Here is a 56,432-nt window from a genome sequence, read left to right on the forward strand (position 1 = left end):
GGCTCGACAGTCACAGTCCTCGTCGGCGTCGGCTTCGGCCGAACAGGCGTACCCGGTCGGTTCGGCTCGACGGTGACGGTCCTCGTGGGCTCCGGCCGTGGGGTCGCGACCACCCGGTCGTAGACCCCGACCTCCCAGCGTCCCGGCCGCCGCCCGAGTTCGGCGGCCACCCGTTCGATGACCCCGGGCCGGAGCAACTCCGCCGTCAGGTACTTGCCGTCACACAGGCCCAGCTCTTTCCTCACCACCTTGCACTTCTCGTACCCGACACCGGCGGGCCCGGGAGGACCGATCGGTGTGTCGCCGGGCAGGACCCAGATCTTGAGATCCTGGGGCCGCTCCAACCAGCCGGAGGGCATCGACTGCCTGTCGTAGAAGTGTTCCGTGCCGTCCTTTCCGCAGCCGCCGACCGAACCGCCTCCGCTGCCCATCCGGACCATCACCACCAACGCCTTCGGGTCGGCGCACACGACCCTGTACGAGGTGTGGACGCTCAACGGCTGGAACGTGACCGTCACACCGGCGGGCACGGTCGCGGAACCGTACGACTTGATCAGAGGGGCGTCCAGGACGTTCCTGGGGGGCAGGGCGGACGACGGTGAGATCCTCGCCGCCGTCGGCGGCTCCTTCTCCGTCGGCTCCGCGTCCCTCCAGAGCCCCTGGACCGGGAAGGCCACGGCGGCCACGGCGGCTCCCGCCAGCGCCATGCCCGCCATGCCCGCCACGGTCCTGCGCCGCTTGATGCGACGGCCACGCCGTACGATCTCCCGCACGTCGGGGGGACCCTCGGAGACGCGCTCGGCCAGCACCGCGCGCAGCTCGTCCTCGGTATGGATCATCGTCTCGCTCCCGTCATCTGGATCTCCGAATGGACGCGAAGCCGTTTCAGCGCCCGGCCGAGCTGGGTCTTCACCGTGCCGAGCGAGCAGCCGAGCACGTCGGCGCACTGCGGGAGGGTGAGTTCCTCGAAGTAGTGCAGGACGATGACCGCGCGCTGCCGCCTCGACAGGCCGCCGATCGCCTCCCGGAGCACCTGGCGGCTGCCGACCTCGGCGGTGAAGTCCCGCGGGTCGGCGCGTTCGGGAAGGTGCTCGGCGGGCACCTCGTCGCGCCACTTCCTGCGCCACCAGGAGGCGTGGGTGTTGACGATGATCCGGTGCACGTACGGGTCGGGATCGCCCTCGATCCGCCGCCACGCCACCCACGCCTTCGCGAGCGCCGTCTGCACGAGGTCCTCGGCCGTCGCCCTGTTCCCCGTGAGCAGATACGCCGTATGTCGGAGCCGCTCGTAACGCGTCGCCACATAACCGTCGAACCCGTCGTCCATTCGCGATCTCCGTCCTGAAGCCTCACAGACATCTACTCGGCGGCGAGCCGGTTCGGACGACAGCCGGAGGTGACGAGTGAGTCTCCGGGCGCCGTTTCGCGGAAGCGAGGCGAAGAGCGCGACGTCCCTCTCCGGAAACGAACCTCGCCTGGGCGTGGCTCACAGTACGCAACGAAGATGCCCGCGAGACCGATATGGGACAGCGCGGAGCAGAGGGCGGGAAGAGCGGGGTTCCAACCCCGGCCGCGCCACATAAAGTAGCGGGATGGTGATTCTGGACGGCGGCCTGGCCACCCATTTGGAGGAGCTGGGCGCGGACCTGCGAGACGATCTCTGGTCGGCGAAACTCCTGCTGGAGAACCCCTCCGTGATCCGGCAGGCGCATCTCGACTACTTCGCCGCGGGCGCCGAGGTGGCGATAACGGCGAGTTACCAGGCGAGCATCCCCGCGTTCGTACGGCGAGGTCTGAGCCCCGCCGAGGCCGAGGACCTCATCCTGCTCTCGGTGCACCTGGCCGCCCAGGCCAGGGACACCCACGGCTCGGGCACCGTGGCCGCCAGCGTCGGCCCGTACGGCGCCTACATGGCCAACGGCGCCGAGTACACCGGCGACTACGACCTCGACGAGGACGGCCTGACCGACTGGCACCGCGACCGCTGGCACATCCTGGCCGACAGCGAGGCCGACCTGATGGCCTGCGAGACCATCCCGTCCTACAGCGAGGCCAGGGCGCTGCGGCGGCTGCTCGCCGAGACGCCGGGAATGCGGGCGTGGGTGAGCTTCTCCTGCCGGGACGGCGAGCACATCAACGACGGCACCCCGCTCAAGATGGCGGCCGGTCTGTTCGCCGGGAACCCCCAGGTGATAGCGATCGGCGTCAACTGCACGGCACCGCGCCACGTGCTCAGCCTGATCTCGCAGATCAAGGGCAAGCCCACCATGGTCTACCCCAACTCCGGCGAGGTCTGGGACTCGGCGAACCGGCGCTGGCTCGGGCTGGCCGACCCGGTGGAGTTCGGAGAGGCCGCGGCCGGGTGGACCGCCGCGGGCTCCGCCTTCGTCGGCGGCTGCTGCCGTACCACCCCGGAGCACATCCGCCAGATCCGCGCCCACCTCACCGGTTCGGGCGCCCCCTGAGGCCCTGACCGGCCACCACACGTCCCCTGCCCGTAGCCGCCGGATCCCCCTGCCGCACCTCTCGGGGGAATCCGGCGCCGGACGCCCTTCCCCGGCGACGTCCGCCTCACCCTTCGCCGGGAAGCGTCTCCGCGCCGGGGCGAGGTTCGTAGCGCTCCAGGTGCTGGGTACGCCGGACCAGGGCGCGCAGGTCGGTGAGGGTTCCCGAGACGACCCCGTCCGCTCTGGCCTGGACCAGGACGTTGCCGATCGAGGTGGCCTCGACGGGTCCCGCGACCACGGGGAGGCCGCAGGCGTCGGCGGTGAGCTGGCAGAGCAGCGCGTTGCGCGAGCCTCCCCCGACGATGTGGATCGTGTCCACCGCCCGGCCGGTGAGCCGCCGGGCGTCCTCGATCGCCGCCCGGTGGGCCAGCGCCAGGGAGTCGATCACGCAGCGGACGATCTGGGCACGGGTCTCCGGTACGGGCCGTCCGGTACGGCGGCAGAAGTCGGCGATGCGTCCGGGCATGTCACCGGGCGTGTGGAAGATCGGGTCGTCGGCGTCCACGACCGACCGGAACGGCTCCTCCCGGGCGGCCCGCCGGAGCACCTCCTCCAGATCGACCAGCCCTCCCGGCACCTCGGCGGGCGACTCCGTGGACGGCTCCGCGCCGGGTGGGGGCTTCTCCGACTCCCAAGTACGGACGCACTCCTGCAGGAGCCACAGCCCTGTGACGTTGCGGAGGTAGCGCACGGTGCCGTCGATGCCCGCCTCGTTGGTGAAGTTGGCCCGCCGCCCCTCCTCGCCGATCATGGGCTGCTCCAGCTCGACGCCGACCAGTGACCAGGTACCGCAGGAGATGTAGGCGAACCGCTCGCTCCCCGCGGGAACCGCCGCCACCGCGGAGGCGGTGTCGTGGGAGCCGACCGCGATGACCCGGGTGTCCGGGGAGAGCCCGACCTCGCCCGCCACCTCCGGCGTCAGCGGGCCGATCACCTCGCCGGGACGCCGGATCGGCGGCAGAACCCCGGCCGGGGAACCGAGGCCACCCGCCAGCACGGCGTCCCACTCGCGGGTCCTGGCGTCGAGCAGCTGGGTGGTGGAGGCGTTTGTCAGCTCCGCGCCGATCTCCCCGGTCAGCCAGTACGCGATCAGGTCGGGAATGAGCAGCAGCGTCGAGGCCGAGGCCAGCCGGGGCTCGGCGGCGAGCTGGTGGATGGTGTTGAACGGCTGGCGGGCGATGCCCGTGCGGGCGTACAACTCCTCGAAGGGGACCTGGCTGGCCGCCTTCCCGGTGCGGGCGTCGCGGTAGTGGACGGGATTGCCGAGCAGCGCGCCGTCGCCGTCCAGGAGCCCGTAGTCGACGGCCCAGGAGTCGATCCCGATGCCGTCGACGGGGCCCGCCGCGCGCAGGCCGTCCAGCACGCCCCGGTAGATCCGCAGGATGTCCCAGTAGAGCGTGCCACCGGCCCGGACGGGCACGTTCGCGAAACGGTGCACCTCGCGCAGTTCCAGGATGTCCGGCCCGATCTCGGCGACGACCACCCGGCCGCTCGACGCGCCAAGGTCGACCGCGGCGTACCGCCCGATCCGCCCGGTCCCCCCGGTCCGCCCAGCCTGCGCGGCTTGCCCGGCGTGTGCGATCCGCTCACTCCGCGCGGACTGTCCAGACTGCACGGACTGTCCAGGCCGCGCGGCTCCTCCACCTCGCGCGGCCTGCCCGCCCCGCGCGGACCGTCCAGGCCGCGCGGTCCCTCCGGTCCCCGGTGCCGACTGCATGCGAGCCCCTCTCAGGAAGCGGGAATCAAGTATCGGGGACCGGAGGGGCCGCCCGATGAACCAGGCAGGGAAGCGGGGTCAGCGCAGGAAGGCCGCCGCGACGCCCGCGTCGACCGGGATGTGCAGCCCGGTGGTCTGGGTGAGCTGGGTCAGCTGGAAGACCGCTCCCGCCACGTGCTCGGGCAGCACCTCGCGCTTGAGCAGGGTGCGCTGCGCGTAGTACTCGCCCAGCTTCTCCTCCGCCACCCCGTACACCGCCGCCCGGTTGGCCCCCCACCCCGAGGCGAAGATGCCGGACCCGCGTACCACCCCGTCGGGGTTGACCCCGTTGACGCGGATCCCGTACCCGCCGAGCTCGGCCGCGAGCAGCCGTACCTGGTGCGCCTGGTCGGCCTTGGCCGCCCCGTAGGCCACGTTGTTGGGCCCCGCGAACACCGCGTTCTTGGAGGAGATGTACACGATCTCCCCGCCCATCTCCTGGACGATCATCACCCGGGCGCTCTCCCGCGAGACCAGGAACGACCCGCGGGCCATCACGTCGTGCTGCAGGTCCCAGTCGGCCGCGGAGGTCTCCAGCAGCGAGCGCGACAGCGACAGGCCCGCGTTGTTGACCACCAGGTCCACCCCGCCGAACGCCAGCACCGCCTCCCGGATCGCGGCGACCACCTGCGCCTCGTCGGTGACGTCCACCTCGACCGCGACCGCGACGTCCTCCGGCCGGTACGCCCTCGCGCCCAGTTCGGCGGCGACCTCGCGGGCGGTGCCGAGGTCGCGGTCGGCCACCACCACGCACGCGCCCTCGGCGGCCAGCCTGCGCGCGGTCGCCGCCCCGATGCCCGAGCCGCCGCCGGTCACCACGGCCACCCGCGTCGCCAGCGGGCGCGCGGGCGGCATCCGGCGCAGCTTGGCCTCCTCCAGCTCCCAGTACTCGATCCGGAACTTCTCGCTCTCCTCGATCGGCGCGTACGAGGAGAGCGCCTCGGCGCCGCGCATCACGTTGATCGCGTTGACGTAGAACTCCCCGGCCACCCGCGCGGTCTGCTTGTCCCTGCCGAAGGAGAACATGCCCACGCCCGGCACCAGCACGATCGCCGGGTCGGCCCCCCGCATCGCGGGCGAGCCCTCCACGGCGTGCCGCAGGTAGTAGGCCGCGTACCGCTCGCGGTAGTCGGCGTGCAGTTCCCGCAGCCGGGCGACCACGTCCTCGACCGGCGCGGTGGCGGGCAGGTCCATCACCAGCGGGGCCACCTTGGTCCGCAGGAAGTGGTCGGGGCACGAGGTGCCCAGCGCCGCCAGCTCGGGGTGGCGCTCGCGCGACAGGAAGTCCAATACCTCGCCGGTGGCGGTGTAGTGGCCGACCTGCGGGGCGTCGGTGGAGGCCAGGCCCCGCACCACGGGGAACAGCGCCGCCGCCCGCGCGGCCCGCGCCTCCTCCTCCAGCGGCTCGTACCCGGCGAGCACCGGCCCGAACGGCTCCGCCCGGCCGTGCTCGGCGATGTACGCCTCCGCGGTGCGGATGATCTCCAGTGAGGCGGCCTCGCAGGCGGCCGAGGTGTCACCCCAGGCGGTGACGCCGTGCCCGCCCAGGACGCAGCCGATCGCCCGGGGGTTGCCCGCCCTGATCGCCGCGATGTCCAGCCCCAGCTGGAAGCCCGGCCGCCGCCAGGGCACCCACACGACCCGGTCCCCGAAGATCCGCGCCGTCAGCGCCTCGCCGTCGGCGGCGGTGGCGATCGCGATCCCCGCGTCGGGATGCAGGTGGTCCACGTGCGCCGCGTCCACCAGGCCGTGCATCGCGGTGTCGATCGACGGCGCGGCGCCGCCCGTGCCGAAGGCGCAGAAGTCGAACGCCGCGACCATCTCGTCCTCGCGCTCGACCCCGGGGTACACCCCCGTCAGCGCCCGCAGCCGGTCCAGCCGCAGCACCGCCAGGCCGCGCTCGGCCAGGGTGCCCAGGTCTCCGCCCGACCCCTTCACCCACATCACCTCGGCCGGAGTCCCGGTCACGGGGTCGGTCGCCGTCCCCTTGGCCGAGGTGTTGCCCCCCGCGAAGTTGGTGTTCCGCGGATCGGCGCCCAGCGCGTGCGACCGCTGCAGGAGTTCCTCGACCGGCGACGTCATGGCACCTCTCCGCTCACTTGTTCACCCGTTACCTCCCGCGGACACCCGGCGGAGCCCTCGTGGGAGATCCGGGCGCGGCGGAGTGGATCTTCTTAAAAACGTTTTAACAGCGAGGAGAAAGCTATGCGACACGTACGGCACTGTCAACGCCGTCGGACCGGATCGCGGGCCGAAAGCCGTCAGGCGGGCCGAAAGTACCGGCACCGACTGGCGGTCCATCGGTTGTTACGTTTTAATCAGTGCACATGAGTTCGGTGAGCATAAAGGAAGTCGCGACACGGGCCGGGGTGTCCCCCGGAACGGTCTCCAACGTGCTCAACCGCCCGGAGAAGGTCGCCGAGGCCACGCGGGTCCGGGTCGAGGAGGCCATCCGCGACCTCGGGTTCGTCCGGCACGGCTCCGCCTCCAGCCTGCGGGCCGGGCACAGCCGCACCGTCGGCCTGTCGGTCATCGACATCGGCAACCCCTTCTTCACCGACGTGGCGGCGGGGGTCGAGGAGGTGGCCAGCGAGCGCGGGTACGCGGTGATCCTGGGCAACTCCTCGGGCGACCGGCTCAAGGAGGAGCGCAACCTGCTGGTCTTCGCCGAGCAACGGGTCCGCGGGGTGCTCATCACGCCCGCCGGGGCGAACCTGGCCAAACTCGACCAGCTCAAGGAGCGCGGCATCAGCGTGGTGCTGGTCGACCACCCCGCCGAACGCGCCGACCAGTGCTCGGTGGCGGTCAACGACATCACCGGCGGCTCGCTGGCGGTCTCCCACCTGCTGTCCAGCGGGGCCGAGCGGATCGCCTACGTCACCGGCCCCCTCACCATCCGCCAGTGCGCCGACCGCCTGATCGGCGCGGAGCGGGCGCTGGCCGCGGCGGGCCGCGACCCCGGGGAGACCCTGGAGGAGATCGCGATGAGCGCGATGAACGCCAGGTCGGGACAGCAGGCGGCGGAGAAGATGATCGCCGGGGGGCGGCTGCCCGACGCCGTGTTCTGCGCGAACGACCTGCTGGCCCTGGGCATGCTGCGCGGGCTGCTCCAGGCGGGCCTGCGGGTCCCCCAGGACGTCTCCCTCATCGGCTACGACGACATCGACTTCGCCTCCGCGTCGGCGGTCTCGCTCAGCTCCGTCCGGCAGCCGACCCACCGGCTGGGCCGGGTCGCCACCGAGCTGCTGCTGGACGAGTGCGACAACCCCGGGTCGCACGCCCATCAGCAGGTCATGTTCCAGCCCGAGCTGGTCGTCCGCGAGTCGACCCGCCGAGCCCCCTGAGCGCCCTGTTTCAGGACACCTGTCTCAGGGACGCCTGCGCGCCTCCTTGGCGGCCTGCCTCGCGGTCTCCTTCGCCTCCTTGGCAGCACGGGCGGCTTCGACCTTGGCGCTCGCGGCGTATTTGTCGACGTACTCCTGGCCGGAGAGCTCCATCAGCGCATACATGATCTCGTCGGTGACGGCGCGCAGGACGAGGCGGTCCTCCTCCATCCCGTAGTAGCGGGTGAAGTCGAGCGGCTTGCCGAACTTCACCCCGGGGCGGATGCCCAGCTTGGGCAGGACGCTGCCCGGGGGCATCATCTCGAAGGTGTTGACCATCGCCCACGGGATGACCGGCACGCGCGACTCCAGCGCCAGGCGGGCCACACCGGTCTTGCCCTTGTAGAGGCGGCCGTCGTGCGAGCGCGTCCCCTCGGGGTAGATGGCGAGCACGTGCCCCTCGTCGAGGATGCGCTTGCCGGTGCGCAGCGCCGCCTCGCTGGCCTTGCCGCCCGAACGGTCGATGGGGACGGTGCCGACGCCGCTGAAGAAGGCCTTGCTCATCAGTCCCTTGAGACCCCGGCCGGTGAAGTAGTCGGACTTACCGAGAGAGATCACCTTGCGCCGCAGGAACAGCGCCCCGAAGAAGTGGTCGGCGAACGACAGGTGGTTTCCGGCCAGGATTACCGGCCCTTGCTTCGGCACGTTCCCCACGCCCTCCACCCAGGGGCGGAAAATCAGATGGAGTAGGGGCGAGAGGATGGCCTTGACCACCCAGTAGAACACTCGATGCTCCTTCGATCGACAGGCGGGGACCTGGAGTTATCCTCCCACTTCCGATCCCGGCCACCTACCCCACCGAACCACCCAAATCGACCTCTCGCAAAACATGTCCCAGTCGTGCGACGATCAGGCGAACCTTACTAGGAGCCGCGATGCCAGTCATGCCCGGTGCGGAGGCGTACCACCATGCGGGGGGACAGATCGGCGTCCTGCTCTGTCACGGTTTCACCGGATCACCGCAGTCGTTGCGCCCCTGGGGCGAATACCTGGCGGCGGCGGGTGTGACGGTGGCGCTGCCGAGGCTGCCCGGCCACGGCACCACCTGGCGGGAGATGGCCCGCACCCGCTGGGAAGACTGGTACGCCGAACTGGACAAGGCCCTGGCGGACCTGCGCGGCAACTGCGCCGAGGTCTTCGTCATGGGCCTGTCGCTCGGCGGGTGCATGGCACTGCGGCTGGCCGAGGTGCACGGCGACGGGATCAGGGGGGTGGTGGTCGTCAACCCCTCGATCGTCAACGACGCCCCGCTGCTCAGGCTGGCGCCCCTGCTCAAGTTCGTGATCGCGTCGGTGCCCGGCGTCGCCGGGGACATCAAGAAGGAGGGGGCGTCCGAGCTCGGCTACACGCGTACGCCGGTCAAGGCCGCGGCCACCCTCCTGCGGCTGTGGTCGCTGACCCGGTCGGAGCTGAGTAAGATCACCCAACCCGTCCTGGTTTTCCACAGTCCACAGGATCATGTTGTGAAACCGGAGAGTGTGCGTATTCTGCGTGAGAGGCTGACCGGGGGGAATCTGAATGTGGTGGAACTCGCCGACAGCTACCACGTCGCGACGCTCGACAACGATGCCGATCGGATCTTTGCGGGGAGCCTGGAGTTCATCACCTCGAACGCGTCTGTACCCTTGCAGAGAGACTGATCGCGAGCGGGGGATGCGCGGTCTCCGGAAGAAAGTGATCGGCCGATGAACAACGGGCCCAACTAGGTGACACCTCAAAGCGATGAGGACGAGGTCTGGCGTCAGATCGTCGCGTCCTTCAACGACACCGCCGAGCGCGACTCGGCAGATCAGCCGTGGCCGGACAGTGAGAACCTCCCGGCCGAGCCTCCGCGACGGGTGATCAAACAGTCGGACGAGGAAGACCTCCTGCGTGAGGACGACCCCGCCGACGAGGCCGAATCCGGCACGGAACAGTCCGACGGCGAGGACGAAGAGGGGCACTACGTGCCTCCGCCCCCGCCTCCCCTGCCCAAGACGGACGCCACCACCAAGATCGCATGGCTCGCGCTGTTCGGCGGCCCCGCCTACCTGCTGCTGAGCGCCGCGCTCAACTGGAACCTCCAGGGGTGGATGCTCTTCACCGCGGTCGCCGCGTTCATCGGCGGTTTCGTGGCGCTGGTGGTCCGCATGGGTGACGGCCCGCCCAACGACTCAGGCTGGGACGACGGCGCGGTCATCTGAGCGGTTGAACGTTTCGTCTTCGAGTGTTCCGTTTGTGAGCGTTCCGTCCAACCGCGCGTCGTTCAACTGCGCGTCGTCCACCCGGGCGTTGTCCAACTGCGCGTCGTTTAACCGTGTGTCGTCCAACCGCGCATGCCCACCCGGGCGGGTCCTCTCGCGGGCATTCTGGGCAGGACATCGGGGCGTCGGCCGCGCCCGTCCGGGTGGGTCGTCGCCGACCGCCGGGCACGACCGTTCCGGGGTTACGGCTTGGTGCGCTCCGGGGTGCCGAAGCGCTCGATCACGTCGGTGTACTTGCCGGAGGCGTCGACCACGTGGCCGACGGTCCACACGGTGTCGGTGCCCGGCAGGTAGGCCACCGACTGGAGCCTCACCGTCCGGGGGGCGGCGGTCTCCGGACCGCGCAGCGCCTTGATCGTGCGCCCGTCGTATCGGAGCAGGAAGGCCTCGCCCGGCCGCTCCAGATCGACCCCGGAGATCCAGAAGTGGCCCTTGCGGTCACCCGTCACCCCGTACAGGCGGACGTCGCCGTCGGGGAGGGACACCCGGGACCACTTCTTGCCGTTCCACGACAGGGCCAGCGGGACGATCCCGCCGTCCTCCCGGTAGACGCCGCCGACGGCGAGGGCCCGCTTGGGCCCGTCGAGGTGGACGTCACGCAGGTAGCCGCCGGGAATCTCCGGGGCCTTGTGGGTCTTCCAGCGCCCGCCGGACTGCCTCATGATCAGCGGCTTGCCCCCGGTGTCGCCCACCGCCCACCCGTCGCTCTTGCCCGACAGCGCCACCCCGTACAGCGCGCCCCTGTCGGGCAGCTGGGTGAGCTTCCACTTCGAGCCGGTGCCGGTCACGACCATGGGCAGCTTGTCGCGGCGCCCGACGGCGACCACCCGGCCGGGAACGGCCGCCACCCCGCCCAGCCAGTCGCCCGAGTGCAGTTTGTCGACGATGACCCTGTCGAAGGACGCCCCGTCTCCCCTCGCGAGGTAGGGGAGGCCGTCGTGACCCTCGCCGACGGCCCACAGCTCGGTCGCCGAGGCCGCCGCGACGGAACGCAGGGGTCCGGCGCCGGTCGGGTCGTTGCGGATGCCGACCTCGTTCCAGGAGGTGCCGTCCCAGTGGGTGATCGCGCCGCGGCTCTGCCAGACGTCCCAGACGCTCTGCTGGCCGACCGCCCAGACGCTCGTGGCCGAGACCCCCGCCACGTCGGACAGCGACCCGTCGCTGCTCAGGCCCGCGCTGACCGGAGCCTGCCAGGCCTCGGCCGCGGGCGGGCTGACGGGATCGGCGTGGGCTGGGAACGTTTGCGAGGACAGCAGGAGCAGGCCTCCCGCGCAGAGAACCAGCGCACGCCGCGGAAGGCGACGGGTCATGTTTCAAATGGTACGGGGCTCGTCCGCTCCCCGCATGCCGGTCTCCCCACTTGAGCGGCGCGATCTGGAAAGACGCCCTGCCCTCGTCACGGAAACGCCCGTCCTCCCGGCTCTCCCGGCGCCCCGGGGAGGCCCGGGCCGGGCTCCTCCGGCGTGGCGCCCGGGTGACCACCGGTGCCGGACGATCTTGCCGGGGCCGTACCGGAGAGGGGATTCGAACAGTCGCCGGACCCCCGCGTCCCGGAGCCGGTGTCCACGGCGGGATCCGGACGGTCGCCGGTCTCGGGGCGCGGGTGGTCCAGCTCGGCGATCACCGGCAGGTGGTCGGTGGCGGCCACCAGGTCGGCGGGGTCGGCGTCGGCCCCGCCGCAGGAGACCACGGAGAGACCCTCCATCGCGAAGATCGCGTCGATCCGCTGGTGCGGGCCCCTGGCCGGGAAGGTGAAGCCGTCGCCGCGTGGCGAGACCGGGTAGCAGTCGGTCAGCCGCTCGGCGAGGTGCCGCCAGCTCGGCTGTCCTGACTGCTCGTTGATGTCCCCGGCCAGCACCGGCAGCGCGTCGAACCGGTCGGCCACCTCTCGCAGGAACCTCACCGCCTCGTCCGCGTGACGGCGCCGGGCGGTCTCGTCGAGGTCCAGGTGGATGGAGCCGACGGCGACCCGCCGTCCCCCCGACTCCACCACGGCGACCGCGATGGCACGCCGTTCCAGGGGGAAGAAGGACTCCAGGAGACGGCCCTCCCCGTGCAGCAGCCGCACCCCGGGGCCGGTCAGCACGGCGACCCCGCCCCTGCGGCGGCCCGCGGCCACGGCCAGCCCGCCGAAGGCGGCCAGCCGCCTTCGCCTGCGACGCCAGCACAGGAACCGGGGGGCCTCCTGCACACAGAGCACGTCGGCGCGGAGCGCGGCGACCACCCGCCCCAGCGCCGGGACGTCATCCTTCATGGAGCGCACGTTGTAGCTGGCGATCCTGAGCACCACGGCCACCTCACTTCGCGACGCGTGCGGCGAGGATAACCGCGCTCCACCGGACGTACCAGCCGCCCGCCCCGATCGGCATACGGGCGGCCGGTACGAATCCAGAAGTGATCGGCACGCGCGGGTGAGAGCCGCCGCGTCAGCGTCTGCGGGCGAGATCCGCGGCGCCCACCAGGCCCGCCGAGGCGCCGAGTTCGGCACAGCGGATGTCGGCCAGCGGGCGGTGCCCCCGGCCGCTCAGGTGGGTGTTGTAGAACTCGCGGGTCTCGTCGATCCACAGGTCGGCGGCCCGCGAGACGCCGCCGCCGAGGACGAAGCAGCCCGGGTCGAGGACGGCGGCGAGGTCGGCCAGGCCCTGGCCGATCCAGCGGGCCATCGAGGAGAACGCGGCCAGCGCGGCCGGGTCGCCCTGCCTGGCGGCCTCGGTGACCTCCTGGCCCTCGATCTCCTCTGGTGTCCCTCCGGCGATCTCCAGGAGCTTGACGGCCTTGTCCGGCTCGGCCTCGGCGATCCTCCTGGCCTCGCTGACCAGGGCGTTCCCGCTGGCGTACTGCTCCCAGCAGCCGAGGTTGCCGCACCCGCACAGACGCCCGCCGGGGACCGCCTGCATGTGGCCGAGCTCGGCACCCATGCCCCAGCGGCCGCGATAGAGGGACCCGTCGAGCACGATGCCGCCGCCGATGCCCGTACCGACGGTCACGCACACCAGGTGGGTCTCGCCGCGACCGGCACCGAACCTGGCCTCGCCCCAGGCCATCGCGTTGGCGTCGTTCTCCACCACGACGGGAAGGCCGACCATGTCGGAGACCTTCCGCTGCAGGGGCTCCTCACGCCAGGCGAGGTTGGGGGCGAAACGGACAATGGACCTGGTCTCGTCGACGAATCCGGCCGCGCCGAGACCGACGGCCTCGATCTCCCGGCCCTTGGAGAGCTCCAGGATCACGTCACCGATCGTGTGGGCGACCTGGTCCGGATTCTCCGCCGGGGTGGGCCGCAACACATGCTCGATGATCTGGCCGTCCTCGTCGACGACTCCCGCCGCGACCTTCGTACCGCCGATGTCCACACCGATGGTCAGCGCCATTGTCCATTCATCCTCTCCCCCTGGGCTCACCCCAGGTCGATGTGCTCCACGGGGGTGTCTCCTCGCTCGCGCTCCCGGTCCCGCTGTGCGGGCGCGGGCTTGGCGAGTCCGTCGACGGCCGACTTGAAGGCGGCGAACAGCTCGGTGCCCGCCTGCATGAGGTGGTCGGTGACGGCACCGCCCGACTCACGCTGTGCGGCCATCGCGCGGCAGACGGGGCAGGCCCGGCAGATGTACTCCTCATGCTGCTCCGAGACCGCCTCCTCCCACACGTCCCGCTCTCTTCTTCCTCGCCCGCCACCGGAGAGCGCGCTGCCGAACCCGGTCATCGTGCCCTTGATCAGGTTCTTGCGGAGTTCCCTGGTGGCTTTCTGCTGCAGCGTGCCGAAGAGCTTGAACGCCTCCTCGGCGGCGGTGCCCAGCGGGTCCTTGCCGGTCTGGGAACGCTCGTCGCGCGCCCGCTCCCCGGCCGTGGCGTCCTTACCCCGCCCGGCGGGCTCAACCCGCTCGGCGCGGTTGGCAGGCTCGACCCGGTCGGCGGGCTCGGCGGGCCGGGCCCACGGGGTCCATCCGGCCGCCCGCTCCTCGCGCCTGACCCGCTCGGCGCGCTCGAACCACTCGGCGCGCGCGTCGCGCTCGGCGGCAGGAGTACGCCCGGCGGACGAGCCCTGGCCGGAACCCGGAGTCTCAGCGGCAGGCGAGGTCTCGCTGGAGCCCGGGGGCTCAATGACAGGCGTGGTCTCATCGGAACCCGGGGTCTCAACGACAGGCGAGGTCTCGTCGGAGCCCGGGGCCCGCTTGGTACGCGAGCCCCGGCCGGAGCCCGGAGTCCGCCCGGCAGGCGAGGTCTTCGGGGCCTGCTTGGAGCCCGGGGTGGTCGAGGCGGAGGTCACGGCCTCCACCTCGACCACCTCCACCCGCTCGACCCGCGCGGGCTCCTCGACGATCTCCACCCGCTCAACCCGCACAGCGGACTCGACGGACTCGACGGACTTGGACGATCCGGTACGCCCGCCCTTCGGGGACTTCCCGGCCGGCTCCGCGCTCCGGCTCCGCTGGGCCGTCTTCCCGGTGCTCCGGCTCTTCTGAACCTTGGCGGCGCCCTCGGCGCCGCCGACGATCCCGGTGCCCTCGGCGATCCCGGTGCCCGCGACGTCTCCGGCCTCGGGCGCCGGTGTCACGGCAGCGGCGGCGGTCTTCCGAGGCTTCCTCGGCGCGCGCGGCTTCGGGGTCTTCTCTGCGTCGTTCGTGTTATCGGTCATCAGGCCCTCCCGATTCGAACCGTACCCGGAGAAACCCGTCTCGGAGCGCGGCGTCCCGCACCGGCCTGCGGGCCAGGGCGGCGGGCAGGGCCAGGACACGGCGGTAGGAACCGGCGTTGACGATCAGCTCGTCGCCCTTGCGCGCCAGATCGACCTCGTCCTTGTCCGCGAGCGGCAGGGCCAGGATCAGCTCGCCCTCGGCGGTGATCCGCAGCGGCGGGTCGACGGAGGGCGGGGCGAAGGGGTCGTCCTTGCCGTACATGACCTCGGCGACGTCGGTGAGGGCGTCGAGGCCGACGGGCTCGGCCTCCAGGTACGGTACGACGCGCACGGGCAGCGGCGCGAAGGACTCCTCGACCTCGGCCAGGTGGCGGGCCTGGGCCCGTACCCACTTCTGCCGCCACGGGTCGGCGCCCTCGGAGGGGAAGACGCGGTTGGCGATCACCGCGTCCACCCGGTAGCCGTACAGGCTGAGGGAGGTCAGCGTGCGCCGGGCCTCGGCGAGCACGACGGCCTCGGGGGTGAGCACCAGCCTGACGCTCGCGTCGGGTCCGGTGAGCAGCTCGCGCACCTCCATCAGGCCCCGGTGGAGCCGCTCTCCCGCGCCGATCACGTGATCTTCCGGCACGCTGACCTGCGCCAGGCGGCGGACCAGCGGGGAGAGGGTGCTCAGCAGCCGCCTGCCGATGGGCAGCAGCCGGTTCACGTGCCAGTCGAGGGCCTCGGGCAGGGCGAGCAGCCGGAGCGTCTCGGCGGTCGGGGCGCAGTCGATGACGATGACGTCCCACAGCCCGGTGCGTGCCTGCTCGCGTAGTTCGAGGAGCGCGATGATCTCCTCGGCGCCGGGCAGCACCGTGATCTCCTCGGCGGTCACCTCGTCGAGGCCGAGTTCGGCGAAGACGCCCCTGGCATAGTCGCGCAGCTCACCCCACTGGCGTTCGAGCGCCCTCTGGGTGTCGACCTGGTAGAGGGAGAGGCCGGGCGCGATCTCCGTGGGCTCCCCGCCCGCCCGTACGCCGAGGGCGTCGGCCAGCGAGTGGGCGGTGTCGGTGGAGACCACCAGGGTCTTGAGCCCGGACCGGGCGGCGAGCGCGGCCGTGGCGGCGGCGACGGTCGTCTTGCCGACGCCGCCCTTGCCGGTGAAGAGCAGGACCCTGCTCACGCCGCCTCCCGGCGGGGCGGCGCGGGGCTCCGCTCCGCGACCGCGCCGTGCCGCGCGCCCCGCCCCATCATGGGGTCTCGACGCGCTTCTTCAGCCCCTTCAGGGCGGTGTCGATGATGACCTTCTCCGCCTTCCGCTTGATCATGCCGATCATCGGGACCTTGAGATCGACGGCGAGCTCGTACGTCACCTCGGTGCCGCCGCCCGCGTCGGCAAGACGATAGCTCCCGGTGAGCCCGGAGACCATCTTTCCCGCCTCGGCGATGTTCCAGTCGACGGACTCGTCGCCGTGCCAGGTGTAGCGGAGGGTGTATTCGTCGCTGATCACGCCCGCGTCGAGGACGAAGCGGACCGTGGCGGGCCGTCCGTCCTCCCCCGTGGAGAGGACGCGCGCGGCCTTCACCTGACCTGCCCACTCCGGGTACGAGGGGAAGTCGGCGATGACCGTCATGATGGTCGACCGGTCCGCGCCGATCTTGATGCTGGAGGTGGTGCGATCAGCCATGGGGCAACCGTACTGCTTCACGATCGTCCGCGTACGTCCGGCGGGGCCCGGCGTGGCCGCCGCACTGGCAGGAAGCGGCGCGACGGGGCGGACACCCGCGCGACCGCCGCTCCGGTGACGGGAAACGCCCCGGGCGCGGCTACCACTCCAGGACGTAGGGGACGCCTCTGTTCCGGAAGTGCCCCACGTTGAGGCATTCGGTCCTGCCGATCCGGGTGCGGGCGGCGAGGGGCTGGTGCACGTGGCCGAACAGGGCGTAGCGCGGCTGGGTCCGCTTGATCGCCTCCAGGGTGGCCTCGCTGCCCCGCTCGAAGCGCCGGGCGACCACGTCGTAGAGCAGTTCGGGGATCGCGGGAGGGATGTGGCAGCAGAGCACGTCGACCTCGCCGACGGCCTCGACCTTGCGGGCGAACTCCTCGTCGTCGATCTCGTACGGGGTGCGGTACTGGGTGCGCAGCCCGCCCCCGACGAAGCCGAACCGCAGGCCGCCGATCTCCACGACCTCGCCGTCGAGCACCCGGTGCCCCTCGCGGACGTACTCGGGCCAGTAGGCAGGGAGGTCCACGTTGCCGTAGGTGATGTACGCGGGGGTCGGCATCGCGGCGAAGATCTCGCCGTACTGCCGCCGTACGGAGCGCTCGATGTGGTCGCGGGGGTCGCCCTCCAGCGAGGCCCACAGCGCGGAGGACATGGCCCGCGCCTCGTCGAACCGCCTGGCCGTCCGCAGCGCGATGAACTCCCCCGCCCGCTCGGCCCCGAAGAGCTCGGCGAAGATGCCCTGGGAGTGGTCGTCGTAGTCGACGAACAGGATCAGGTCACCCAGGCAGATCAGCGCGTCGGCGCCGTCTCCCGCGCGGGCCAGTGCGTCGGCTCTTCCATGAACATCACTGACGACATGAACCCGCATGTCAGACATCCTAACCACCAACGAATACGGCCATATGTGATGAACCTCGCAGGGCGTGGGCGTGACAGGGAGGCGCACGGCGCGGCCGACGGCCCAGGGTGACGGTCCTTGCTACGGTGAAAACACTCTTGATAACGCCTGGGTGACGAATTTATCCATGCGTAACTTATCGCGATAACTTCCAGGCAGCCCATCGATCGTGCGTCTCCAGGAGTGACCCGTGCGCGAGTACAGCGTCCCCGTGCTGGTGGATGTCCCCGCCTCCGCCAACCTCACCGACACGGTGTTCCGGCGCGCGGAGGAGGGGCCCGACGTCGTCGCCCTGCGCCGCAAGGTCGGCGACGACTGGGCCGCCGTCACCGCCCGCGAGTTCCGCGACCAGGTCGCCGGGGTGGCCAAGGGCCTGATCGCGGCGGGGGTGGAGCCCGGCGACCGGGTGGCCCTGATGTCGCGCACCCGCTACGAGTGGACCGTGATCGACTACGCGATCTGGGCCGCCGGGGCGGTCAGCGTGCCGATCTACGAGTCCTCCTCGGCCGACCAGGCCGCCTGGATCATCTCCGACAGCGGCGCGAAGGCCGTGTTCGTCGAGCTGGAGTCGCACGAGGAGACCGTCCGGGAGGACGCGTCCGGCCTGCCCGGCCTCAAGAACGTCTGGCGCATCGAGGGCGGCGCCCTGGACGAGCTCACCGCGCTCGGCGCCGAGGTCGCCGACAGTACGCTCGACGAGCGCAGGACCGGGCGCGGCATCGCCGACCTGGCGACCATCGTCTACACCTCGGGCACCACCGGCAGGCCCAAGGGCTGCAGCCTCACCCACGACAACCTGCTGTTCACCGCGAAGAACGTCGCGAACGGCCCGCTGGAGCGCCTGTTCACCGTGAACGAGAGGGCGGCGCTGCTCTTCCTGCCGCTCGCGCACGTCTTCGCCCGCATCATCGAGATCGTGCTGATCGAGACGGGCACGATCCTCGCGCACACCCCCAACATGAAGAACGTCGCCCCCGACCTGCAGGCCTTCAAGCCCACGTTCCTGCTGGGCGTGCCCCGCGTGTTCGAGAAGGTCTACAACGGCGCCGAGCAGAAGGCGACCGCCGAGGGCAAGGGGAAGATCTTCCACGCTGCGGCCGACACCGCCGTCGCCTGGAGCAGGGCTGAGGCGGCGGGCGGCGCGGGGCTGGGCCTCAAGCTCAAGCACGCCCTGTTCGACAAGCTCGTCTACGGCAAGATCCGCGCCGCGACCGGAGGCAGGCTGACGACGGCGGTGTCCGGCGGTTCCGCTCTGGGCGAGCGGCTCGGCCACTTCTTCCGCGGCGTGGGCATCGAGACCCTGGAGGGCTGGGGCCTCACCGAGACCTCCGCGCCGTCCTCGGTCAACATGCCGGGGGCCAACAAGGTCGGCACCGTCGGCAAGCCGTTCCCCGGCGTCACCATCGGCATCGGCGAGGACGGCGAGGTGCTCGTCAAGGGCCGCCACGTCTTCCGGGGGTACTGGAACAACGACGAGGCCACCGCCGAGGCGATCGACGCGGACGGCTGGTTCCACACCGGCGACATCGGCGAGCTCGACAAGGACGGCTACCTCCGCATCACCGGGCGCAAGAAGGAGATCATCGTCACCGCCGCGGGCAAGAACGTCGCCCCGGCCCCGATGGAGGACCACATCCGCGCCCACCCGCTGATCAGCCAGGCGATGGTGGTCGGCGACGACAGGCCGTTCGTCGCGGCGCTCGTCACGCTCGACATCGAGGCCCTGGAGCAGTGGAAGGCCGCCAACGGCAGGGCGGGGGCGAGCCTCACCGAGCTCAGCACCGACCCGGCGATCGTCGCCGAGGTGCAGAAGGCGGTGGACGGCGCCAACAGGTTCGTCTCCAAGGCCGAGCAGATCAAGAAGTTCTCCGTCCTCGACATCGACATCAGCGAGGAGAGCGGGCACCTCACCCCGACCTTGAAGATCAAGCGCAACATCGTGATGCGCGACTTCGCCAAGCAGGTCGACGCCCTCTACGGCTGAGAGGCTCTCGCGGGCTCCAGGTCGCACCTGGAGCCCGCGGGTCTCCGCACGTCTCCGCGAGCTTCCTCGACTCTCCCCGACGGTCGGAACCGGCGCCGTCTTCCGGCACCGGACGCCCACGGGACCCCCTCGGGTCTCCCCGCGATGAACGGGAACCGGACACCGTCTCCCGGCTTCGGACGCGCTTGAAGGCCCCCTCGGGGCTCCGGACGCGCCCAAAAGCTCTCCGCGACGCACAACACAGGGCCGGGCGTACGGCTACGGGGTCTCCGCGGGTTCGAGGAGGCGGGCGAAGCGGGAGGCGGCGAGGTCCCAGCTCCACTCCCGCGCCGCCCACTCGCGCCCGCGTTCCCCCATGGCGCGCGCCCCCGCCGGGTCCTTGAGCAGGCCGACCAGGGCCGCCTCGACCTCGCCGAGGCGGGTGCCGTCGACGACCAGGCCGGTCTCCCCGCGCAGCACGGCGTCGGGGGCGCCGCCCGAGGAACCGGCCACCACGGGCAGGCCGCTGGCGGAGGCCTCCAGGTAGACGATGCCGAGTCCCTCCACGTCGACGCCGCCCAGGCGGGTGCGGCACGGCATGGCGAACACGTCGCCCGCCGCGAGGTAGCCGGGCAGTTCCGCCTCGGACACGGGGCCGATGATCCTGACCGAGGCGCCCATCGGCCGGGCCAGCCGCTCCAGGGTGCCGCGGTACGGGCCCCCGCCGACGATCAGGAGCACCGCGCCGGGCACGTCCCTGATCACGCCGGGCCAGGCCCGCAGGAGCGTGTCCTGGCCCTTGCGCGGTACCAGCCTGGACAGGCAGACCACCACCGGCCGCTCTCCCAGGCCGAGTTCCGTGCGCACCCGCCCTCCCCCGGCCCCCGGGTGGAACACCTCGGTGTCGACGCCGGGCGCGAGCCGCACCAGCTTGTCCTCGGGGATCACCCGGGCCAGCCGCCGCCGGGTGTACTCCCCCAGGTAGGTGACCACGTCGGCGTTCGCCCCGATCCTGGCGAGCACCCGGCGACCGGCCGGGATCCCGGCCCAGCCCGCCTCGTGGCCGTGGGTGACCATGACGACGCGGCGGGCCCCGGCCTCGCGCATCCTGGGCGCGATCAGCCCGAGCGGCGCCGCCGCCCCGAAGACCACGGTGTCGCATCCGAACGCGGCGACCAGCCCGGCGGCCCGGCGGGCGACGGCGGGCGTGGGCAGCATCAGCGAGGTGGGGTGCCGGACGACGGGGTACGGCTGGCGCAGGTCGAAGGCCGCGCTGCCGGCCCACCGGGGGGCGTAGACGACGACGGAGCCGGGCGGGCGGCGGGCGATGAGGCCGTACACGAACGACTGGATCCCTCCCGCGCGGGGCGGGAAGTCGTTCGTGACGACCAGCGTGCGGTTCACGGCTCGGGGAGGCCGTTCAGCCCGGCCCAGGAGCGTGCCATGGCGATGCGCTGCGGTGCCGTGGGATGCGATGCATAAAGCACATATTCAACTAAATCAGGCGATAAATCCGAAATATTAGTAACTGACAGTCGTTTCTGCATGGCCACGAACGTCGCCGGGTCCCTGGTCAGGTCCAGCGCGTGCACGTCCGCACGGGCCTCGATATGCCTGCTCACCAGGTTCTGGGCCGGTCCCGACAGGACCGTGGCCAGGCTCAGCAGTCCCATGACCAGCCCCACCGCCCCCGGGTCGCCGAGCGAGGTGATCCCCGCCCTGCGCCGCACGCCCCCCGCCGAGGTCACCAGGTAGAGCAGGCACGCCCCGAACGCCGCGCCCAGGCCGCCGACGAGCGTGCCCCACAGCACGTCGTCCGCCTTGGCGTGGCCCAGCTCGTGCGCGACCACCAGCTCGACCTCGTCGGCGGGCGCGCGGAGCAGCGTGTCGTAGACCACGATCCTGCGGGTCGCGCCGAACCCGGAGACGTACGCGTTGAGCGCGGTGGTCCGCCGGGAGGCGTCGGCGACGAGCACGTTCTCGACCGGCACTCCGTCCCTGGCCGCCATGGCGAGCAGGTCGTCGCGGAGCTTCCCGGCCTCCAGCGGCCTGAAGTCGTTGAAGACCGGCTCGATGAGCACCGGGTAGGCGAAGGAGGCGGCCACGGTCAGGACGAACGCCCCGGCCGCCGCGGGGATCCACCAGCGCCGGTAGCGCCGCGCCAGGCCGATCACCGCCACCACCATGATCGCGGTCAGCCCGGTGCCGATGCCGGTGCTCTTGGCCCGGTCGGCCGCCCACGACGGCCAGGTCTGGGTGGACAGCCCGAAGTCGCGCAGGTAGCTCTCCGACCACATCCCCAGGGGCCAGCGCAGGATCGCCACGGCCACCGAGAACGCCAGCACGCCGAGCAGCGCCCGCAGCCACCACGGCCCCGGCAGCCGGGCGGCGAGCCGCGCGCCCAGCGGGGTGGCGATCAGCACCCCCGCCACGACCAGCGTCAGGCCGAGCGACAGGTAGCCGGGGAGACTGACCAGCGCGTCGAACGTCCCGGCCCTGGCGATCTGCTCGGGGGTGAAGTCGCGGGCCGGATCGGGGGCGACGGCCGGAGCCCCCTCGGACAGCGTCCTCCAGGGCGTGGTGAACGCCACGACCGCGAGCGTGGCCACCCCCAGGCCCGCCGTCGCCCACCCCGCCGTCCGCACGCCCGAGGACGCGTCCGTCGTGCTCAGCGTCACGTGAGTTCCTTCCTGAGGTAGTCGCGCCAGGCTCCGGTGAACTCGGCCACCGGCAGTCCGAGCGCGCTCCCGACATCGCTACCGTAGAGCCTCACCAGCGCCTTCTCCCCGAAGCGCTCCGCGACGAACCGGCAGGCGAGCCACGCCTCCTCGTACGCCTGCGCGAGCCTCGGCGCGCCGGGGGCGAAGTCGGCCGGGCCGGGGAGGCCGCCGGGCAGGACGCCCGAGCGCACCTCGGCGGCCAGTTCCGCGGCGGCCGTGCGCACCGCGAGGCCGGAGTCGCGGTAGCCCGCGTAGTCGGCGAAGCCCTCCGACAGCCACATCGGCACCCGGCCGCCCCGGGTCGCCCCGGTGGCCACGTGGGCGAGCTCGTGGGTGATCACCACGTCCCTGCCGGTCGCGGTGAGCCTGGCGTATCCCGACGGCAGGACGATCACCCGGTCCGCGGTCGCCATCGCGGCCAGGCCATGGGTGCTCCCGGCCCCGGCGAGCGCCGCGGCCTCGGCGTCGGTGGCGGGGAAGAGGACCACCGCGTCGACCGGCCCCCAGAGCTTCGCGATCGTCGCGCGGGCCCGGTCGGCCCTGGCCGCCAGGTCCCGCAGGACGGCGGCCTCGACGCCGTGGCCGATCACGAGGGAGTGCTCGCCCCGGACGGTGACGGCGGCGCCCGGCCACAGGCCGCGCGGGCTCCCGGGGGCGTACGGGACGCGCCGGAGGGTCCGGGCGTCGTACGGGGGAGGGTGGCGGGGGGCGCGCGGGAGCGGGGCGGCTCCGGCCAGGAGGGGGCCCGTCCCGGCCAGCGGGGCGGCGCTCATCAGCGCCAGCATCCCGGCGAGCACGGCGCGGCGCCCTTTCTGGACGGACACGAGCCGATGGTACTCGACCGGCGTGGAGCGGCCCCGGCCCTCCTGGTGGGGGGCCGGGGCCGCTGTTCCGTGCTCGGGCGCGTGCTTCTGACACACGCCCGGACGCGGGCTCGGGCGCCGTGTTCAGGCCTCGTACTCGAGGTACTCGGTTGCCGTGTTCAGGCGCGGGTCTCGGGTTCCGCGCTCGGCGCGGGTCCCGGGGTCCGTGCCCGGACGCGGGCTCAGGTTCCGGGCCGTACCGCTCCGGCGAAGGAGGACCTGTAGTAGCCCGCCAGCCTCACGATACGAACCGTCTTGCCGCTGCTCGGCGAGTGGACCATCCTGCCCTTGCCGACGTACATGCCGACGTGGCCCTTCCCGCTGAAGAACAGCAGGTCACCGGGGAGCAGCTTGCTCCACGAGACCTTCTTCCTGATCGACCGGTACTGGCTGTGCGTGATCCTGGGGAGGGACACGCCCGCCTTGCGCCAGGCGTATCTGACGAGCCCCGAGCAGTCGAACGCTCCGGGACCGGAGGCTCCCCACCGGTACGGATCGCCGATCTGCTTCCTGGCCGCCGAGACCGCCTTGCCCGCCCGGACCTTCTGCAGTGCCGCCTTGCTCAGCTTGACCTTGCCCTTGGCCTTGACCTTGGCCTTCGCCGTGGTCGTGCCCTGGGCGGCCTGAGTGGCGGTCTCCTTGGTACGTTCCGCTTTCTCCGAAACCCAGGTCGTGCTGTTGGTCAGGATCTCGGAGGGACCGTCCGCCGTCGCCCGCGCCGCCGTGGATCCGAGGGTGACCGCTCCGGCTGAGGCGGTCAACGTGAGGGCGATACCGCCGATGGAAAGGCGGAAAAGGCGCGACAAACGGGGGTTGTGCAGGGTGGTAGACAGGATTTCTCCTTGGGACTTCCACTGATGCCTACCGGGTTAGCTGACGGGTTCGGGCTTGGAAGATGCCCTACGGCACAAATGTGCAGATTCACCCCTGGCCACGCTGTGCTGGGCCTCTGGGTCCCCGGTTCCATGCCTCCTGGCTGCGTGGATTCGGCGGGCCGCCGTGACGAGCCCTGCCCCCGGGTGGGGGCACGGCGGCCGGTTGGATTTCTATAAGGGACACCGGCCCGAAGACCGACATTCTTCGCGACGGCGTGGCTTGACGTCGCGACGCCAGGAAGTTACCCCGATCTCCAACTTTCGGCAAAGCATTCGTCAAAATCGGAAGATCGAACAGCCCTCTTGATCTTCCTGTTACCCCTGCTTGATGGCTATTTATGCTATTGAGATATGACTCTCGTCACATCCTTGGTATCGAACCCGACAAATCACGATTTTGTAATATTCATCACACTTGCCGTGATCTAGGTTTAATCCTGGTGAATGGACCGCTCCAGGGTGCTCTCGGCGCCCGGCGCACGCGTGGGCGCCGTAGATCGACTCCCGAGAGTCCACTCCGGCGAGCACAGGGGTTATGTTCCTGTTTGAGGCATTTCGGGTGATGCATCACCCAAGGGGGCGATAGCAATGTCGAACCGCCTGTTCCAGGACAGACACCACGCGGGCCGGGTGCTCGCGGATCTCCTCGGGAAGTACCGGGACCGGCCCGGCGTCGTCGTCCTGGGACTGCCCCGGGGCGGCGTGCCGGTGGCGTACGAGATCGCGGTGGCCCTGCGCGTCCCGCTCGACGTCTTCCTCGTCCGCAAGCTCGGCGCCCCGGGAAGGGAGGAGCTCGCGATGGGGGCGATCTCCAGTGGCGGGGTGACCGTCCTCAACGAGGGCGTCGTCAGGGGCCTCGGCGTCCCACCGGAGACCGTCCGGCGGATCGCCCGGCGCGAGGGACGGGAGCTGCTCCGGCGCGAGCGGGCCTACCGCGAGGGGCGCCCGCCGCCGGACCTCGCGGGCAGGACCGTCATCGTGGTGGACGACGGCCTCGCGACGGGGGCGAGCATGCGCGCCGCCCTCCAGGCCCTGAGCCGTTCCCGGCCCGCCAGGACCGTCGTCGCCGTACCCGCCGCGCCCAGGTCCACCCGCCGGGACCTCGCCGCCCTGGTGGACGAGGTCGTCTGCGCCACCACGCCCTCGCCCTTCCTCGCGGTCGGGCAGTCGTACCTGGACTTCACCCAGACGACGGATGAGGAGGTACGCGACCTCCTCCGCGCCGCGCCGGGTCCGGGCGCCGCCACGGTCAGGGGCGGACGGCTCCGACGATCCGGCGGCCGTAGGCGGACAGCGGGACGACCTTGACGACGTCACCGGTCTGCGGGGCGTGCACGATCTGGCCGTTGCCCGCGTACATGCTGACGTGGCCGAGACCCTCGCTGAAGATGAGGTCGCCGGGCTGGAGCTCGTTCAGCGAGACCTTGCGGCTCGCGCCCCAGCTCCACTGCTCCCAGGTCGTACGAGGAAGGGTGACTCCCCCGCTGCGCCAGGCCCCCTGGACCAGGCCGGAGCAGTCCCAGCCGCTGGGGCCCGTGCCGCCGTACCGGTAGGGCTTGCCGACCTGGGCGAAGGCGAACTGCAGGGCGGCGCGGGCGTTGCCCGAGGCCGAACCGTTGTACTGGATCCCGGCGCTCTCGGGGTTGCCCGTCTTGAAGACGTTGAGCTCGCGCAGGATCTTCGTCTGGGCCCTGACCATCTTGTCGGCCTTGGACTTCTCCTTGGCCAGGTCGTCACGCGTCTCGTCGGCCTCGGCCAGGGCCTTCTTCGCCTCGTCCCGGCTGGTCCGCAGCGTCTTGGTGGCCTCGTCGAAGGCGCTCAGGGACTGGGCGCGGGAGGTGGACATCTGGTCGGCGGCGGCCAGGCCGCTCAGCAGGGCACCGGGGTCGGTCTGGTAGATCATGCCCTCCCAGCCGTTGATCACCCCGACCTGGTAGGTGCTGACGGCCATCGTGACGAGTTCCTTGCGCAACCCGGCGACCTGCTCGTTCTGCCGGGTCAGGTCGCCGTTCAGCGTGCGGTACTTCTTCCTGGCCCGCTTCCACTTCTCCGAGGCCTGGTTGTACTTCTCGACCACCTGGTCGGCCTGCTCGTTGAGCTTCTCCAGCTTCTTCTTGGCCTGGGCGAGTGTCGGCTTCGGCTCTGCGAACGCTCCGCTCACCGGCAGCATCAGCAGCGCGAGAGCGAGCCCTGCCGCCACCGGCATCCGAATCAGTCCAACCGGCAAACCCGCCACGGCCACGTCAACGCCTCCCGAATGCCTGCACCAGACCTGCGGCGAATAGTACAGAAAAAGTAATGACTGCCTCACCTTTTCGCCGGGTTTGCCCCTTACCTATAGGTAAACGCTTTACCCCCGGCTGGCGACGCCGTTCCTGCCGAACGACGGTGCCCGAGCCGCGGGGAGCGGTCTGGCCGGGACTTTCGGCCTCGCCGCCCGCGGGCGGCGAGGCCGAGGATCTTCGCGATACCGGCAGGCGGCGACGGCGCAGATCTTCGCGGTCGCCTCGCCCCGCCCGCAGGCAGCGGCGCAGACCTTGGCGGTCGTCACGCCCCACCCGCGGGCGACGGCGCAGATCTTCGCGCCCCGCCCGCGAGCAGCGACGTACGCCTTGGCGGGGTCGTCGCGCGCTACCCGCGGGTGGCGACTCGCGCTATCCGCAGGTGGCGACGGTGCAGATCTTCGCGGTCATCTTCCTGGCGTCGCGCAGCTGGTCGGTCCAGTCGCCCTTCGCGGGCTTGGAGTATTCACCGGCCCAGAGATAGACCAGGACGGCGTTGCCCTTCCTGACCAGCACGCTCCGGTCGCCGCCCACCCCGGCCTTCTTCCCGTAGTAGACCTGGCCGGAGATCCTCAGCGCCTCGTCGCCGAGCCCGGTCAGGCGCGCGGAGGCGTAGCGGTAACGGGAGCTCGCGTCGCCCCTGGCCCCGCACCTGGCCAGTGCGTCGCGCACCTGGGCGACGGCCGAGACGGCCGAGGCCCGCGAACCGTACAGGATCACCTGCTCGACCTTCATGAAGTCCGGCACGCCGGTGAAGGTCACCGTCCGCGCGGCCACGCGGCCGGTCGCGGCCAGCGTGCTCCGGTCACACGGGTTGACGGCCAGCCTCGCCTTCGCCGAGTTGACGACCTTCCAGTTGGTCTCGGGGTCGTTGTCCTTCTTTGCGGCGTCCTTCTCGTACAGCAGAAAGCCCCTGGGGACGGCGGCCGTCGTGGCCGCCGCGGGGGTGGTGACGGTCGTTCCGGCGGCCACGACGGCGAGGGCGAGCGTTATGATCTTCTTCATCGAATCAAACCTCCTGGGTGATCCGATGCCTCACGACCCCGAAAGGTTTACGCGCGGCCCAGACGTCTGAGAAGAAGCACCGAGGGCACCGGCCTGGCGCCCATCCTGCGGACCGACTCGGCCACCTCGCGATCCGAGGAGACCACCGCGACCGCGCGCCCCGCGGGCTCGGCGCGGACCAGCTGGCGGATCAGGTCGTCGGCGATCTGGTTCGGGGCGCTGAACAGCACGCGCACCCCCCTGGGCGCCGACACCGGGACCGGGCCGTTCAGCTCGGCGCCGTCGAAGACGCACGTCAGCTCGGTACGGGTCTGCGCGTAGAGCGCGCCGAGGCCGGTGAGCAGGCGGCTGCGCTGGTCGGCCAGGGTGAACGTGCCGTAACCGGTCTTGGTCACGTTGTAGCCGTCGACGATCAGGTGGATCTGCGGCAGCGCGAGCAGCTGGTCGAGCAGGGCGGGGTCGTCGTCGGCGAGCGCCCGCGCGGGAACCGCCTGGACCCCCTGCCTGCCGGGCGCCACCGAGGCCACCGAGTCGGCGGGCCGGTGGATGCCCGAGGGCAGGGCGAGCTCCCTGCGCAGCCCTGCCGCGGCGTCCTGTAAGGCGTCGAGCAGCATCCGGACCTTGGTGTCCTCCACGCTGCGGCCCTCGCGGGCGGCCCTGCGCGTCGACTCCAGCTGGCGCTCGGCGTCGGCCAGCCGCTCGCGCAGGCGGCGCAGCTCGCTCTCCACCGTGCTCCCCGCCGAGAGCGCGGCGGACCTCGCCTCGTCGGCCACCTCCTGGGCCGCGGCGGCGCGCGCCTCGGCGGCCTTGGCCCGCTCGCGGGCGTCGTGCAGCCTGCGGCGCAGGTCGGAGACCTCCGAGCGCGAGGTCCTGAGCTGCTCGCGCAGCCGCTCGGACTCCTCCTTGGCCGTGGTCTTCTGGGTGGCCAGCTGCTCGCGCAGCCGGGAGACCGTCTGCTCCTGGGCGGAGCCCTCGGCCGCGGCGACCGACCGCTCCAGGTCGGCGCGGGCCACCTCCACCATGTCCGCCCAGCCAGGCGGCCGGGTCAGGTAGGCGGCGGCGGCCACCATGACGGGCTCGGCCGCGGGCGGGACCGTGCCCTCGGCGAGGCTCGCGACCAGCTCGGGCCAGCCCGCGGTCAGGGTCTCGGCGACCAGCTCGCGGAACTTCTTGTCGGTCTCCAGCTGCGCGGCGATCGGGGCGCCGCCCAGCCTGGCCCGCTTGCGGGGGTCGAACTTGGCGATCCCCTTCAGCGGCGGCGGCACCGAGGCCGCGGGCATCGAACCGAGAATCTGGGAGGCCAGCTCCACGACATGTAAGCGGACCTGCTCGGGTAACGGACGAGACAGGCCCTCTCCGGCTGAACTCATCACGGCCCCTACTCGGATCGGTCTTCAGTCAAGGGTACGGCTCCCGCACCCTGACCCCGACCTGACCGCAAGTCGACCGGCGGCCGACGAAGCCGTGAACGCTCTGTGGACAAGCGCTTGCTGCTGGGTTACGACTGTGCGGATCGCCTTGTGACGCACGCCACCCGGGAGAGCGCGATGGACGAGCCGACGAACAAGCCTACGGGCGAGCCGAAGGACGGGCCGACGGACAGGCACGGCGGGCACGACGGGCGGACCGAGGACATGCGGACTTCGACCCGCGACCTCGGGGAGTTACGGGAGCGGATGCGCCCGTGGCTCTCCGCGAGGGTGGGATCCCCCGTCACGCTCTCCCCGCTGTCCCGCCCCTCGGGCAACGGCCTGTCCAGCGAGACGCTGCTCTTCGACGCCTCCTGGACCTCCGCCGAGGGCGGGCACGCCATCTCGTGCGTCGCCAGGATGGCCCCGGCGAGCGAGGCGGTGCCGGTCTTCCCCGGCTACGACCTCGGCAGGCAGTTCGAGGTCATGCGGCTGGCGAGGGAACGCGCGGGCGTGCCCGCGCCCCGGCCCCTGTGGTATGAGCCCGACCCCGGGCCCCTGGGCGCCCCGTTCTTCGTGATGGAGCGGCTCACCGGTGACGTGCCGCCGGACGTGATGCCCTACACCTTCGGGAGCTGGCTGATGGACGCCTCCCCCGCCGACCGCGACCGGCTGCAGCGCGGCAGCGTCGGGATCCTGGCCGCGCTGCACGACACCCCGTTCACCGCCGGGGAGCTGCGCCCCCTGGAGGCCCCCGGGACGGGCGGGACGGCGCTGCGCAGGCACGTCGAGGACCAGCGGGCCTACTACGAGTGGGCGCACGGCTCCATGCCCGTCCCGCTGCTGGAGCGGGCGTTCGGCTGGCTGGAGGAGCACTGGCCGGCCGACCCGGGTCCCGACGTGCTGAACTGGGGTGACGCCCGCATCGGCAACGTGATGTACCGGGACTTCGCCCCGGTGGCGGTGCTCGACTGGGAGATGGCCGCGATCGCCCCCCGCGAGCTGGACATCTCCTGGATGATCTTCCTGCACGCCTTCTTCCAGGACATCGCCGAGGTCATGGAACTACCGGGGATGCCGGACTTCATGCGGCGCGAGGACGTCTGCCAGACGTACCACGAAATAACGGGATACAAGCCTCGGGACATGGAGTTCTACGAGACGTACGCCGCCCTCAGGCACGGCATCATCATGGCCCGCGTCGGGCACCGGCAGATCCACTTCGGCGAGCAGGCCATGCCCGGGGACCCCGACGACCTGGTGATGCACCGGGCCACCCTCGAACGGATGCTGGACGGAAGCTACTGGGACTGAGACGCCGGGAACCCCCGGGTTTTCCGGCGTCCGGCGCGTACCGGCCCGGGAAGGGGGCGGTGCGGTAAATGTCGGTCGAGGCTTCTAGGGTCGTGAATCGTGGACTACGCCGTGCAGGGAACACTCGACGAGCTGGGCACCCCGCTCAGCCAGATCACCTTCGTCGTGTTCGACCTGGAGACCACCGGTGTCTCGGCGGGCGAGCACGCGATCACCGAGATCGGGGCGGTCAAGGTCAGGGGTGGCGAGGTGCTCGGCGAGTTCGCCACCCTGGTCGACCCCGGCTCGCCGATCCCGCCGTTCATCTCGGTGCTGACCGGCATCACCGACAGCATGGTGGTGGCGGCGCCGAGGATCGAGTCGGTGCTGCCGTCCTTCCTGGAGTTCGCCGCGGGCTCCACCCTCGTGGCGCACAACGCGGGCTTCGACCTGGGGTTCGTCAGGGCGGCCTGCGCCGCGCACGGGTATCCCCCACCGGCCCACCAGGTGGTCGACACCGTCGACCTGGCCCGCAAGCTGCTCACCCGCGACGAGGCGCCCAACTGCAAGCTGTCCACGCTGGCCAGGATCTTCAGTGACACCGAACCCTGCCACCGGGCGCTCGCCGACGCGCGGGCCACCGTCGACGTGCTGCACGCCCTGATGGAGCGGGCGGGCTCCTTCGGGGTGCACACCCTGGAGGAGCTCAAGGGCTTCGTCCGCGCGCCCACCCCCGAGCAGCGCCGCAAGCGGCACCTGGCCGACTCGGTGCCCGCGGGCCCCGGCGTCTACGTGTTCGAGGACGAGGGCGGCGACCCCCTCTACGTCGGCAAGAGCACCAACCTGCGCAACCGCGTGCGCAGTTACTTCACCGCGAGCGAGACCAGGCCCCGCGTCCGCGAGATGATCGGCATCGCCGCGCGGGTCAGGTCCATCGCCTGCGCGACCTCACTGGAGGCCGAGGTCAGGGAGCTGCGGCTGATCGGCTCCGCCAAGCCCCGCTACAACCGCAGGTCGCGCTTCCCCGAGAAGATGTTCTGGCTCAAGCTGACCGACGAGCCGTTCCCCCGCCTGTCGGTCGTCCGCGAGGTCAAGGACGACGAGGCCTCCTACCTGGGCCCGTTCAACAGCGTCCGCGCCGCGGAGGACGCCCGCACGGCCCTGCACGAGACGGTCCCGCTGCGCCAGTGCACCGAGCGGATCACCCCGCGCACCAGGCGTTCCGCCTGCGCCCTCGCCGAGATCGGGAAGTGCGGGGCGCCGTGCGAGGGCCGCCAGAGCCCCGGCGAGTACGCCGTGCACGTCGTGGCGGCCCGCCGGGCGATGGAGCTGGACGCGGCCCCGGTCTTCTCCGCGATCGAGGCCAGGATGGAGCGCCTCGCCCTCGACCAGCGCTACGAGGAGGCCGCGGCCGACCGCGACCGGCTCGCCTCCTACGTCCGCACCTCGGCCCGCATGCAGCGGCTGCGGTCGCTGACCTCGATCTCCCAGATGGTCGCCGCCGCCCCCCTGCCGGGCGGCGGCTGGGAGATCCACGTCATCCGGTACGGACGGCTCGCCTCGGCCGGGGTGATGCCGAAGGGCGCCCACCCCACCCCGTTCGTCGAGGCGCTGACCGCCACCGCCGAGACGGTGCCGCCCGGCCCCGGCCCCGTCCACGCCGCCAGCGCCGAGGAGACCGAGTGCGTCCTGCGCTGGCTGGAGTCGCCGGGGGTGCGGCTGGTGCAGGTGGAGGGCACCTGGAGCCTGCCCGTGTCGGGCGCGGGGCGGCTCAAGGCCCGCATCGACCGCGCCTACCAGACGGCCGAGCCGCGCCGGGCGCGTGAGGGCCGCCCGCTGCGCTGACGGGCGCGCTGGTAGCTTCTGAGGCGGCAAACCGCACTCAACGAGGAGGAAGCTCGTGGTCACCGCGATCGTTCACATCAACGCCGAGGTGGACCGGATCCCCGAGGTCGCCCAGACGGTCGCCGAGATCGACGGGGTGAGCGAGGTCTACTCCATAACCGGCGAGTACGACCTGATGGCGATGGTCCGCGTCGCCTCCTACGAGGAGATCGCCGAGGTCGTCCCCGGCCGGATCAACAAGGTGGACGGGGTGCTGCACACCGAGACCCACGTCGCCTTCCGCGCCTACTCACGGCACGACCTGGACGCCGCCTTCTCGATCGGCCTCGGCGAGTCCGACTGACCCCTCTCCCGTACGGGCCGGGCCCGCGGGTCCGGCGGCCGTGAGGTCCCCCTCCCCCGCGCGGGCCGGGCCGGGGCGCGCGGCGGGGCCGGTGACGTCCTCCCCGCCCTCACCCGCGCCGGTGGGGCCCCGGCGCGGCACGGTGGCGTCCCACTCGCCCGTACGGTCGCCCACCTCGCCCGCGGTGGGCAGCCGCGCCCGCACCTCGAACCCCCCTCCGGGCAGGGTCCCGGCCGCCAGCGTCCCGCCGAACAGGGTGGCCCGCTCGCGCATGCCGAGCAGGCCGTGCCCCGCGGCGGCGGAGGGGGCGGTCCTGCCGTCGTCCCGTACGAGGACGTCGAGGAAGCCCGGCCGCCAGCGCAGCGTGACGCGGGCCGAGCGGGCACCGGCGTGCCGCAGGGTGTTGCCGAGCGCCTCCTGGACGATCCGGTAGGCCACCAGTTCGAGGGCGAGCCCGACCTCGGCGGGGCTGCCGTCCTCGACCACGTCCACCCGCAGGCCCTGTTCCCTGACCCCGGCGAGCAGGTCGCGGAGGTCGGACAGCCTGGGCTGGGGCGTCCTGCCGGTGGAGGGGCCGTCGAGGTCGAGCAGCGACAGGGTGCGCTGGAGCTCGACGAGTGCCTGGCGCCCCGACTCCTCGGCCACCCGCAGGGTCTCCCTGGCCCGCTCGGGATCCCTGTCCATGATCATCCGTCCGGCGCCCACCCCGAGCGTCATCATGCTGATCCCGTGGGCGACGACGTCGTGCAGCTCGCGGGCGATGCGCGCCCGCCTCTCGGCGAGCCGGGCACCGGCCAGCGCCTCCCCCTGGGAGGCGAACCTGGCCTCCCAGGACCTGAGCCTCAGCAGCAGGAGCCTGCGCTCCCACGCCAGGCTCGCCACGGCCACGCACAGTACGAGCACCGCGCACGACAGCAGGACGGGAAACGCCTGCTCGGTCAGGGGGTCAGCACTCAACATGGCCGCAATCTAGAGCGACTCCCCCGAGCGATACATCCCCTCCTGGGCGGATCTTCCATCCGCCCAGGAGCGGAGGACCTCCGGTGCCTGGACCTCCCCCGGCGGAGGTCAGGACGGCTTGAGCGCCCGGCTGACCTCGATCCAGCGGTCGAGGGTCTCGGCGGCGGCGCCGGAGTCGACGGCCCGCGTCGCGCGCTCGTACCCCGCGGCCAGCGCGGCGTTCAGGTCGTCACCGGCACCCGCGCCGGCACCGTCGCCCGCGCCGTCGAGGGCGACCAGCGCGGCGGCGGCGTTCAGCAGCACCGCGTCACGGACCGGCCCCGTCTTGCCGCCGACCAGGTCGCGGACGGCCTGGGCGTTGAACACCACGTCCCCCCCGCGCAGCGCGTCGGGCGCCGCCCTGGGGATGCCGAGGGCGGCCGGGTCGAAGACGACCTGCTCCAAGGCGCCCTGGCGCACCACCCAGACCGTGGAGGTCGTGGCGATGGTGAGCTCGTCCAGGCCGTCGTCGCCCCTGAAGACCAGGGCGGAGACCCCGCGCTCGGCGAAGACGCCCGCGACGACGGGGAGCATGGCCGCGTCGAAGATGCCGATCGCCTGGGCGGCGGGCCTGGCCGGGTTGGTCAGCGGGCCGAGGAAGTTGAAGATCGTGGGGACGCCGAGCTCCTTGCGCGTGGGACCCACGAAGCGCAGCGCCGGGTGGTAGACCGGCGCGAAGCAGAAGGCGATCCCGGCCTCCACGGCGACCCTGGCGGTGTCGGCCGGGGCCAGGTCGAGCACGATCCCGAGGTGCTCCAGGACGTCGGCGGCGCCGCAGGAGGACGAGGCGGCCCGGTTGCCGTGCTTGACGACCCTGGCCCCCGCGGCGGCGGCCACGATCGCGGCCATGGTCGAGACGTTGACGGTGTGGGCCCGGTCGCCGCCGGTGCCGACCACGTCGACGACGGGACCCTCGACCGACAGCGGGGTGGCCCGCTCCAGCATCGTGCGCGCCAGGCCGTTCACCTCCGCGACCGTCTCGCCCTTCGCCCTCATCGACACCGCGAAGCCCGCGATCTGGGCGGACGTGGCGGATCCTGACATGATCTGGTTCATCGCCCAGGCGGTCTCGTCGGCCGTCAGGTGCTCGCCCGCGATCAGGGCGGACAACAGCGCGGGCCAGGTGGTGCGCGCGTCCATGAAGGTCTCCAGGGGGGTTCCGGGGGGTCTACCGGGCGGACAGGCGAGTGGACAGGCGGCGGCGCATCAGGTCGGCGACGGTCTCGGCGAGGACGACCGGGTCGATCGGCTGCGGCACGACGGCCTCGGCGCGCGACCACTCGGCCAGCCAGCGGTCGTCGCGGCGGGCGATCAGCAGGCAGATCGGCGGGCAGTCGTGGACCTCGTCCTTGGCCTGGCGGGCCACGCCCATGCCACCCGCGGGCTGGGCCTCGGCGTCGAGCACGGCGACGTCGATCTCTCCGGAGTCGAAGTGCTGGATGACCTTGGCATGGGTGGCGCACTCCACGATCTCCACGAGGGGCACGTCTCCGGCGGGGCGGCGGCCGATCGCCTGCCGCACCTTCTCGCGGGTGCTCGCGTCGTCGCTGTAGACGAGGACCCTCATCTTGTCGTCGGTGCTCACGGTCGCGCTCACTATCCCTCGTCGATGTATGGTCACCTGGGATGCTACCGGTCGGCCGGTCCGGAGACCCAGGCCGGAGCCGGGGGCGAGCGAATTGCCCTATACGTCCACTTTGGGGGGACGTATGCACCCCCTATCGGGGGGTCGTGCGGCGACCCGAGCAGGAGAGCCGCAATAATGCTGCCCGTGGCGACAGCATCCGCAATTTCAACGACGACGACAGCACACTCGTCCCGCAGACCCGATCTGGTCAGCGTCGGGACGATCGTCTGGCTGTCCTCCGAGCTCATGTTCTTCGCGGCGCTGTTCGCGATGTACTTCACCATCCGGTCGGTGAGCATCGGCCAGGGACTGCCCTGGCCCGAGGCCCACCTGAACATCCCGTTCTCCCTGGCCAACACGATCATCCTGGTCCTGTCGAGTGTGACCTGCCAGCTGGGCGTGTGGGCGGCCGAGAAGGGGCAGGTCGCCAAGCTGCGCTTCTGGTACATCGTCAGCTTCCTGATGGGCGCCGTGTTCGTGGGCGGCCAGCTGTTCGAGTACAGCGAGCTGGTCCACGAGGGGCACACGCTGTCGCACTCCGCGTACGACTCCGTGTTCTACCTGACCACCGGCTTCCACGGCCTGCACGTGACGGGTGGACTGATCGCGTTCCTGTTCATGCTGGGACGCACGTACGCCGCGAAGCGCTTCACCCGTGAGCAGGCGACCAGCGCGATCGTCGTGTCCTACTACTGGCACTTCGTCGACGTGGTCTGGATCGGCCTTTTCGTAACCATCTATGGCATTCACTAAGGAATCGGGGATCTCTGTGAATAGGATCACCGCTGGGCGGCGGCATCCCCTCGCGAGATACGCCGTCCTGCTCCTGGCCCTGGGCCTGATCGGCGGGGTCTACACCGTCGCGCTCGCGATCTCACCCGGTCAGCAGGCCGACGCCTCCATCGCGTCCGGCAGGGCCGACGACGTGGCGGAGGGCAAGAAGCTCTTCGAGCAGAGCTGCTCCAGCTGCCACGGGCCCAACGCCGAGGGCACCGCCCAGGGTCCGACCCTGATCGGCGTCGGCGCCGCCTCCGTGGACTTCCAGGTCAGCAGCGGCCGCATGCCCCTGGCCAACCCCGGAGCGCAGGCGCCGCGCAAGCCCACGGCCCCCTGGGTCAACGACGACACCGTCCGGCAACTCGCCGCCTACGTGCAGTCGCTCGGCGGCGGCCCGACCGTCCCGACCGACGAGCAGGTCGACGCCGCCAAGGGCGACAAGTCCAAGGGCGGGGAGCTGTTCCGCGCGAACTGCATCCAGTGTCACAACTTCGTCGGCTCCGGCGGCGCCCTGACCCAGGGCAAGTACGCACCGCCGCTCCACGACGCCACCGAGAAGCAGATCTACGAGGCGATGATCACCGGCCCGCAGGCGATGCCGGTGTTCAACGACAGCATCATCACCCCCGAGCAGAAGCGGGACATGATCGCCTACATCGTGGGCGTGCGTGAGGAGCCCAACCCGGGCGGCGCCGGTCTCGGCCGCATCGGCCCGGTCACGGAGGGTCTGGTGGCCTGGGTCGTCGGGCTCAGCCTCCTCTCCCTGGCCGCCATCTGGATCACCGCGAAGAGGCGACAGGCCAAATGACTGACAACAATCACGACATCGAACAGCCGGAGGAGCGCGCGCCGAAGCGCGTGATCGGCACCCCCTCCCCGGCGACGAGCACCTCCCTCCTCGGCCACGAGGAGCCGAAGAAGGCGGACGTCGTCCAGGTTCCCGGGGTGACCCCGCAGGACGAGGCGACCGCGCGGAAGGGCGAGAAGTACGCCGCCCTCTGCTTCGTGGTCGCCTTCCTGGCGGGCATCGGCTTCGTGGTGTCGTACGTGGTCTTCCAGGTCGGCGACCTGGAGAAGACGCAGGTCTCCAACCTCGCGCTGGGCGGCACGCTCACGCTGGCCCTGCTCGGGCTGGCCGCGGGCCTGACGACCTGGGTCCGCCTGGTCATGCCCAAGTACAACCTGGTCCAGGAGCGCCACGCGATGGCCTCCGACACCGAGACCCGGTCCTACGTGAGCGAGACTTTCCTCCAGGGGGCGAACGAGAGCGGCATCGCCAAGCGCCCGCTGCTGCGCCGCACCCTGCTGGCCGCCGCCGCCCCGCTCGGCCTGGCCCCGCTGGTCCTGCTGCGCGACCTCGGCCCGAGCCACACGAACTTCCCGGCCAAGCTCAGGCACACCGTCTGGGGCGAGAAGACCAAGGACGGCAAGCCCCTCAAGCTCATCGTCGAGGGAAGCGGCTCGCCCATCAGGGCCGCCGACTTCAACTCCCCCGGCGGCATCCTCTCCGTGGTGCCCGAGGGCTACGAGCACGACCTGAACGCGCTGGCCAAGGCCACACTGATCCTGATCAAGTTCCGTCCCGAGGAGCTCAAGTCCGGGACCAACCTGAACTGGACACACGACGGGATCGTGGCGTACTCCAAGATCTGCACGCACGTCGGCTGCCCCGCGGCCCTGTACGAGCAGACCACCCACCACATCCTGTGCCCGTGTCACCAGTCGACCTTCGACGCCGCAGACGGCGCCAAGGTCATCTTCGGCCCGGCCGCCCGGCCCCTGCCTCAGCTGCCGATCGCCGTCGACAATGAGGGATACCTCGTCGCAACGGCCGATTTCGCCGTCCCCGTCGGCCCCAGCTTCTGGGAACGCGGCGACGCCGAGGCCGAGGTCCGTGAGAACGGAGCCCAACAGTAATGAGCATCGAGACCGTTCCCAAGCCCATCGAGGGCGCGAGCACCTTCGTCGACGACCGCATCGGCGCGGGAAACTTCCTCAGGCGCAACCTGCGGAAGATCTTCCCCGACCACTGGTCGTTCCTGCTGGGTGAGATCGCCCTCTACTCGTTCATCATCCTGCTGCTGACCGGCACGTTCCTGACGTTCTTCTTCAAGCCCGGCATGGGCCACGTCGAGTACGCCGGATCGTACGGCCCGCTGCAGGGCGTGACCATGTCCGAGGCGTACGCCTCGTCGCTGAGCATCAGCTTCGACGTGCGCGGCGGCCTGCTGATGCGGCAGATGCACCACTGGGCCGCCCTGCTGTTCATCGGCGGCATGATGGTGCACGCGCTGCGGGTGTTCTTCACCGGCGCGTACCGCAAGCCCCGCGAGCTCAACTGGCTGATCGGCGTGCTGCTGCTCACGCTGGCGCTGGCCGAGGGCCTGACCGGCTACTCCCTGCCCGACGACCTGCTCTCCGGCGCCGGTCTGCGGATCACCGAGGGTGTCGCGATCTCCCTGCCGCTGGTCGGCACCTGGATCACGTTCTTCCTCTTCGGCGGCGAGTATCCGGGCGAGGACGTCATCGCGCGCTTCTACTCGCTGCACATCCTGCTCATCCCGGGCATCCTGCTCGCGCTCATCTCGGCTCACATGATCCTGATGTGGGTGCAGAAGCACACGCAGATGGCGGGCAAGGGCCGCACCAACGAGAACGTGGTGGGCGCGCCGTTCTACCCGGCCTTCATGATCAAGGCCGGCGCCTACTTCATGTTCACCTTCGGGGTGATCGCGCTGCTGGGGACCTTCGCCCAGATCAACCCGATCTGGTTGTTCGGCCCCTACACCCCCGCCGACATCTCGGCGGGCTCGCAGCCCGACTTCTACATGGGCTTCCTCGAAGGCTCGCTGCGCCTGATGCCCGCCTGGGAGATCAACCTCTTCGGCGGCGCGGGGGGCACGCTCGCGATGAGCGTGCTGATCCCGGCCCTGGTGCCCATGGGCATCGTCATGACGGGCCTGGCGCTGTACCCGTTCATCGAGCAGTGGGTCACCGGCGACCGCCGCGAGCACCACATCGCGGAGCGTCCCCGCAACAACCCGCACCGCACCGCGATCGGCATGTCGGCGGTCACGTTCTACGGCATCCTGTGGCTGCTGGGCGCCAACGACGAGATCTCGGCGTTCTTCCACGTGTCGCTGAACTGGACGACCTACGTGGGCCGGTTCCTGATCATCGCCGGTCCCGTGCTGGCGTACATCATCACCTACCGGACCTGCCTGGGCCTGCAGCGCGGTGACGCGGCGATCATCAGCCACGGCGTCGAGTCCGGTGTGATCAAGCGGCTGCCCCACGGCGAGTACATCGAGGTCCACGTCCCGCCGCACGAGGCCATCGAGGCCCACATGCGGGGCAAGGAGGCGATCCCGATCGTCTCCGGAGGCGGCGCGGGCCCGCAGGGCCGCGACGACATCCCCTCCAAGGGGATGCGCGGCCCGCTCGGCCGGCTCCGCGCCAAGATGAGCGCGGCGTACGGCGGCGAGAAGATCCCGCTCGACGACGGCCACGGCCACGGCGAGGGCCACGCCGCCATCGGCGAGGGCCACGGGAGCGACGGGACGCACGAGGAGCACGCGGCGATCGGCCAGGGCGGGGACGACAAGTCCCTGACCCGCTGACCCGTCACGGCCGACACCACACGAAGAGCCCGGACACCACACGGTGTCCGGGCTCTTCGCCGTACGCGCCCCGCGGAGGGGCGCTCGTTTGTTCGTACGCGCTCCCGGCGTTCGTTGTACGCGCCGTGCCTCCAGGGCCGTCACGGGGCTCCCAGGAGGCCCTCAGAGGGCTCCTCCGGGCCTGAGGTGGGCCGAGGCCACCCGGACGGCTCCCCGATGGGGACAGCCCCCCTGAGCCGCCGTGAGAACTCCGGGAAGCCCCCGGGGCCTCCGGAGCCTCCGCGGCCCGAGGCCGCGAGGGGGCCTCGGGGTCATGCCCCGGCGCCCGGAGCGGATGCCGAGACGCCGAGGTCAGACGTCGTCGGTGTTGAAGTGCTTGAGGCTGCTCCACTGGAGCCACTGCTTCCAGGTCTCCTGCCACTGGCCCCACCCGTTGGTGGGCTCCAGGACGCGGGGCGAGCCGGTGATGATGATCGGGTCCCCGATCAGGGTGTTGTCGAGGAACCACTTGGCGTTGCTCGGGCTCACGTTCACACAGCCGTGGCTGACGTTGGAGTTGCCCTGGGAGCCGACCGACCACGGGGCGCTGTGGATGTACTCGCCGCTGTTGGAGATGCGGACGGTGTCGTAGACGGTCAGCTGGTAGTAACCGGCCGAGCCGGGGCCGATGCCCGGGGAGGTCATGACGGTGACGTCCTCCCTGGACATGGCGAGGTGCACGCCGCTGGTCGTGTGGTACTTCCAGGTGCCGCCCTGCCCGGCGCTCATCGGCATCTCGCGGACGACCCTGCCGTTGCGCTTCACCGTGAGGTTGTGCGACTGGACGCTGCCCCGGGTGATCTGCGAACGGCCGATCTTGAAGTTGACGGTCTTGTTCGCGGCCCCGTACAGGCCGGCGCCGCCGCGTACGCCCGCGAGGCGGGCCTCGACCCGCACCCTGGTGCCGGAGGGCCAGAACTTCTTCGGGCGGAAGTGGACGTTCCGGTTGTCGAACCAGTGCCACGCGCCCAGGACCGGCCTGGAGGTACGGACGAGCAGGTTGCGCTCGATGGAGACCCTGTCGGTGACGTCGCGGTCAAAGGTGATCATCACCGGCATGCCGACGCCGACGGTCAGGCCGGTCGAGTCCCTGCCCGGCATGAAGTTCTCGATCGCGAAGGTCTCCTTCCCCTTCACCGTGGAGAAGGAGGAGGTCGTGGTGGTGACGGCGCCCGCCGGGTTGACGGCCGTCGCGGAGACCTCATAGGAGGCCCCCGGAGCCGCCATGCCGCGGCTGCGCCACTGTGTGCCGTCGGCACTGAGAACGCCCGGCAGGACGCCCTTGGCGCCCCTGACGGCCTTCACGGTGACCTGCCTGAGGGTGCCGCCCTGCGCGGCGATCAGGACGGGGGTGTCGGTGGGGACACCCGTGGCCCTGTCGAGGGGGGCCACGGTGACGACGGCCGCCGCGGCGGCGGACGGCGCCTGTGACGTCTGGGACGCCTGGCCACTCTGTACGTCGGTGTTTCCCGAGCAGGAGGCCGTCACCAGTGCGAGGGCAAGCAGTCCCGCTCCCTGGCTCGAACCACGGATCGCGTGCCCCACTTGAACTCCCCTGTCCGGACTGAACCACTGATTCAGTTATTACCCGGAGTAAGCGGTTCACCACATAAGACATCCACCTTGAGCGCCAAATAAACGCCAAAAAGCGGGCCACGGAAGTTTTTCCGTGGCCCGCTCAGGGTGCGGTGAGGTGCGGGGCCCTCAGGATCCGGGCCCTACGGGGTCAGTGCGAGAAGTTGCCCCGGTAGTACTCGAAGACGAAGCCGATCATGCTCATCAGGATCGCGAACACGCCGATCAGGAACAGCCACCAGCCGATGACCAGGCCGACCGCGCTGAGCGCGACGGCCAGGCAGACGAAGAGCGGCCACCAGCTGTGCGGGCTGAAGAAGCCGAGCTCCCCGGCGCCCTCGCTGATCTCGCCCTGCTTGTCGTCCTCCGGCTGCTCGCCGATGCGGCGGGCCGTGTACATGAGGTAGTAGCCGATCATGAACGCGAAGCCCACCGAGATGGCCATCGCGGTCGTGCCGACCGGCTCCTTGGACCAGTACCAGTAGACGACGTCCACGGCGGCGAAGAAGACGCCGCAGAGGATGAACAGCCAGCCCTGGACCTTCATCGGTTCTCCTCCAGCTCATGGGCCGGGATGTGCGGGTGCTTGAGGTCGAACGCCGGGCGCTCGGACCGGATGCGGGGCAGCGAGGTGAAGTTGTGCCTCGGCGGCGGGCAGGACGTCGCCCATTCGAGCGAGTTGCCGTACCCCCACGGGTCGTCCACGGTGACCTTCGGCGCGGTCTTGTGGGTCTTCCACACGTTGTAGAGGAACGGCAGCGTGGAGGCGCCCAGCAGGAACGCGCCCACCGAGGAGACCATGTTGAGGTCGGTGAAGCCGTCGATCGGGCTGTAGTCGGCGTAGCGGCGCGGGAAGCCCTGCGCGCCGAGCCAGTGCTGCACCAGGAAGGTGGTGTGGAAGCCGATGAACAGCGTCCAGAAGTGCACCTTGCCGAGGGTGTCGTTCAGCATCTTGCCGGTGAACTTGGGCCACCAGAAGTAGAAGCCCGCGAACATCGCGAACACCACGGTGCCGAAGACCACGTAGTGGAAGTGCGCCACCACGAAGTACGAGTCGGACACCTGGAAGTCCAGCGGCGGGGAGGCGAGGATGACGCCGGTCAGGCCGCCGAACAGGAACGTCACCAGGAAGCCGATCGAGAACAGCATCGGCGACTCGAACGACAGGTGGCCGCGCCACATGGTGCCGATCCAGTTGAAGAACTTCACTCCGGTGGGCACCGCGATGAGGAACGTCATGAAGGAGAAGAACGGCAGCAGCACCTGTCCCGTGGGGAACATGTGGTGCGCCCACACGGTGATCGACAGGCCCGCGATGGCGATCGTCGCGCCGACCAGGCCGATGTAGCCGAACAGCGGCTTGCGGCTGAAGACCGGCAGCACCTCGGTCACGATGCCGAAGAACGGCAACGCGATGATGTAGACCTCCGGATGCCCGAAGAACCAGAAGAGGTGCTGCCAGAGCAGCGCGCCGCCGGTCTGGGAGTCGAAGATGTGCGTGCCGAGCTTGCGGTCGGCCTCCAGCGCCAGCAGCGCGGCGGCCAGCACCGGGAAGGCCATCAGCACCAGGATCGAGGTGAGCAGGACGTTCCAGGTGAACATCGGCAGGCGGAACATGGTCATGCCGGGCGCGCGCATGCAGATGATCGTGGTGATGAAGTTCACCGAGCCGAGGATCGTGCCCAGACCGCTGATGGTCAGGCCGACGATCCACAGGTCGCCGCCGATTCCCGGGGAGCTGATCGCGTTCGACAGCGGGGTGTAGGCGAACCAGCCGAAGCTGGCCGCGCCGCCCGGGGTGAGGAACCCCGACAGGGCGATGAGGCTGCCGAAGGTGAAGAGCCAGTAGCTGACCATGTTCAGTCGCGGGAAGGCGACGTCGGGGGCGCCGATCTGCAGCGGCATGAGCTCGTTGGCGAAGCCCGCGAACAGCGGGGTCGCGAACATCAGCAGCATGATGGTGCCGTGCATGGTGAACAGCTGGTTGAACTGCTCGTTGCTGGTCAGCTGGAGACCCGGCTGCGCCAGCTCCGCCCTCATGATCAGCGCCATGACGCCGCCGATCAGGAAGAAGATGAACGAGGTGATGAGGTACAGGTGTCCAATGATCTTGTGATCGGTGGACGACGCCCACTTCGTGATGATCGAACCCTTGCGGGTCGGCACCGGGGAGAGGACGAGGGGTTCGTTAAGTGCGGTCACTGGGCACCCGCCTGGCTAGCGATGTACTGGTCGAACTCGGCCGGGGGGACGAGCTTCACCGAGAAGAGCATCCTGCTGTGGTCGACACCGCAGAGCTCGGCGCATCGTCCGGCGTAGACGCCGGGCTTGTCCAGGGTCTCGACCTCGAACTTGTTGTTCACCCCGGGGATCACGTCGAGCTTGAAGTGAAAGGCCGGGACCCAGAAGGAGTGGATGACGTCCGGCGAGTGGAGATCGAACCTGATCTTCTTACCGGCCGGAAGCACCAGCTGCGGCCCCTTGGTGTAGTCGGCGGCGGGCTGGCCGACCACCTGGGCGGTCTTGCCGTTGTACTCCGTGGTGAAGCGCCAGCTCCACTGGAAGCCCTCGACCTTGACCGTCACGTCGGGCTTGGCGGACATGCTGGTGATGTAGTTCTGGTCCCGCGCGGTGAAGAAGAAGAAGACGCCGACCATGATGATCGGCACCACCGTGTAGAGGATCTCGATCGGGAGGTTGTACCGCACCTGGGGCGGCAGCTCCTCCTTGGAGTTCTTCTTCTTGCGGTGGAAGGCAACGGACCAGAGGATCAGGCCCCACACGACCACACCGGTGGCGAGGGCGGCGATCCACGAGCCGTTCCACAGGTTCTGGACGGCGTCGGACTGCTTGGTGATGCCCTCGGGCAGGCCTGCTCGGGACCAGTCTTCGGCACTGCACGCCGTCAGGGAAACCAGCAGCAGCGCCAGAGCGGCAGCGCGTGGCACCCGGCGGCGGGCCAACGGACGCCGTGCAGAACGGCGGGTCGGACTCACGGATCGCCTACCCCACAGAGGAAGCCCAGGAGTCGCTCCTGGGCGGTCGTTTGTTCACGTTCAAGATTTCGTAGTTCACAGCTTCACGCTGGGGGACACATTAGCGCGGACACCCCTCGCCCTCCCCCGCAGCCCCCGCCCGCACCGCGCGTGGTGCGACGATTGGGACGTGGCGTACTTCGACGCGGCCTCCACGGAGCCGCTGCACCCTCAGGCGCGCGAGGCTCTGATCGCGGCCCTCGACGTCGGCTGGGCCGACCCCGCGAGACTGTACGGTTCCGCCCGCCGGGCAAGGATGTTACTGGAACAGGCGAGGACCGAGGTGGCCGAGGCACTGGGCGCCAGGCCGGACGAGGTCTCCTTCACCTCCTCCGGCACCCAGGCGGTGCACCTGGGCGTGCTCGGCACCCTGCACGGGCGCCGCAGGACCGGCCGCCGCCTGGTCACCTCGGCCGTGGAGCACTCCAGCGTGCTGCACGCGGCCGGTATCCACGAGCGCGACGGCGGCTCGGTGGAGACGGTCGGCGTCGGCATCACCGGCGCGGTCGACCCCGGCGCCTTCGGCGAGGAGGTCCGCGCCGAGGGCACGGCCCTGGCCTGCCTGCAGAGCGCCAACCACGAGGTGGGCACGCTCCAGCCGGTCGCCGAGGCGGCGGCGGCGTGCGCGGAGGCGGGGGTGCCCCTGCTGGTGGACGCGGCCCAGACGGCGGGCAGGATGCCGCTGCCGCCCGGCTGGTCGGTGCTGGCCGCCAGCGCCCACAAGTGGGGCGGCCCCGCCGGGGTCGGCGTGCTGGTGGTCCGCAAGGGCACCCGGTGGCGCACCCCGCTGCCCGAGGACGACCGCGAGCGCCGCCGGGTCCCCGGGTTCGAGAACGTCCCGGCGATCGTCGCGGCGGCCGCCGCGCTGCGCGCCACGGTGGCCGAGTCGGCCATGGAGTCGGCCAGGCTCTCGGCGCTCGTGGACCGGATCAGGACCGAGGTGCCCCGGCTGGTCCCGGACGTCGAGGTCATCGGCGATCCGTTCGCGCGAGCACCGCACATTGTCACCTTTTCGTGTCTTTACGTGGAAGGTGAGGCATTGCTCACGGAACTCGATAAAGCCGGATTCTCGGTATCGTCCGGCAGCTCCTGCACGGCGAGTACGCTTCGTCCGTCGCATGTTTTGGAGGCCATGGGCGTGCTCACGCACGGGAACGTCCGCGTTTCGCTACCCCGGGGCGCCTCGGCGACGGATGTCGACCGTTTCCTCACCCTTCTGCCGGACACGGTGCGGAGGATCCGCGAGGAGGCGGGGGTCAAGCTTTGATCAACATTCGGGGAGTGAAGACGTGATGACGTCCAGCCAGGCCACTCCGGCGGGATCGGCGCAGCCTCCGGCCCTGACGATCGACGCGCTGGGCAAGAAGTGCCCGATCCCGATCATCATGCTGGCGGCGCAGATCAACGACGTGCCGCGCAACGGGATCGTCGCGGTCCTCGCCGACGACCCGGCCGCCTTCAGCGACATCCCGGCCTGGTGCCGGTTGAAGTCACACCACCACGTGGGCAGCTACGAGCTCCCCGAGCGCGGCTGGGCCATCCACGTACGCCGTAATTACTGACATGTCCTGAAATTGGGTATGACCCTCCCCGAAAACACGCCAAACGGTTCGGGGGACGGACATGAGCGGTGAGACGGCCAGAGATCTGATGAACGCCGGGGTCCGGTGCGTCGAGGCACACGAGACACTCGACCGGGCGGCGCAGATGATGCGGGACATGAACGTGGGCGCGCTGCCCATCTGCGGCAGCGACGACCGGTTGAAGGGGATCATCACCGACCGCGACATCGTGGTCAGGTGCGTGGCACACGGCCAGGACCCCTCCAAGATGACCGCGGGAGACCTGGCGACCGGCCTGGTCTGGGTGTCGGCGGACGCGAGCGTCGAGCAGGCGCTGGCCAAGATGGAGCAGAACCAGATCCGGCGGCTGCCGGTGATCGAGGACGGCCGCATCGTCGGCATGATCACCGAGGCCGACCTGGCCAGGAAACTGCCCGACGACAAGCTGGCCGAGTTCGTGCACCGCGTCTACGCGAGCGGCTGACACCCGGCCCGCATCCCGCGGCGCCTTCGCGAGCGTCCCGCGGCGGCTTCGCGTACGCGAGCGGCCTGCACCTGGCCGGTACGAGCGGCCGGGCCACCGGCGGGCGACGGCCCGGCCGGTGGCCCGATCGGCGGTTCATAAGAGAGGGCGCCCAGGAAAGACCCCGGGGCCGTGGCGCCTCAGGCGTGGTGGCACTTCACGAAGGCGGCCACCTCAGCGGCGGCGTCGGCGCCGTAGGCGTCGGCGAAGCGCTCCAGGAAGACCTTCTGGCCCAGCTCGTACTCCTGGCCGCCGACCTGCTCCAGGACGTGGGTGGCGGTGAGGTTGCCGACCTGGCCGCAGCGCTCCGGGGACAGGCCCCAGGCCAGGGCGGACAGGAAGCCGGAGCGGAAGGCGTCGCCCACGCCGGTGGGGTCGGCCTTGCCGAGCTCGGGCGCCGGGGGGACGTGCAGGGACGGCTCGCCCTTGCGGTCGATGACGACGCCCTTGGGACCGAGCGTGGTGACGCGGACGCCGACGCGGTCGAGGATCTCCTCGTCGCTCCAGCCGGTCTTCTGCTCGATCATGCCCTTCTCGTAGTCGTTGCCGAACAGGTAGGCGGCGCCGTCGACGAGCTCGCGGATCTGCTCCCCGGGCATGCGGGCGAGCTGCTGGGAGGGGTCGGCGGCGAACGGGATCGCGCGCTGACGCGCCTCCGCGGTGTGCCTGAGCATCGCGTCGGGGTCGTTGGGGCTGATCAGCACCAGGTCCAGGCCGCCGACCCGTTCGGCCACCGGGCCGAGCTCGATGAGGCGGGCCTCGGCCATCGCGCCGGTGTAGAACGACGCGATCTGGTTGTGGTCGTCGTCGGTCGTACACAGGAAGCGGGCGGTGTGGTGCGTCTCCGAGACGTGGATGGAATCGCAGTCGACGCCGTGGCGCTCCAGCCAGGAGCGGTAGTCGGCGAAGTCCGCGCCGACCGCGCCGACCAGGACGGGGCTGAGCCCCAGGCAGCCCATTCCGAACGCGATGTTGGCCGCGCAGCCCCCTCGGCGGACCTGCAGGTCGTCCACGAGGAACGACAGGGAGACCCGGTCGAGCTGACCGGCGATGAGCTGGTCGCTGAAGCGGCCGGGGAAGGTCATCAGTTGATCGGTCGCGATTGAGCCGGTGACGGCGATGCGCACGGGGTTCTTCTCCTCGTTGTCAGCATCTCTGGGAACGCGGGCGATTGAGCCACGCGGGAAGATGAGCCACGCAAGAATACGCGACCTTCCCCGCACCTCGCTCGCATCTGCCCGCTACCCCGATCGCGCGCGCCAAAGCCCCCCGGGGGTGACCAATCTCATCCCCGGGGGGCCAGGCGTTCTCGTCTGTCCGGCTCGCCTAGTTGAACGAGTCTCCACAGGCGCACGAGCCGGTGGCGTTCGGGTTGTCGATCGTGAAGCCCTGCTTCTCGATCGTGTCGACGAAGTCGACGGTGGCGCCCACGAGGTAGGGGGCGCTCATCCGGTCGGTGACCACGCTCACGCCGTCGAAGTCGGAGACGACGTCGCCGTCCATCGAACGGTCGTCGAAGAAGAGCTGGTAACGCAGGCCGGAACAGCCGCCGGGCTGCACGGCCACGCGCAGCTGGAGACCTTCCTCGCCCTGCTGCTCCAGCAGGCTCTTGACCTTCGCCGCGGCCGCGGAACTGAGGATCAGGCCCTGTGCCGTGGTCTCGCTGCTCTCAACCGACATGTTGGTGACTCCCGCGTCTGCGTCAGCCGCTCGCCGGGAACGGCTGTCTGTTAATGACGTCCTTCTCAGACGCTACCAACACCCGCCCCCCGGCACACATTCCTCAGACGCCAGAACCATCCGCCCTTGGACAAACCCCCCTCCCCCGGAATAAAGCCCCAATCCCATGTGTCATCATTAGTCGTCACTTCGACGATAAGGGGGTGTGGCCGTGACGACCACCGAGACCGGGCTTCCGCTCTTCGTCCTCGGCAGGGGTGTCGACCCGCACAGCGAGCGCGGTGTCGACTGTCCCGGCGAGCTGCCGTCCGCTTCCGACCCGGCGCTCGTGGAGCGCGCCAGGAGGGCGAAGGCGGCGCTCGGCGACAGGGTCTTCGTGCTGGGCCACCACTACCAGCGCGACGAGGTCATCCAGTTCGCCGACGTGACCGGCGACTCGTTCAAACTCGCGAAGGAGGCCGCGGCCCGCCCCGACGCCGAGTACATCGTCTTCTGCGGCGTGCACTTCATGGCCGAGTCCGCCGACATCCTCACGTCGAGCTCCCAGAAGGTCGTCCTGCCCGACCTCGCGGCCGGGTGCTCGATGGCCGACATGGCCACCTTCGACCAGGTCGAGGAGTGCTGGGAGGCCCTGGAGGACGCGGGGATCGCCGGGGTCACCGTCCCCGTCACCTACATGAACTCCAGCGCCGACATCAAGGCGTTCTGCGGGCGCAACGGCGGTGCCGTGTGCACCTCCTCCAACGCCAGGCGCGCCCTGGAGTGGGCCTTCTCACGCGGGGAGAAGGTGCTCTTCCTTCCCGACCAGCACCTGGGCCGCAACACCGCGGTGCTGGAGATGGGCCTGTCGCTGGACGACTGCGTCGTCTACAACCCGCACCGGCCGAACGGCGGCCTCACCGCCGAGCAGCTCGGGAACGCCAAGGTGATCCTGTGGAAGGGGCACTGCTCGGTGCACGGCCGCTTCAGCGCCGAGTGCGTGGACGACGTACGGGCCCGCATCCCCGGCGTCAACGTGCTGGTCCACCCCGAGTGCAGGCACGAGGTCGTCACCAAGGCCGACCACGTCGGTTCGACCGAGTACATCATCAAGAAGATCGAGGAGGCTCCGGCCGGGTCCTCCTGGGCGGTGGGCACCGAGCTGAACCTGGTCAAGCGGCTCGGCGCCATGTTCCCCGACAAGGACGTGACGTTCCTGGACCGGACGGTCTGCTACTGCTCGACGATGAACCGGATCGACCTTCCGCACCTGGTGTGGGCGCTGGAGTCGCTCGCCTCCGGCCAGGTCGTCAACCAGATCACCGTGGACGACGACACCGCCCACTGGGCCGGGGTCGCCCTGGACCGGATGCTGGCCCTGCCCTAACCGCCTGAACGGTCTCAACGGTTTGAACCGTTTTGACCGTCTGGACAGCCCCGGTCCGGCCTGCCGGGGCCTGGTACGGGTGTCCCGCGGCTCCGCCCCGACCTCAGGGTGGACGGGCCCCGGCGGGTGGTAACCCGCCGGGGCCCGTCGCGTGCCGGGGACCTGTCGCGTACCCGGGGTCGGGGGAGCACCGCGTGAGCGGGGCCTATTCGAGCTCGTAGACCACCCTGACGCTGACGGCCACGTTCCGGCGGCCGGGGCTGATCGACGCCTTGTCGGCGCTCGCGGCGAAGCCGAGGACCGGCGTCGGCGGGGTGCCGCTCTGCTCGCTGATCTCCATGACGCGGCCGAGCCCGCGGCTCGCGAGCTGGGCGTACTGCGCGGCGCGGCTTCTGGCGTCCTTGAAGGCGGCCTCGCGCGCCAGCCTGAGCTGCGCGTTGTTGTCGGACACCTCGAAGGTGACACCGTCGAACCGGACCGCCTCCCCGACGGTGGCCGCCGCCTCCACCACGTCGTCCGCGTCGTCGATGTCGCGCACCACGGCCTCGACACCCTGCGTGGCCCGGTAGCCGGAGATCGTGGGATATTCCTTGTACTCGGGGCCGAGGGTCAGCTCGTCGGTCCGCAGGTCCCTGGCCGCGATCCCGGCCGCGAGCAGCGCCCGCGTCAGCGCGGCGGCGGCGGTACGGGCGTCGGCGAACGCCGCCCCGGCGGTGGGGCGGCGCACCTCGACACCGGTGTCCAGCCGCATGATGTCGGGGGTCGCGGACACGCTGCCCTCTCCCACGACCGTGATCTGGGGGCGGTGCCCCTCCACGGTCACCGCGGAGGGCGCGGGGGGCGCGGAGTCGGCGAGCGCGGCACCGCCGGGCAGATCGGCGAAGAACAGTCCCGTGGAGACGAGCACGGCCGACGTGACCGCCTGAGACAGCTTGATCATGAAGTCATGGCACCACGGGACCGCGGTCGCGGCGGCGAGCCCTGCGCGGCCCCTGTCGTGTCTTGGCCGAATACCGGACCGGTATTTTGCGTTCGACCAGATTAGGCCCAGGCCGGACCCAGATCAGGCTCAGGCCGGACAGGGACCTGATCCGGGCGGCGGAGGAGTGGCCCCGGCCCGGATCCGGACGGGTCCCGCCCCATCTCGCGCTCGCCCGAGGTGAACCCGGGACGCGCGAAGACCTGGTCCGGATCCTGAACCCGGGCCGCGCGAAGACCTGGTCCGAGCAGTGAACCCGGGCCGCGCGAAGACCTGGTCCGAGCACCGAACCCGGGCCGCGCGGAAATCTGATTCAGTCGGTGGACCCGGCCTAGACCCGGGCAAGCCCCCGCCACCAGCCCAGCAGCCCGCCGTCGCCCTCGACGGCGTAGTCGTCGGGGCTGCGCCGCCCCCACACGACCTGGAGCAGGTCGGCCGACGTGGCGGCGAGGACGGTCACCGTACCCGGCTGCAGGGACCGCCGGTAGTGGAAGCGGTCGGGGTCAAGGGTGATCACCCACCCGGCTCCGGTGTCGGCCTGAAGGGAGATCGTCTCGCCCCCGCCCCTGAGCTCGGCCACGTCCGGGTTCCACTTCACGTACGGCAGGACGTCGAGGAACTCCTCGACCCCGTCGGCCGCCACGTGCTCGGGGATCATGACCGGGACGCCCACCGCGAGCTCGGCGTCCACCCGGTGCACCACGGTCTCGTGGAGCATCCGCCTCGACCAGAACCCCACCCGCTTCTCCCCGCCCCAGGACCACATCGGCGCCTGCGGGTCCCGCGCGAGCAGCGCCTCGGACAGGATGCCCGCACCCTCGCCGAGCCAGGCGGAATAGCCGCCCGGGTCGGCGGGCAGGCCCATGTCCATGCCGTCGCGTTCGTAGCGCCGCTCGGCCAGGTCGCGCACCATCGCGGCCACCCACCGGTGCACACCTCCGGTGTGGGTGGCGAGCCTCGCCAGATCCCAGCCGGGACAGGTCAGCACGGAGACGGACATGTCACGTCCCCGTAGGACGTCGGCCATCCGGGCGATCTCCGTGGCGGCGGCCGCGGTGTGCTCGGCGTGGGTCCACTCCCTCATGTCAGCCCTCTCGCGTGAAGCGCATGAACTGCTTTTCGTACTCCTTGGCGTCGGTGCTGGTGGCCAGTACCCGCTGCACCTTCCCCGTGAAGTCGAACACCACCGCCTCGTAGCCGGAGCCCTTGCTCCGCCAGCCCGCGATGTGCTCGTCGTCGTACCAGCCGATGAGCCGCTTCGTCTCGAACGGGATCCGGACCTTCGCCGGGGCGTCGGAGCCGGTGGACCAGACGCAGATCTCCTTCTTGCTCTCCTTGCAGTACGTCAGCAGAGAGGAGCCGGACGGGGAGATGTCGTCGCCCTCGACCGTGATCGGGGTGCCCACGTCCAGGAGGGTCTGCAGCACGGTGCCCTGTGTGTCGTAGAAGCGGATGCGCTGGGTCTTTCCGGTCAGTGCCCAGGTGCCGACGGCCCGGCCGTCGCCTCGCCAGAAATAGCTCCACTTGCCCGCGTCCTTCTCCTTCACGCGGACGACCTTCGCCTTCTTCGTGGCGACGTCGATGATCGCGAAGCCGTACTCCTTGCTGATGTCGCCGACCGCCTCGTAGAGGGTGACCAGGCCGCGTTTGCCGTCCGGCGACCACTGCGGAAGCGTCGGATAGACCGGCGCCTTGGTGATCCTGATCCTACTCGCCGCACCGGATCGGTGATCGATGATCGACACGATCGCGTAGCTCTGCGCGTCGTATATCCGGTCGGTGCCCAGCGCCTGGGTGCCCTCGGCGTTGACCGTGTACTGGAAGTACTTGCCGTTCTTGACGAACTGCTCGGTGCCCTGCTTCCGGACGTAGAGGGTCTTGTCCCATTCGAGGCTGTAGGAGCTCAGCTTGATCGGGTCCTGGTCGCTCTCGTGGAGCGTGAGCGAGGTGCCGGGCAGTTTGATCGTGCTGTCGGCCTCCGGCACCGTCGGAGCGGTGGGAGCCGGGGTCCTCGCGGTCGTCGTGACGCCCGCCCTGGGGGTCGGCGTCTCGGGGGTGGTGCCGCGCAGCAGCAGCACGACGCCCCCGGCCACGAGGGCGGTGACCAGCACGCCCCCCACGATCGCCGGCCATGTCCGGCGCCCGCGCCGGGCGGGGTCCGCCTGCCCCGGGTACGCCGGTGATCCGGGGTTCCGGTACGGGGCCCCCTCGGCGGAGGGGTAGGTCGCGGGACCGCTGTTGTAGGGCTGGGGTCCGGGGTGCCCCGGATATCCCGGCCGCGGGTGCCCTGGGTTCTGCGGGGGGTAGCCGCCCGCGTAGCCGTCGGAGCCGGGATACTCGCCGACGGGCCGCGTGGCGGGGTAGCCATGGGGTTCGGCCTGCTGAGGGTGCTGGGCGTGCTGGGGATACTGCTCCTGGCCACGCGGGTCGGACCACTGCGGGTTCTGGGCCTGGCCGCGCGGATTCGACTGCTGCGGATGCGCGGCGCGCGGATCCGGCTGCTGATGCGGGGCGTAGCCGTGGGGGTGCGACTGCTGCGGGTGCGCGGCGTGACCGCGCGGGTCGGACTGCTGGGGGTGCTGGGCGTAACCGGCGGGACCGCCCTGGGGCCCCTGCGCCGGATATCCCCCGCCCGGCCCGCCCTGCTGGGCGAACGGCTGCGGCCCGGAGTGCTGCCGGTAGCCCTGCTGGGCCTGGTCGTCGCCCGGACGCCTGTACCCGTACGCGGTCCGCTCAGGACCGTTCCCGCCGGGGCCGGTCTGCTGCGCCGCGGCGGCCGAGCCCTCGGCGAGGATGCCGCTCGGCGCGGTGGGCGGCGCGGCACCGGTCGCGCCGCCCGTACCACCTGGGCCGCCCGCGTGGCCGAGCAGCCGCAGCAGCGCCTCACCCGCCGCGGGCCGCTGGGCGGCGTCCTTGGACAGGCACTGCCCGACCAGGTCGCGCAGCGCCGGATCGGCGATCGCCCCCAGGTCCGGCTCCATGTTCATGATCCGGTTGAAGATCGCCGGAAGGCTGTCCGTGCCGAACGGCGGCTGCCCGGTGGCCGCGAAGACCATCGTGCAGCCCCACGCGAACATGTCGGCGGGCGATCCCGCGTTCTCCCCGGCCAGCTGCTCGGGGGTCATGTACGAAGGGGTGCCGATCGCCATCGCGGTCAGCGTGGAGGTCCGGTCGAGCGCCTTGGCGATGCCGAAGTCGATCACCCGGGGGCCGTCGGAGGCCAGCAGCACGTTGGACGGCTTGAAGTCGCGGTGCACGATGCCCGCCTGGTGGATCGCGACGAGCGCGGTGACCGTGCCGATCGCCAGGCGGTGCAGGCCCGCGCCCTCGCGCGGGCCCTCGGTGGTCACGACCGCGTCGAGCGTCGGGCCGTCGATGTACTCGCTGACGATGTACGGGCGGTGCTGGTCGACCCCCGTCTCGATCACCGCGGCGGTGCAGAAGGGCGCGACGCGCTGGGTCGTGCTGACCTCGCGGACGAAACGTTCCATCGCCTCCTCGTCCTGCGTGAGGTCCGCGCGGAGCAACTTGACCGCGACACGCGCTCCCGCCGGGGAAACGCCCAGGTAGACCGTTCCCTGGCCTCCCTCGCCGAGCCGGGCGGTGAGCCGGTACTCCCGCACGTGCTCGGGATCCCCGGGCCGCAAGGACGCGAGGTCCGCCATGGTCACACCCTTCTCCCGTGATGAATGCCGGTCCCATTGTGAGGGCAAAGGGTCACAGGACGTACATCAAACCGCAAGCCGGACGGGTCGCCCAGGCGCGCTTCCCGCGCCTCACGCATCGCGCGGGAAGGCCGTGCGGGAAGGGCTTCCGGGAGAAGCGCTCAGAGGCCGGGCGCGCCCCAGAGGGGGAACCAGCGGCCGAGATCCGGCTCGATCTCCAGCTCACCGCCGATCGCGCCGCGTACCTGAAGTTCCAGCGCGTTGTCCCTGCGCTGCGCCTGCCCCGCCCCGTGCTCGGCGGGCAGCGGGGCGAACGGGTAGAAGGTGCCCTGTTTGTACAGGTAGACCAGGGCGAGCCGTCGGCCGTCGGGGGCGGCGAAAGAGACCAGCGAGCAGAGCAGGGAGGGGCCGAACCCCGCCGCCTCAAGGGAGGAGTTGACCGCGTGCAGGTCGGTGACCAGGTCACCGAGCAGGTCGGGGGTACGGCGCACCAGCAGCCACGTGTAGCCGAAGGAGTCCTTCGACATCTCCACCGGGGGACCGCCCCCGGCGTCCAGCAACTGGGTGATGTCACGCTCCAGCCCGGCGAACGCCCCGCCCTCGGCAGAGCGGAAGCAGACCGCCCCCACACCCGTAGGCACCAGATCGGTGGCGGCCTGGAGGGTCACCGCGGCCGAGGGCAGCGCGAACAGCGCGTCCAGGTCGGCCTTGGCGGGTTCGCCACGCCCCATCAGCGCGTCCCACCAGCGCATCGGGTCACTCCCCCTTCGGGTCTCCTTCGATCCCCGGGTCTGTCATCCGCCCTGCCCCAGCTGGGCGGAGATCCTGCTGAGCTGCTCCAGGCGCCGTTCCAGCGGCGGGTGGGTCGCGAAGAGCGCGGACAGGCCCGCCTTGCCGGACAGGGCCGGTGCGAAGAAGAAGGCGTTGAACGGCTCGGCCTCGCGCAGGTCCTTCGTCGGGATGCGGGCCATCTCACCGCTGATCTTGACGAGGGCGCTGGCCAGGGCGGAGGGACGCTGGGTGAGCAGTGCTCCCGCGCGGTCGGCGGCCAGCTCGCGGTAGCGCGACAGGGCACGGGTGAGCAGGAAGCTGACCGCGTACACCAGGACCGAGACGAGCAGGATGATCACGCCGATCGGCAGGCCGCCCCTGTCGTCGCGCCCGCGCCCGCCCAGGCCGCTGTAGAGCGCGACCCTGGTCATGAGCCCGGCGACGATGCCGAGGAAGGACGCGATCGTCATGACCGCGACGTCGCGGTGGGCCACGTGGGACATCTCGTGGGCCAGCACGCCCTCCAGCTCGCCGCCGTCGACACGGCGCAGCAACCCCGTGGTCACGCAGACCACGGAGTTCTTCTGGTTACGGCCGGTGGCGAACGCGTTCGGTACGTCCGAGTCGGCGATCGCCACCCGCGGCTTGGGCATGTCGGCGAGGGCGCACAACCTGTCGATCATGCCGTGTAGCTCCGGGGCCTCCTGCGGGGAGACGACACGTCCGTGCATCGCGAACAGCGCGATGCGGTCGGACATGAAGTACTGCACGAGCAGGATGCCGCCGGCGATCACCAGCACCATGACGGCCCGGACGCCCATCGCGATCAACACGGCCACGAAGACCACGTAGAGCAGTCCGAGCAGGAACATGGTGATCACCATGCGCCTGGTCAGGCCCCGGTCCGGGGCGAACCGGGTTTGTGCCATATGCCCAAGCTAGCCGGGAATCAGCCCCTCATTGCCGAGCATCTCCCGCACTTCGTCCATGGATGCGTCGGCCGGAGGCAAAATCAGCTCCGAGGACTCCAGGCTGTCGTCGGGCAGCGCCTTGCCGACGTGGCGGACCTTGTCGAGCAGGGCGTGCAGCCGTACGCGGAAGGCCTCCTCCTCGCCCGCCTCGATGGCGGCCTCCAGCTCGGTGTCCAGCGTGTTCAGCACGTCGAGGTCGGCGGGGGCGATCTCGATCTGCCCCTCCCCCATGATGCGGACGATCACAGGCCCTCCCCCGGCTGGCGCAGCTGCTGCGTCTGGTTGGACTGCGGCTGCTGGTGAGGCGGCTGCTGGGGCTGGGGCTGCTGGTGGGGCTGCCCCGGTCCGGGCGTGATCGCGCCCTGCGGCGCGGGGCCCTGGCCCAGCTCGGCCTTCATCCGCGCGATCTCCAGCTCCACGTCGTGCCCGCCGCCCATGCGGTCGAGCTCGGCCTGGATGTCGTCGCCGCGCTGCCCGCTGAAGTCGTCGAGCGCGCCGCTGGCCAGCAGCTCGTCGATGGCACCCGCGCGGGCCTGCATCGAGGCGGTCTTGTCCTCGGCACGCTGGATCGCCAGGCCGACGTCGCCCATCTCCTCGGAGATGCCGGAGAAGGCCTCGTTGATCCGCGTCTGCGCCTCGGCGGCGGTGTAGGTCGCCTTGATCGTCTCCTTCCTCGTACGGAAGGAGTCGACCTTGGCCTGGAGCCGGTGGGAGGCCGTGGTGAGCTTCTCCTCCTCGGCCTGCAGGTTGTCGTGCTGCACGCGGAGGTCGGCGATCTGGGTCTGCAGGCTGCCACGGCGGGTCAGCGCCTCACGGGCCAGGTCCTCACGGCCGACCCCGAGCGCCTTGCGGCCCTGCTCCTCAAGCTTGCGCGACTGCGCCTCGATCTGGTTGATCTGAAGCTCCACGCGCTTGCGCGAGGTGGCGACGTCCGCCACACCCCGGCGCACCTTCTGCAACAACTCCAGCTGGCGCTGATATGAGTAGTCCAGGGTTTCGCGAGGATCTTCCATCTTGTCCAACGCGTTGTTCGCCTTGGACCTGAAGATCAGCGAAAGTCTCTTCATCACGCTCATGCGCGTCGGCCGTCCCCTTCTTCAAGTGCGCTTCGGGTCACCCCAAGTGAGTCCAGCCCCCCGAAAAGCACCGGAGCCACCATAGGGTTCACCCTACGCATAACGCGCGGGGGCGTCACTAAGTTGCGCTCCCGGTAGGCTGACGTTGTGTTCCGACGTACCCAGACCACCGCGGACGACTCCCCCGTCTCCGCTAACGATCCTAAGCCTGCGGGCAAGGGGCGTCCCACACCCAAGCGACGGGACGCCGAAGGCCGTCGCCGGCAGCCGGTGAACGCCCCCCAGAACCGCAAAGAGGCTTACAAGAACCTCCGCGAACGCCAGGCCAGCGAGCGCGTCAAGGCGCGCGAGGGCATGCTGCGTGGCGACGAGCGCTACTTCCCCGCCCGCGACAAGGGGCCCGCCAGGAAGTTCGCGCGAGACTGGGTCGACTCCCGCCGTCT

Annotated in this window: 53 protein-coding genes and 1 riboswitch (2 of these 54 cut by a window edge); of the genes, 18 read left to right on the plus strand and 35 right to left on the minus strand. The window is 70.8% G+C overall.

From position 1 onward, the window contains the following. Together ACW9TB_RS08650 and ACW9TB_RS08655 are read right to left on the minus strand one after the other, a co-directional pair. On the minus strand, positions 1-839 hold the 5' portion of the coding sequence (locus ACW9TB_RS08650) for a hypothetical protein (protein ID WP_472747403.1). It extends 196 nt beyond the left edge of the window; 839 of the gene's 1,035 nt are visible here — the first part of the coding sequence; the start codon lies at positions 837-839; its stop codon lies off the left edge, out of view. Beyond that, complete coding sequence (locus ACW9TB_RS08655; protein WP_472747404.1) at positions 836-1,327, minus strand: SigE family RNA polymerase sigma factor; 492 nt, start codon at positions 1,325-1,327, stop codon at positions 836-838. The genes ACW9TB_RS08650 and ACW9TB_RS08655 overlap by 4 nt, the downstream gene beginning before the upstream one ends. 265 nt (positions 1,328-1,592) lie before the next feature. Here ACW9TB_RS08655 and mmuM point away from each other — a divergent pair, with 265 nt between their 5' ends. Next, entirely contained in the window at positions 1,593-2,465 is an 873-nt protein-coding gene (mmuM, locus tag ACW9TB_RS08660) for a homocysteine S-methyltransferase (RefSeq protein ID WP_472747405.1), read from the plus strand. Between the two features lie 106 nt (positions 2,466-2,571). Here the strand turns inward: mmuM and ACW9TB_RS08665 are convergent, their stop codons facing one another. Together ACW9TB_RS08665 and ACW9TB_RS08670 are read right to left on the minus strand one after the other, a co-directional pair. Beyond that, the gene (locus tag ACW9TB_RS08665) at positions 2,572-4,035 is read right to left on the minus strand and encodes a rhamnulokinase (protein ID WP_472747592.1); all 1,464 of its coding nucleotides are present in this window, start codon (positions 4,033-4,035) and stop codon (positions 2,572-2,574) included. 267 nt (positions 4,036-4,302) lie between these two features. Then, positions 4,303-6,345: a bifunctional aldolase/short-chain dehydrogenase gene (locus ACW9TB_RS08670; protein ID WP_472747406.1), complete on the minus strand. Its 2,043-nt coding sequence runs from the start codon at positions 6,343-6,345 to the stop codon at positions 4,303-4,305. A 245-nt stretch (positions 6,346-6,590) separates the two neighbouring features. On the opposite strand from ACW9TB_RS08670, the gene ACW9TB_RS08675 reads away from it, so the two are divergent. Continuing rightward, entirely contained in the window at positions 6,591-7,607 is a 1,017-nt protein-coding gene (locus ACW9TB_RS08675; RefSeq protein WP_472747407.1) for a LacI family DNA-binding transcriptional regulator, read from the plus strand. Between the two features lie 24 nt (positions 7,608-7,631). Here the strand turns inward: ACW9TB_RS08675 and ACW9TB_RS08680 are convergent, their stop codons facing one another. Next, a complete protein-coding gene (locus tag ACW9TB_RS08680; RefSeq protein ID WP_472747408.1) occupies positions 7,632-8,372 on the minus strand; it encodes a lysophospholipid acyltransferase family protein in 741 nt (246 codons plus the stop codon). Positions 8,373-8,521: 149 nt separating this feature from the next. Here ACW9TB_RS08680 and ACW9TB_RS08685 point away from each other — a divergent pair, with 149 nt between their 5' ends. Both ACW9TB_RS08685 and ACW9TB_RS08690 read left to right on the plus strand, forming a co-directional pair. Continuing rightward, the gene (locus ACW9TB_RS08685) at positions 8,522-9,286 is read left to right on the plus strand and encodes an alpha/beta hydrolase (RefSeq protein ID WP_472747409.1); all 765 of its coding nucleotides are present in this window, start codon (positions 8,522-8,524) and stop codon (positions 9,284-9,286) included. A gap of 66 nt (positions 9,287-9,352) precedes the next feature. Next, positions 9,353-9,829, plus strand: a complete 477-nt coding sequence (locus ACW9TB_RS08690; RefSeq protein WP_472747410.1) for a hypothetical protein — start codon at positions 9,353-9,355, stop codon at positions 9,827-9,829. Positions 9,830-10,071: 242 nt separating this feature from the next. On the opposite strand, the gene ACW9TB_RS08695 is transcribed toward ACW9TB_RS08690, so the two are convergent. The 7 genes from ACW9TB_RS08695 to ACW9TB_RS08725 all read right to left on the minus strand — a co-directional run bounded on the left by ACW9TB_RS08695 (position 10,072) and on the right by ACW9TB_RS08725 (position 17,096). Next, entirely contained in the window at positions 10,072-11,199 is a 1,128-nt protein-coding gene (locus tag ACW9TB_RS08695) for a hypothetical protein (RefSeq protein WP_472747411.1), read from the minus strand. 86 nt (positions 11,200-11,285) lie between these two features. Next, a complete protein-coding gene (locus ACW9TB_RS08700) occupies positions 11,286-12,176 on the minus strand; it encodes an endonuclease/exonuclease/phosphatase family protein (RefSeq protein ID WP_472747412.1) in 891 nt (296 codons plus the stop codon). A gap of 139 nt (positions 12,177-12,315) precedes the next feature. Continuing rightward, positions 12,316-13,260 carry an ROK family glucokinase gene (locus ACW9TB_RS08705; protein WP_472747413.1) on the minus strand — a complete coding sequence of 315 codons (945 nt, stop codon included), beginning with the start codon at positions 13,258-13,260 and terminating at the stop codon, positions 12,316-12,318. Positions 13,261-13,286: 26 nt separating this feature from the next. Then, positions 13,287-14,522, minus strand: coding sequence for a hypothetical protein (locus ACW9TB_RS08710; RefSeq protein WP_472747414.1), 1,236 nt, complete (start codon positions 14,520-14,522; stop codon positions 13,287-13,289). Continuing rightward, positions 14,512-15,684 (minus strand): ArsA family ATPase, encoded by a 1,173-nt coding sequence (locus ACW9TB_RS08715; protein WP_472747415.1) that lies wholly within the window; start codon positions 15,682-15,684, stop codon positions 14,512-14,514. The genes ACW9TB_RS08710 and ACW9TB_RS08715 overlap by 11 nt, the downstream gene beginning before the upstream one ends. Before the next feature lie 67 nt (positions 15,685-15,751). Continuing rightward, positions 15,752-16,189 (minus strand): SRPBCC family protein, encoded by a 438-nt coding sequence (locus ACW9TB_RS08720; RefSeq protein WP_472747416.1) that lies wholly within the window; start codon positions 16,187-16,189, stop codon positions 15,752-15,754. A gap of 139 nt (positions 16,190-16,328) precedes the next feature. Beyond that, positions 16,329-17,096 (minus strand): metallophosphoesterase family protein, encoded by a 768-nt coding sequence (locus ACW9TB_RS08725; protein WP_472747417.1) that lies wholly within the window; start codon positions 17,094-17,096, stop codon positions 16,329-16,331. A gap of 220 nt (positions 17,097-17,316) precedes the next feature. On the opposite strand from ACW9TB_RS08725, the gene ACW9TB_RS08730 reads away from it, so the two are divergent. Beyond that, positions 17,317-19,110 carry an AMP-dependent synthetase/ligase gene (locus tag ACW9TB_RS08730; protein WP_472747418.1) on the plus strand — a complete coding sequence of 598 codons (1,794 nt, stop codon included), beginning with the start codon at positions 17,317-17,319 and terminating at the stop codon, positions 19,108-19,110. 258 nt (positions 19,111-19,368) lie between these two features. Here the strand turns inward: ACW9TB_RS08730 and ACW9TB_RS08735 are convergent, their stop codons facing one another. From ACW9TB_RS08735 to ACW9TB_RS08750, 4 genes are all read right to left on the minus strand, one after another. After that, complete coding sequence (locus ACW9TB_RS08735; protein ID WP_472747419.1) at positions 19,369-20,493, minus strand: glycosyltransferase family 4 protein; 1,125 nt, start codon at positions 20,491-20,493, stop codon at positions 19,369-19,371. Next, complete coding sequence (locus ACW9TB_RS08740) at positions 20,490-21,767, minus strand: M48 family metallopeptidase (protein WP_472747420.1); 1,278 nt, start codon at positions 21,765-21,767, stop codon at positions 20,490-20,492. Before ACW9TB_RS08740 ends, ACW9TB_RS08735 begins: the two co-directional genes overlap by 4 nt. Then, entirely contained in the window at positions 21,764-22,633 is an 870-nt protein-coding gene (locus tag ACW9TB_RS08745; RefSeq protein WP_472747421.1) for a hypothetical protein, read from the minus strand. The genes ACW9TB_RS08740 and ACW9TB_RS08745 overlap by 4 nt, the downstream gene beginning before the upstream one ends. 221 nt (positions 22,634-22,854) lie before the next feature. Then, positions 22,855-23,433 carry a C40 family peptidase gene (locus ACW9TB_RS08750; RefSeq protein ID WP_472747422.1) on the minus strand — a complete coding sequence of 193 codons (579 nt, stop codon included), beginning with the start codon at positions 23,431-23,433 and terminating at the stop codon, positions 22,855-22,857. A gap of 82 nt (positions 23,434-23,515) precedes the next feature. Next, a riboswitch (cyclic di-AMP (ydaO/yuaA leader) is annotated at positions 23,516-23,674 on the minus strand. 461 nt (positions 23,675-24,135) lie between these two features. On the opposite strand from ACW9TB_RS08750, the gene ACW9TB_RS08755 reads away from it, so the two are divergent. Beyond that, positions 24,136-24,855 (plus strand): phosphoribosyltransferase, encoded by a 720-nt coding sequence (locus ACW9TB_RS08755; protein ID WP_472747423.1) that lies wholly within the window; start codon positions 24,136-24,138, stop codon positions 24,853-24,855. On the opposite strand, the gene ACW9TB_RS08760 is transcribed toward ACW9TB_RS08755, so the two are convergent. The 3 genes from ACW9TB_RS08760 to ACW9TB_RS08770 all read right to left on the minus strand — a co-directional run bounded on the left by ACW9TB_RS08760 (position 24,797) and on the right by ACW9TB_RS08770 (position 28,114). Beyond that, positions 24,797-25,753 (minus strand): C40 family peptidase, encoded by a 957-nt coding sequence (locus ACW9TB_RS08760; protein WP_472747424.1) that lies wholly within the window; start codon positions 25,751-25,753, stop codon positions 24,797-24,799. The two genes, ACW9TB_RS08755 and ACW9TB_RS08760, sit on opposite strands and share 59 nt — an antisense overlap. Positions 25,754-26,201: 448 nt before the next feature. Continuing rightward, a complete protein-coding gene (locus ACW9TB_RS08765; protein ID WP_472747425.1) occupies positions 26,202-26,834 on the minus strand; it encodes a hypothetical protein in 633 nt (210 codons plus the stop codon). A 47-nt stretch (positions 26,835-26,881) separates the two neighbouring features. Next, positions 26,882-28,114, minus strand: a complete 1,233-nt coding sequence (locus ACW9TB_RS08770) for an NYN domain-containing protein (protein ID WP_472747426.1) — start codon at positions 28,112-28,114, stop codon at positions 26,882-26,884. Positions 28,115-28,354: 240 nt separating this feature from the next. Between ACW9TB_RS08770 and ACW9TB_RS08775 the strand changes: the two genes are divergently transcribed. From ACW9TB_RS08775 to ACW9TB_RS08785, 3 genes are all read left to right on the plus strand, one after another. Next, on the plus strand, positions 28,355-29,557 hold the full coding sequence (locus ACW9TB_RS08775; protein WP_472747427.1) for a phosphotransferase family protein: 1,203 nt from the start codon (positions 28,355-28,357) through the stop codon (positions 29,555-29,557). Between the two features lie 99 nt (positions 29,558-29,656). Continuing rightward, positions 29,657-31,381 (plus strand): DEDD exonuclease domain-containing protein, encoded by a 1,725-nt coding sequence (locus tag ACW9TB_RS08780; RefSeq protein WP_472747428.1) that lies wholly within the window; start codon positions 29,657-29,659, stop codon positions 31,379-31,381. A 55-nt stretch (positions 31,382-31,436) separates the two neighbouring features. After that, complete coding sequence (locus ACW9TB_RS08785; protein WP_472747429.1) at positions 31,437-31,724, plus strand: Lrp/AsnC family transcriptional regulator; 288 nt, start codon at positions 31,437-31,439, stop codon at positions 31,722-31,724. Here ACW9TB_RS08785 and ACW9TB_RS08790 read toward each other — a convergent pair. From ACW9TB_RS08790 to ACW9TB_RS08800, 3 genes are all read right to left on the minus strand, one after another. Then, positions 31,671-32,684, minus strand: coding sequence for a sensor histidine kinase (locus tag ACW9TB_RS08790; RefSeq protein ID WP_472747430.1), 1,014 nt, complete (start codon positions 32,682-32,684; stop codon positions 31,671-31,673). The genes ACW9TB_RS08785 and ACW9TB_RS08790 overlap by 54 nt on opposite strands. A gap of 108 nt (positions 32,685-32,792) precedes the next feature. Next, positions 32,793-33,863, minus strand: coding sequence for an anthranilate phosphoribosyltransferase (gene trpD / locus ACW9TB_RS08795; RefSeq protein WP_472747431.1), 1,071 nt, complete (start codon positions 33,861-33,863; stop codon positions 32,793-32,795). 28 nt (positions 33,864-33,891) lie between these two features. Beyond that, positions 33,892-34,290: a DNA-binding transcriptional response regulator gene (locus ACW9TB_RS08800; RefSeq protein WP_329093937.1), complete on the minus strand. Its 399-nt coding sequence runs from the start codon at positions 34,288-34,290 to the stop codon at positions 33,892-33,894. Positions 34,291-34,485: 195 nt separating this feature from the next. On the opposite strand from ACW9TB_RS08800, the gene ctaE reads away from it, so the two are divergent. From ctaE to qcrB, 4 genes are read left to right on the plus strand one after another with little or no spacing between them, the layout of a single operon-like run. Continuing rightward, the gene (ctaE, locus tag ACW9TB_RS08805; protein WP_472747432.1) at positions 34,486-35,103 is read left to right on the plus strand and encodes an aa3-type cytochrome oxidase subunit III; all 618 of its coding nucleotides are present in this window, start codon (positions 34,486-34,488) and stop codon (positions 35,101-35,103) included. A 16-nt stretch (positions 35,104-35,119) separates the two neighbouring features. Further along, a complete protein-coding gene (gene qcrC / locus ACW9TB_RS08810) occupies positions 35,120-35,935 on the plus strand; it encodes a cytochrome bc1 complex diheme cytochrome c subunit (RefSeq protein WP_472747433.1) in 816 nt (271 codons plus the stop codon). Then, positions 35,932-37,044, plus strand: coding sequence for a cytochrome bc1 complex Rieske iron-sulfur subunit (qcrA, locus tag ACW9TB_RS08815; RefSeq protein WP_472747434.1), 1,113 nt, complete (start codon positions 35,932-35,934; stop codon positions 37,042-37,044). The genes qcrC and qcrA overlap by 4 nt, the downstream gene beginning before the upstream one ends. After that, on the plus strand, positions 37,044-38,747 hold the full coding sequence (gene qcrB / locus ACW9TB_RS08820) for a cytochrome bc1 complex cytochrome b subunit (protein WP_472747435.1): 1,704 nt from the start codon (positions 37,044-37,046) through the stop codon (positions 38,745-38,747). The genes qcrA and qcrB overlap by 1 nt, the downstream gene beginning before the upstream one ends. Before the next feature lie 351 nt (positions 38,748-39,098). On the opposite strand, the gene ACW9TB_RS08825 is transcribed toward qcrB, so the two are convergent. The 4 genes from ACW9TB_RS08825 to ctaC all read right to left on the minus strand — a co-directional run bounded on the left by ACW9TB_RS08825 (position 39,099) and on the right by ctaC (position 43,309). Beyond that, positions 39,099-40,331, minus strand: coding sequence for a L,D-transpeptidase (locus ACW9TB_RS08825; RefSeq protein WP_472747436.1), 1,233 nt, complete (start codon positions 40,329-40,331; stop codon positions 39,099-39,101). Between the two features lie 181 nt (positions 40,332-40,512). Next, positions 40,513-40,908, minus strand: a complete 396-nt coding sequence (locus ACW9TB_RS08830; protein ID WP_386268333.1) for a cytochrome c oxidase subunit 4 — start codon at positions 40,906-40,908, stop codon at positions 40,513-40,515. Beyond that, on the minus strand, positions 40,905-42,563 hold the full coding sequence (gene ctaD, locus ACW9TB_RS08835; protein WP_472747437.1) for an aa3-type cytochrome oxidase subunit I: 1,659 nt from the start codon (positions 42,561-42,563) through the stop codon (positions 40,905-40,907). Before ctaD ends, ACW9TB_RS08830 begins: the two co-directional genes overlap by 4 nt. After that, positions 42,560-43,309, minus strand: coding sequence for an aa3-type cytochrome oxidase subunit II (gene ctaC / locus ACW9TB_RS08840; RefSeq protein WP_472747438.1), 750 nt, complete (start codon positions 43,307-43,309; stop codon positions 42,560-42,562). The genes ctaD and ctaC overlap by 4 nt, the downstream gene beginning before the upstream one ends. Positions 43,310-43,526: 217 nt before the next feature. Between ctaC and ACW9TB_RS08845 the strand changes: the two genes are divergently transcribed. The 3 genes from ACW9TB_RS08845 (at position 43,527) to ACW9TB_RS08855 (ending at position 45,442) form a co-directional block, all read left to right on the plus strand. Continuing rightward, entirely contained in the window at positions 43,527-44,663 is a 1,137-nt protein-coding gene (locus tag ACW9TB_RS08845; protein ID WP_472747439.1) for a cysteine desulfurase family protein, read from the plus strand. A 25-nt stretch (positions 44,664-44,688) separates the two neighbouring features. After that, positions 44,689-44,958, plus strand: coding sequence for a sulfurtransferase TusA family protein (locus ACW9TB_RS08850; protein ID WP_472747440.1), 270 nt, complete (start codon positions 44,689-44,691; stop codon positions 44,956-44,958). Between the two features lie 61 nt (positions 44,959-45,019). Continuing rightward, positions 45,020-45,442 (plus strand): CBS domain-containing protein, encoded by a 423-nt coding sequence (locus tag ACW9TB_RS08855; protein ID WP_472747441.1) that lies wholly within the window; start codon positions 45,020-45,022, stop codon positions 45,440-45,442. A 179-nt stretch (positions 45,443-45,621) separates the two neighbouring features. On the opposite strand, the gene ACW9TB_RS08860 is transcribed toward ACW9TB_RS08855, so the two are convergent. Further along, positions 45,622-46,608: a carbohydrate kinase family protein gene (locus ACW9TB_RS08860; protein ID WP_472747442.1), complete on the minus strand. Its 987-nt coding sequence runs from the start codon at positions 46,606-46,608 to the stop codon at positions 45,622-45,624. A gap of 199 nt (positions 46,609-46,807) precedes the next feature. Next, on the minus strand, positions 46,808-47,161 hold the full coding sequence (locus ACW9TB_RS08865; protein ID WP_030910261.1) for a HesB/IscA family protein: 354 nt from the start codon (positions 47,159-47,161) through the stop codon (positions 46,808-46,810). A 211-nt stretch (positions 47,162-47,372) separates the two neighbouring features. On the opposite strand from ACW9TB_RS08865, the gene nadA reads away from it, so the two are divergent. After that, entirely contained in the window at positions 47,373-48,527 is a 1,155-nt protein-coding gene (nadA, locus tag ACW9TB_RS08870; RefSeq protein ID WP_472747443.1) for a quinolinate synthase NadA, read from the plus strand. A 205-nt stretch (positions 48,528-48,732) separates the two neighbouring features. Here the strand turns inward: nadA and ACW9TB_RS08875 are convergent, their stop codons facing one another. The 7 genes from ACW9TB_RS08875 to ACW9TB_RS08905 all read right to left on the minus strand — a co-directional run bounded on the left by ACW9TB_RS08875 (position 48,733) and on the right by ACW9TB_RS08905 (position 55,989). After that, the gene (locus ACW9TB_RS08875; RefSeq protein WP_472747444.1) at positions 48,733-49,467 is read right to left on the minus strand and encodes an SIMPL domain-containing protein; all 735 of its coding nucleotides are present in this window, start codon (positions 49,465-49,467) and stop codon (positions 48,733-48,735) included. A 370-nt stretch (positions 49,468-49,837) separates the two neighbouring features. Next, positions 49,838-50,590: a maleylpyruvate isomerase family mycothiol-dependent enzyme gene (locus ACW9TB_RS08880; RefSeq protein ID WP_472747445.1), complete on the minus strand. Its 753-nt coding sequence runs from the start codon at positions 50,588-50,590 to the stop codon at positions 49,838-49,840. Position 50,591: 1 nt separating this feature from the next. Then, on the minus strand, positions 50,592-53,171 hold the full coding sequence (locus tag ACW9TB_RS08885) for a serine/threonine protein kinase (protein WP_472747446.1): 2,580 nt from the start codon (positions 53,169-53,171) through the stop codon (positions 50,592-50,594). Positions 53,172-53,332: 161 nt separating this feature from the next. Continuing rightward, positions 53,333-53,923 (minus strand): PspA-associated protein PspAB, encoded by a 591-nt coding sequence (pspAB, locus tag ACW9TB_RS08890; protein ID WP_472747447.1) that lies wholly within the window; start codon positions 53,921-53,923, stop codon positions 53,333-53,335. Between the two features lie 42 nt (positions 53,924-53,965). After that, a complete protein-coding gene (htpX, locus tag ACW9TB_RS08895; protein ID WP_472747448.1) occupies positions 53,966-54,871 on the minus strand; it encodes a zinc metalloprotease HtpX in 906 nt (301 codons plus the stop codon). A gap of 9 nt (positions 54,872-54,880) precedes the next feature. Further along, positions 54,881-55,159, minus strand: a complete 279-nt coding sequence (gene pspAA / locus ACW9TB_RS08900; RefSeq protein ID WP_472747449.1) for a PspA-associated protein PspAA — start codon at positions 55,157-55,159, stop codon at positions 54,881-54,883. Next, positions 55,156-55,989, minus strand: coding sequence for a PspA/IM30 family protein (locus tag ACW9TB_RS08905; RefSeq protein ID WP_472747450.1), 834 nt, complete (start codon positions 55,987-55,989; stop codon positions 55,156-55,158). The genes pspAA and ACW9TB_RS08905 overlap by 4 nt, the downstream gene beginning before the upstream one ends. A gap of 147 nt (positions 55,990-56,136) precedes the next feature. Between ACW9TB_RS08905 and ACW9TB_RS08910 the strand changes: the two genes are divergently transcribed. Beyond that, positions 56,137-56,432: the beginning of a DUF3043 domain-containing protein gene (locus ACW9TB_RS08910; RefSeq protein ID WP_472747451.1), read on the plus strand. The gene runs 313 nt beyond the window's last position; 296 of the gene's 609 nt are visible here — the first part of the coding sequence; it begins with the start codon at positions 56,137-56,139; its stop codon lies off the right edge, out of view.

This window comes from Streptosporangium sp. H13245 (assembly GCF_055690525.1).

What these genes read in the sequence shown, in the direction of transcription:
- ACW9TB_RS08850 (WP_472747440.1), top strand. Translation starts at nt 44,689, where the DNA reads ATGACGTCCAGCCAGGCCACTCCGGCGGGATCGGCGCAGCCTCCGGCC.
- ACW9TB_RS08755 (WP_472747423.1), top strand. Translation starts at nt 24,136, where the DNA reads ATGTCGAACCGCCTGTTCCAGGACAGACACCACGCGGGCCGGGTGCTC.
- ACW9TB_RS08875 (WP_472747444.1), bottom strand. Translation starts at nt 49,467, where the DNA reads ATGATCAAGCTGTCTCAGGCGGTCACGTCGGCCGTGCTCGTCTCCACG.
- pspAB (WP_472747447.1), bottom strand. Translation starts at nt 53,923, where the DNA reads ATGCGCTGGTGGGACGCGCTGATGGGGCGTGGCGAACCCGCCAAGGCC.
- ACW9TB_RS08685 (WP_472747409.1), top strand. Translation starts at nt 8,522, where the DNA reads ATGCCAGTCATGCCCGGTGCGGAGGCGTACCACCATGCGGGGGGACAG.
- ACW9TB_RS08905 (WP_472747450.1), bottom strand. Translation starts at nt 55,989, where the DNA reads ATGAGCGTGATGAAGAGACTTTCGCTGATCTTCAGGTCCAAGGCGAAC.
- qcrB (WP_472747435.1), top strand. Translation starts at nt 37,044, where the DNA reads ATGAGCATCGAGACCGTTCCCAAGCCCATCGAGGGCGCGAGCACCTTC.
- ACW9TB_RS08720 (WP_472747416.1), bottom strand. Translation starts at nt 16,189, where the DNA reads ATGGCTGATCGCACCACCTCCAGCATCAAGATCGGCGCGGACCGGTCG.
- ACW9TB_RS08655 (WP_472747404.1), bottom strand. Translation starts at nt 1,327, where the DNA reads ATGGACGACGGGTTCGACGGTTATGTGGCGACGCGTTACGAGCGGCTC.
- ACW9TB_RS08725 (WP_472747417.1), bottom strand. Translation starts at nt 17,096, where the DNA reads ATGCGGGTTCATGTCGTCAGTGATGTTCATGGAAGAGCCGACGCACTG.
- htpX (WP_472747448.1), bottom strand. Translation starts at nt 54,871, where the DNA reads ATGGCACAAACCCGGTTCGCCCCGGACCGGGGCCTGACCAGGCGCATG.
- ACW9TB_RS08855 (WP_472747441.1), top strand. Translation starts at nt 45,020, where the DNA reads ATGAGCGGTGAGACGGCCAGAGATCTGATGAACGCCGGGGTCCGGTGC.
- qcrA (WP_472747434.1), top strand. Translation starts at nt 35,932, where the DNA reads ATGACTGACAACAATCACGACATCGAACAGCCGGAGGAGCGCGCGCCG.
- ACW9TB_RS08670 (WP_472747406.1), bottom strand. Translation starts at nt 6,345, where the DNA reads ATGACGTCGCCGGTCGAGGAACTCCTGCAGCGGTCGCACGCGCTGGGC.
- mmuM (WP_472747405.1), top strand. Translation starts at nt 1,593, where the DNA reads ATGGTGATTCTGGACGGCGGCCTGGCCACCCATTTGGAGGAGCTGGGC.
- ACW9TB_RS08885 (WP_472747446.1), bottom strand. Translation starts at nt 53,171, where the DNA reads ATGGCGGACCTCGCGTCCTTGCGGCCCGGGGATCCCGAGCACGTGCGG.
- ACW9TB_RS08800 (WP_329093937.1), bottom strand. Translation starts at nt 34,290, where the DNA reads ATGAGGGTCCTCGTCTACAGCGACGACGCGAGCACCCGCGAGAAGGTG.
- ACW9TB_RS08695 (WP_472747411.1), bottom strand. Translation starts at nt 11,199, where the DNA reads ATGACCCGTCGCCTTCCGCGGCGTGCGCTGGTTCTCTGCGCGGGAGGC.
- ACW9TB_RS08880 (WP_472747445.1), bottom strand. Translation starts at nt 50,590, where the DNA reads ATGAGGGAGTGGACCCACGCCGAGCACACCGCGGCCGCCGCCACGGAG.
- ACW9TB_RS08710 (WP_472747414.1), bottom strand. Translation starts at nt 14,522, where the DNA reads ATGACCGATAACACGAACGACGCAGAGAAGACCCCGAAGCCGCGCGCG.
- ACW9TB_RS08830 (WP_386268333.1), bottom strand. Translation starts at nt 40,908, where the DNA reads ATGAAGGTCCAGGGCTGGCTGTTCATCCTCTGCGGCGTCTTCTTCGCC.
- ACW9TB_RS08675 (WP_472747407.1), top strand. Translation starts at nt 6,591, where the DNA reads ATGAGTTCGGTGAGCATAAAGGAAGTCGCGACACGGGCCGGGGTGTCC.
- ACW9TB_RS08760 (WP_472747424.1), bottom strand. Translation starts at nt 25,753, where the DNA reads ATGCCGGTGGCGGCAGGGCTCGCTCTCGCGCTGCTGATGCTGCCGGTG.
- trpD (WP_472747431.1), bottom strand. Translation starts at nt 33,863, where the DNA reads ATGGACGCGCGCACCACCTGGCCCGCGCTGTTGTCCGCCCTGATCGCG.
- ACW9TB_RS08770 (WP_472747426.1), bottom strand. Translation starts at nt 28,114, where the DNA reads ATGCCCGCGGCCTCGGTGCCGCCGCCGCTGAAGGGGATCGCCAAGTTC.
- ctaE (WP_472747432.1), top strand. Translation starts at nt 34,486, where the DNA reads ATGCTGCCCGTGGCGACAGCATCCGCAATTTCAACGACGACGACAGCA.
- ACW9TB_RS08865 (WP_030910261.1), bottom strand. Translation starts at nt 47,161, where the DNA reads ATGTCGGTTGAGAGCAGCGAGACCACGGCACAGGGCCTGATCCTCAGT.
- ACW9TB_RS08765 (WP_472747425.1), bottom strand. Translation starts at nt 26,834, where the DNA reads ATGAAGAAGATCATAACGCTCGCCCTCGCCGTCGTGGCCGCCGGAACG.
- ACW9TB_RS08790 (WP_472747430.1), bottom strand. Translation starts at nt 32,684, where the DNA reads ATGTTGAGTGCTGACCCCCTGACCGAGCAGGCGTTTCCCGTCCTGCTG.
- ACW9TB_RS08705 (WP_472747413.1), bottom strand. Translation starts at nt 13,260, where the DNA reads ATGGCGCTGACCATCGGTGTGGACATCGGCGGTACGAAGGTCGCGGCG.